General features: G+C 63.2%; 62 protein-coding genes and 1 tRNA gene. 55 read left to right on the forward strand and 8 right to left on the reverse strand.

Translation table 11 applies throughout. The features are described 5' to 3' along the window. Positions 1-191 precede the first annotated feature (191 nt). Positions 192-644: an ImmA/IrrE family metallo-endopeptidase gene (locus ACIOTO_RS19620; protein ID WP_400859171.1), complete on the reverse strand. Its 453-nt coding sequence runs from the start codon at positions 642-644 to the stop codon at positions 192-194. Positions 645-651: 7 nt separating this feature from the next. Further along, on the reverse strand, positions 652-1,071 hold the full coding sequence (locus ACIOTO_RS19625) for a hypothetical protein (protein WP_400859173.1): 420 nt from the start codon (positions 1,069-1,071) through the stop codon (positions 652-654). A 417-nt stretch (positions 1,072-1,488) separates the two neighbouring features. Between ACIOTO_RS19625 and ACIOTO_RS19630 the strand changes: the two genes are divergently transcribed. The 29 genes from ACIOTO_RS19630 (at position 1,489) to ACIOTO_RS19770 (ending at position 16,932) form a co-directional block, all read left to right on the forward strand. Next, on the forward strand, positions 1,489-2,298 hold the full coding sequence (locus tag ACIOTO_RS19630) for a phage antirepressor KilAC domain-containing protein (RefSeq protein ID WP_400859174.1): 810 nt from the start codon (positions 1,489-1,491) through the stop codon (positions 2,296-2,298). A 315-nt stretch (positions 2,299-2,613) separates the two neighbouring features. After that, positions 2,614-2,802 (forward strand): hypothetical protein, encoded by a 189-nt coding sequence (locus tag ACIOTO_RS19635; protein WP_400859176.1) that lies wholly within the window; start codon positions 2,614-2,616, stop codon positions 2,800-2,802. A gap of 169 nt (positions 2,803-2,971) precedes the next feature. Beyond that, positions 2,972-3,166 carry a hypothetical protein gene (locus ACIOTO_RS19640; RefSeq protein ID WP_400859177.1) on the forward strand — a complete coding sequence of 65 codons (195 nt, stop codon included), beginning with the start codon at positions 2,972-2,974 and terminating at the stop codon, positions 3,164-3,166. A 449-nt stretch (positions 3,167-3,615) separates the two neighbouring features. Continuing rightward, positions 3,616-4,491: a hypothetical protein gene (locus ACIOTO_RS19645; RefSeq protein WP_400859179.1), complete on the forward strand. Its 876-nt coding sequence runs from the start codon at positions 3,616-3,618 to the stop codon at positions 4,489-4,491. Positions 4,492-5,121: 630 nt separating this feature from the next. Then, positions 5,122-5,418: a hypothetical protein gene (locus ACIOTO_RS19650; RefSeq protein WP_400859181.1), complete on the forward strand. Its 297-nt coding sequence runs from the start codon at positions 5,122-5,124 to the stop codon at positions 5,416-5,418. After that, a complete protein-coding gene (locus ACIOTO_RS19655; RefSeq protein WP_400859183.1) occupies positions 5,415-5,591 on the forward strand; it encodes a hypothetical protein in 177 nt (58 codons plus the stop codon). The genes ACIOTO_RS19650 and ACIOTO_RS19655 overlap by 4 nt, the downstream gene beginning before the upstream one ends. Before the next feature lie 61 nt (positions 5,592-5,652). Beyond that, positions 5,653-5,817 (forward strand): hypothetical protein, encoded by a 165-nt coding sequence (locus ACIOTO_RS19660; RefSeq protein ID WP_400859184.1) that lies wholly within the window; start codon positions 5,653-5,655, stop codon positions 5,815-5,817. Between the two features lie 133 nt (positions 5,818-5,950). Continuing rightward, positions 5,951-6,100 (forward strand): hypothetical protein, encoded by a 150-nt coding sequence (locus ACIOTO_RS19665; protein WP_400859186.1) that lies wholly within the window; start codon positions 5,951-5,953, stop codon positions 6,098-6,100. Continuing rightward, positions 6,100-6,726 carry a hypothetical protein gene (locus tag ACIOTO_RS19670; RefSeq protein ID WP_400859187.1) on the forward strand — a complete coding sequence of 209 codons (627 nt, stop codon included), beginning with the start codon at positions 6,100-6,102 and terminating at the stop codon, positions 6,724-6,726. Before ACIOTO_RS19665 ends, ACIOTO_RS19670 begins: the two co-directional genes overlap by 1 nt. Beyond that, a complete protein-coding gene (locus ACIOTO_RS19675) occupies positions 6,723-7,616 on the forward strand; it encodes a PD-(D/E)XK nuclease-like domain-containing protein (protein ID WP_400859189.1) in 894 nt (297 codons plus the stop codon). Before ACIOTO_RS19670 ends, ACIOTO_RS19675 begins: the two co-directional genes overlap by 4 nt. Further along, entirely contained in the window at positions 7,613-7,843 is a 231-nt protein-coding gene (locus ACIOTO_RS19680; RefSeq protein ID WP_400859191.1) for a hypothetical protein, read from the forward strand. Before ACIOTO_RS19675 ends, ACIOTO_RS19680 begins: the two co-directional genes overlap by 4 nt. After that, complete coding sequence (locus ACIOTO_RS19685; protein WP_400859192.1) at positions 7,836-8,444, forward strand: helix-turn-helix domain-containing protein; 609 nt, start codon at positions 7,836-7,838, stop codon at positions 8,442-8,444. The genes ACIOTO_RS19680 and ACIOTO_RS19685 overlap by 8 nt, the downstream gene beginning before the upstream one ends. Before the next feature lie 29 nt (positions 8,445-8,473). Then, complete coding sequence (locus ACIOTO_RS19690; RefSeq protein WP_400859271.1) at positions 8,474-8,737, forward strand: HNH endonuclease; 264 nt, start codon at positions 8,474-8,476, stop codon at positions 8,735-8,737. Positions 8,738-8,739: 2 nt separating this feature from the next. Beyond that, complete coding sequence (locus tag ACIOTO_RS19695; RefSeq protein ID WP_400859194.1) at positions 8,740-9,111, forward strand: DUF4326 domain-containing protein; 372 nt, start codon at positions 8,740-8,742, stop codon at positions 9,109-9,111. A 946-nt stretch (positions 9,112-10,057) separates the two neighbouring features. Then, a complete protein-coding gene (locus ACIOTO_RS19700) occupies positions 10,058-10,435 on the forward strand; it encodes a hypothetical protein (protein WP_400859196.1) in 378 nt (125 codons plus the stop codon). Next, the gene (locus tag ACIOTO_RS19705) at positions 10,432-10,653 is read left to right on the forward strand and encodes a hypothetical protein (protein WP_400859197.1); all 222 of its coding nucleotides are present in this window, start codon (positions 10,432-10,434) and stop codon (positions 10,651-10,653) included. Before ACIOTO_RS19700 ends, ACIOTO_RS19705 begins: the two co-directional genes overlap by 4 nt. Next, positions 10,650-10,880 (forward strand): hypothetical protein, encoded by a 231-nt coding sequence (locus ACIOTO_RS19710; protein ID WP_400859198.1) that lies wholly within the window; start codon positions 10,650-10,652, stop codon positions 10,878-10,880. Before ACIOTO_RS19705 ends, ACIOTO_RS19710 begins: the two co-directional genes overlap by 4 nt. After that, positions 10,877-11,377, forward strand: a complete 501-nt coding sequence (locus ACIOTO_RS19715; RefSeq protein ID WP_400859199.1) for a hypothetical protein — start codon at positions 10,877-10,879, stop codon at positions 11,375-11,377. The genes ACIOTO_RS19710 and ACIOTO_RS19715 overlap by 4 nt, the downstream gene beginning before the upstream one ends. After that, entirely contained in the window at positions 11,374-12,834 is a 1,461-nt protein-coding gene (locus tag ACIOTO_RS19720) for a DNA cytosine methyltransferase (protein ID WP_400859201.1), read from the forward strand. The genes ACIOTO_RS19715 and ACIOTO_RS19720 overlap by 4 nt, the downstream gene beginning before the upstream one ends. After that, positions 12,831-13,259, forward strand: a complete 429-nt coding sequence (locus ACIOTO_RS19725) for a hypothetical protein (RefSeq protein WP_400859203.1) — start codon at positions 12,831-12,833, stop codon at positions 13,257-13,259. The genes ACIOTO_RS19720 and ACIOTO_RS19725 overlap by 4 nt, the downstream gene beginning before the upstream one ends. Positions 13,260-13,344: 85 nt before the next feature. Then, the gene (locus ACIOTO_RS19730; RefSeq protein ID WP_400859205.1) at positions 13,345-13,890 is read left to right on the forward strand and encodes a hypothetical protein; all 546 of its coding nucleotides are present in this window, start codon (positions 13,345-13,347) and stop codon (positions 13,888-13,890) included. Further along, complete coding sequence (locus ACIOTO_RS19735; protein WP_400859206.1) at positions 13,887-14,393, forward strand: hypothetical protein; 507 nt, start codon at positions 13,887-13,889, stop codon at positions 14,391-14,393. Before ACIOTO_RS19730 ends, ACIOTO_RS19735 begins: the two co-directional genes overlap by 4 nt. 309 nt (positions 14,394-14,702) lie before the next feature. After that, the gene (locus ACIOTO_RS19740) at positions 14,703-15,326 is read left to right on the forward strand and encodes a hypothetical protein (RefSeq protein WP_400859208.1); all 624 of its coding nucleotides are present in this window, start codon (positions 14,703-14,705) and stop codon (positions 15,324-15,326) included. Then, a complete protein-coding gene (locus tag ACIOTO_RS19745; RefSeq protein WP_400859210.1) occupies positions 15,323-15,577 on the forward strand; it encodes a hypothetical protein in 255 nt (84 codons plus the stop codon). The genes ACIOTO_RS19740 and ACIOTO_RS19745 overlap by 4 nt, the downstream gene beginning before the upstream one ends. Before the next feature lie 222 nt (positions 15,578-15,799). Continuing rightward, a tRNA-Ala gene (locus ACIOTO_RS19750) sits at positions 15,800-15,870 on the forward strand. A 43-nt stretch (positions 15,871-15,913) separates the two neighbouring features. Then, complete coding sequence (locus ACIOTO_RS19755; RefSeq protein WP_400859212.1) at positions 15,914-16,126, forward strand: hypothetical protein; 213 nt, start codon at positions 15,914-15,916, stop codon at positions 16,124-16,126. Between the two features lie 40 nt (positions 16,127-16,166). Further along, positions 16,167-16,331, forward strand: coding sequence for a hypothetical protein (locus ACIOTO_RS19760; RefSeq protein ID WP_400859214.1), 165 nt, complete (start codon positions 16,167-16,169; stop codon positions 16,329-16,331). Continuing rightward, positions 16,328-16,768, forward strand: coding sequence for a hypothetical protein (locus ACIOTO_RS19765; protein ID WP_400859215.1), 441 nt, complete (start codon positions 16,328-16,330; stop codon positions 16,766-16,768). Before ACIOTO_RS19760 ends, ACIOTO_RS19765 begins: the two co-directional genes overlap by 4 nt. Continuing rightward, positions 16,765-16,932, forward strand: coding sequence for a hypothetical protein (locus ACIOTO_RS19770; protein WP_400859217.1), 168 nt, complete (start codon positions 16,765-16,767; stop codon positions 16,930-16,932). The genes ACIOTO_RS19765 and ACIOTO_RS19770 overlap by 4 nt, the downstream gene beginning before the upstream one ends. 654 nt (positions 16,933-17,586) lie before the next feature. Here ACIOTO_RS19770 and ACIOTO_RS19775 read toward each other — a convergent pair. Then, on the reverse strand, positions 17,587-17,961 hold the full coding sequence (locus ACIOTO_RS19775; protein ID WP_400859219.1) for a hypothetical protein: 375 nt from the start codon (positions 17,959-17,961) through the stop codon (positions 17,587-17,589). A gap of 216 nt (positions 17,962-18,177) precedes the next feature. On the opposite strand from ACIOTO_RS19775, the gene ACIOTO_RS19780 reads away from it, so the two are divergent. From ACIOTO_RS19780 to ACIOTO_RS19890, 23 genes are all read left to right on the forward strand, one after another. Next, on the forward strand, positions 18,178-18,663 hold the full coding sequence (locus tag ACIOTO_RS19780; RefSeq protein ID WP_400859220.1) for a hypothetical protein: 486 nt from the start codon (positions 18,178-18,180) through the stop codon (positions 18,661-18,663). A gap of 62 nt (positions 18,664-18,725) precedes the next feature. Then, on the forward strand, positions 18,726-20,333 hold the full coding sequence (locus tag ACIOTO_RS19785) for a hypothetical protein (RefSeq protein WP_400859222.1): 1,608 nt from the start codon (positions 18,726-18,728) through the stop codon (positions 20,331-20,333). Between the two features lie 11 nt (positions 20,334-20,344). Beyond that, positions 20,345-21,661, forward strand: a complete 1,317-nt coding sequence (locus ACIOTO_RS19790) for a phage portal protein (RefSeq protein ID WP_400859224.1) — start codon at positions 20,345-20,347, stop codon at positions 21,659-21,661. Then, the gene (locus ACIOTO_RS19795; RefSeq protein ID WP_400859226.1) at positions 21,645-22,454 is read left to right on the forward strand and encodes a hypothetical protein; all 810 of its coding nucleotides are present in this window, start codon (positions 21,645-21,647) and stop codon (positions 22,452-22,454) included. The genes ACIOTO_RS19790 and ACIOTO_RS19795 overlap by 17 nt, the downstream gene beginning before the upstream one ends. Before the next feature lie 35 nt (positions 22,455-22,489). Continuing rightward, on the forward strand, positions 22,490-23,044 hold the full coding sequence (locus tag ACIOTO_RS19800; protein ID WP_400859228.1) for a hypothetical protein: 555 nt from the start codon (positions 22,490-22,492) through the stop codon (positions 23,042-23,044). Positions 23,045-23,100: 56 nt separating this feature from the next. Then, positions 23,101-24,312: a hypothetical protein gene (locus ACIOTO_RS19805; protein ID WP_400859230.1), complete on the forward strand. Its 1,212-nt coding sequence runs from the start codon at positions 23,101-23,103 to the stop codon at positions 24,310-24,312. 23 nt (positions 24,313-24,335) lie between these two features. After that, positions 24,336-24,899 (forward strand): hypothetical protein, encoded by a 564-nt coding sequence (locus tag ACIOTO_RS19810; RefSeq protein WP_400859232.1) that lies wholly within the window; start codon positions 24,336-24,338, stop codon positions 24,897-24,899. Then, positions 24,896-25,228, forward strand: coding sequence for a hypothetical protein (locus ACIOTO_RS19815; RefSeq protein WP_400859234.1), 333 nt, complete (start codon positions 24,896-24,898; stop codon positions 25,226-25,228). Before ACIOTO_RS19810 ends, ACIOTO_RS19815 begins: the two co-directional genes overlap by 4 nt. Then, the gene (locus ACIOTO_RS19820; RefSeq protein WP_400859236.1) at positions 25,228-25,485 is read left to right on the forward strand and encodes a hypothetical protein; all 258 of its coding nucleotides are present in this window, start codon (positions 25,228-25,230) and stop codon (positions 25,483-25,485) included. The genes ACIOTO_RS19815 and ACIOTO_RS19820 overlap by 1 nt, the downstream gene beginning before the upstream one ends. Beyond that, positions 25,482-25,880 (forward strand): hypothetical protein, encoded by a 399-nt coding sequence (locus tag ACIOTO_RS19825; RefSeq protein ID WP_400859238.1) that lies wholly within the window; start codon positions 25,482-25,484, stop codon positions 25,878-25,880. Before ACIOTO_RS19820 ends, ACIOTO_RS19825 begins: the two co-directional genes overlap by 4 nt. A gap of 75 nt (positions 25,881-25,955) precedes the next feature. Next, positions 25,956-26,537: a phage tail protein gene (locus ACIOTO_RS19830; protein WP_400859239.1), complete on the forward strand. Its 582-nt coding sequence runs from the start codon at positions 25,956-25,958 to the stop codon at positions 26,535-26,537. Positions 26,538-26,619: 82 nt separating this feature from the next. Continuing rightward, positions 26,620-26,901, forward strand: a complete 282-nt coding sequence (locus ACIOTO_RS19835) for a hypothetical protein (RefSeq protein WP_400859240.1) — start codon at positions 26,620-26,622, stop codon at positions 26,899-26,901. Continuing rightward, complete coding sequence (locus ACIOTO_RS19840) at positions 26,898-27,287, forward strand: DUF5361 domain-containing protein (protein ID WP_400859242.1); 390 nt, start codon at positions 26,898-26,900, stop codon at positions 27,285-27,287. The genes ACIOTO_RS19835 and ACIOTO_RS19840 overlap by 4 nt, the downstream gene beginning before the upstream one ends. A 36-nt stretch (positions 27,288-27,323) precedes the next feature. Then, on the forward strand, positions 27,324-29,144 hold the full coding sequence (locus tag ACIOTO_RS19845; protein ID WP_400859243.1) for a tape measure protein: 1,821 nt from the start codon (positions 27,324-27,326) through the stop codon (positions 29,142-29,144). Then, entirely contained in the window at positions 29,144-29,896 is a 753-nt protein-coding gene (locus ACIOTO_RS19850) for a hypothetical protein (protein WP_400859244.1), read from the forward strand. Before ACIOTO_RS19845 ends, ACIOTO_RS19850 begins: the two co-directional genes overlap by 1 nt. Before the next feature lie 8 nt (positions 29,897-29,904). Further along, entirely contained in the window at positions 29,905-30,972 is a 1,068-nt protein-coding gene (locus ACIOTO_RS19855) for a hypothetical protein (protein ID WP_400859245.1), read from the forward strand. After that, the gene (locus ACIOTO_RS19860; RefSeq protein WP_400859246.1) at positions 30,972-31,880 is read left to right on the forward strand and encodes a hypothetical protein; all 909 of its coding nucleotides are present in this window, start codon (positions 30,972-30,974) and stop codon (positions 31,878-31,880) included. Before ACIOTO_RS19855 ends, ACIOTO_RS19860 begins: the two co-directional genes overlap by 1 nt. 9 nt (positions 31,881-31,889) lie before the next feature. Continuing rightward, positions 31,890-32,681, forward strand: coding sequence for a hypothetical protein (locus tag ACIOTO_RS19865; RefSeq protein ID WP_400859248.1), 792 nt, complete (start codon positions 31,890-31,892; stop codon positions 32,679-32,681). Between the two features lie 284 nt (positions 32,682-32,965). Then, positions 32,966-33,166, forward strand: coding sequence for a hypothetical protein (locus ACIOTO_RS19870; RefSeq protein ID WP_400859250.1), 201 nt, complete (start codon positions 32,966-32,968; stop codon positions 33,164-33,166). After that, the gene (locus ACIOTO_RS19875; RefSeq protein ID WP_400859252.1) at positions 33,166-33,510 is read left to right on the forward strand and encodes a hypothetical protein; all 345 of its coding nucleotides are present in this window, start codon (positions 33,166-33,168) and stop codon (positions 33,508-33,510) included. Before ACIOTO_RS19870 ends, ACIOTO_RS19875 begins: the two co-directional genes overlap by 1 nt. A gap of 11 nt (positions 33,511-33,521) precedes the next feature. Then, on the forward strand, positions 33,522-33,887 hold the full coding sequence (locus ACIOTO_RS19880; protein ID WP_400859253.1) for a hypothetical protein: 366 nt from the start codon (positions 33,522-33,524) through the stop codon (positions 33,885-33,887). Positions 33,888-33,895: 8 nt separating this feature from the next. Further along, positions 33,896-34,357: a hypothetical protein gene (locus ACIOTO_RS19885; protein WP_400859255.1), complete on the forward strand. Its 462-nt coding sequence runs from the start codon at positions 33,896-33,898 to the stop codon at positions 34,355-34,357. Further along, complete coding sequence (locus ACIOTO_RS19890; protein ID WP_400859257.1) at positions 34,357-36,312, forward strand: glycosyl hydrolase family 28-related protein; 1,956 nt, start codon at positions 34,357-34,359, stop codon at positions 36,310-36,312. The genes ACIOTO_RS19885 and ACIOTO_RS19890 overlap by 1 nt, the downstream gene beginning before the upstream one ends. On the opposite strand, the gene ACIOTO_RS19895 is transcribed toward ACIOTO_RS19890, so the two are convergent. Next, the gene (locus ACIOTO_RS19895) at positions 36,309-37,643 is read right to left on the reverse strand and encodes a hypothetical protein (RefSeq protein WP_400859259.1); all 1,335 of its coding nucleotides are present in this window, start codon (positions 37,641-37,643) and stop codon (positions 36,309-36,311) included. The two genes, ACIOTO_RS19890 and ACIOTO_RS19895, sit on opposite strands and share 4 nt — an antisense overlap. Positions 37,644-37,655: 12 nt before the next feature. Further along, entirely contained in the window at positions 37,656-37,928 is a 273-nt protein-coding gene (locus ACIOTO_RS19900) for a hypothetical protein (protein ID WP_400859260.1), read from the reverse strand. Between ACIOTO_RS19900 and ACIOTO_RS19905 the strand changes: the two genes are divergently transcribed. Then, positions 37,918-38,244, forward strand: coding sequence for a hypothetical protein (locus ACIOTO_RS19905; protein ID WP_400859262.1), 327 nt, complete (start codon positions 37,918-37,920; stop codon positions 38,242-38,244). The genes ACIOTO_RS19900 and ACIOTO_RS19905 overlap by 11 nt on opposite strands. On the opposite strand, the gene ACIOTO_RS19910 is transcribed toward ACIOTO_RS19905, so the two are convergent. Then, positions 38,241-39,272: a P63C domain-containing protein gene (locus ACIOTO_RS19910; protein WP_400859263.1), complete on the reverse strand. Its 1,032-nt coding sequence runs from the start codon at positions 39,270-39,272 to the stop codon at positions 38,241-38,243. The two genes, ACIOTO_RS19905 and ACIOTO_RS19910, sit on opposite strands and share 4 nt — an antisense overlap. A 147-nt stretch (positions 39,273-39,419) precedes the next feature. On the opposite strand from ACIOTO_RS19910, the gene ACIOTO_RS19915 reads away from it, so the two are divergent. Both ACIOTO_RS19915 and ACIOTO_RS19920 read left to right on the forward strand, forming a co-directional pair. Beyond that, positions 39,420-39,647, forward strand: a complete 228-nt coding sequence (locus ACIOTO_RS19915; RefSeq protein ID WP_400859273.1) for a DUF3263 domain-containing protein — start codon at positions 39,420-39,422, stop codon at positions 39,645-39,647. After that, positions 39,644-39,814, forward strand: coding sequence for a hypothetical protein (locus ACIOTO_RS19920; protein WP_400859265.1), 171 nt, complete (start codon positions 39,644-39,646; stop codon positions 39,812-39,814). Before ACIOTO_RS19915 ends, ACIOTO_RS19920 begins: the two co-directional genes overlap by 4 nt. Before the next feature lie 218 nt (positions 39,815-40,032). Here ACIOTO_RS19920 and ACIOTO_RS19925 read toward each other — a convergent pair whose 3' ends face one another. Together ACIOTO_RS19925 and ACIOTO_RS19930 are read right to left on the reverse strand one after the other, a co-directional pair. Beyond that, positions 40,033-41,253, reverse strand: coding sequence for a tyrosine-type recombinase/integrase (locus tag ACIOTO_RS19925; protein WP_400859267.1), 1,221 nt, complete (start codon positions 41,251-41,253; stop codon positions 40,033-40,035). A 169-nt stretch (positions 41,254-41,422) separates the two neighbouring features. Then, entirely contained in the window at positions 41,423-41,701 is a 279-nt protein-coding gene (locus tag ACIOTO_RS19930) for a hypothetical protein (RefSeq protein WP_400859269.1), read from the reverse strand. Positions 41,702-41,818 lie beyond the last annotated feature (117 nt).

Consider the following 41,818-nt stretch of genomic DNA (forward strand, 5'->3'; position numbering starts at 1 on the left):
GGGTGAGTAACGGGACTCGAACCCGTATTCACTGACCCCAGTTTGTACCCATATTGCCGCAGAATCACGCGGATTTTGATGTGGTTCGAGTCTAACTCATGCAAGTAATTACTGCTAGATCGGAAATCCAGCGTTTTGTAGTGATGTAGGTGTGCCTGCAATTACTGACTTGAAGGCGTGCCTACAGGCTTCTACGCCGGAACGGACCGGTGGGCCCACTGGTCGACACCCATGCGTGCACTTGCGTACGTGAGACCACGAAGCCGGGTGAGGCAGTGTTCCTCGTACGCATAGATCCCCTCGGCGACGATGCCGAACTCTTCTGCGAGCCAGTGTTGGTCGGGGTTGATCCGCTCGAGCTCTGCGTACTCGTCGGGATCGATGAGCAGGCGTGCCGCGTAGGCGTTGGCCTGCCGTTCTGCCGAGTCGCGGACGTAGAGCCCCTTGCATCGGTGCTGGTAGTAGGCGTGGCCGCACTCATGCGCGAGCACCCAACGTGACTGCGCTTGGGTCATGCCGATCTTGACGACGATGAGTCGTCGATTCGGGAGGAAGTATCCGAGCAGCTCGTCGTCTCCGTTGATCGGCCCGAAGTGGACGCCGGCGCCAAGTCTCCCGGCGTGCTGTATCAGGTCGCGCAGCATGATCCCCCTACTCAGGTCGTGGGTGCTCCGCCTCGTTGCGTCCGCGGTAGGCCGCCAGGTCTACATCGCTCTGGCGCAATTCGAGCTCCTCTTCCGCGGTGAGCACGTTGACATCTTCTTCGTGACCGCCGACATTGAAGACGAGCGTGGGAGTCTCTTCCCCTGCCGCGTGCATCTGCGTGTACGTCACCCAGTCGAACGCTGAGATGCCGAAGGCGTCGGCGAGCACCTGGATGTCGTTCGTCGTCATCGCGCGCGTGTCCTTGACGATCTTCGACCAGTAGTCGTAGCTCCGTGCGCCCGCGGTGACCTCTTCCAGCCACCTGCCGCTGCGGTCGACCTTGCCGTTGTCCGAGAGCACCTTCTTGAGGTACTCGTTCAGGTCGGCTGAGAAACCCTGCGGATCCATGTGCGACTTAGCTCCCATGTGCCCAGAGTACGCCAATTACTGACCAATCTGCGATTCGCTGTTGACGATCAGTAATTACTGCAGTAGCGTCTCAGGCATGACAGGAATTGCTGACACGGACTACCAGACGTCCCTGGCAGACGCGGTGAGGGGCAGACTCGCTGAAGCGGGATGCAACACCATCACGCATCTGGCGGGGGTCATCCACAGAAGCCGCCCGACCGCAGCGAGCAAGTACCACGGACAGACAGGGTACACCGCTGCCGAACTGCAGGACATCGCAGACCACCTTGGCATCACGGTCTACGATCTGAACGACTCCGCCCGTCGCAGGGCAGAGAGACGAGAAGTCAGCGCTCCTGAGGCGTCGAGAATCACTCCGCCTCAGCAGGACGCATGGGCTCAGCCCTCCCGCGCAAAGGCGAGGAGAGCATCATGAGCGCCCTCGACCTGAGGGTGCAGCTTGACGACCTCAAGATCATCACCCTGACCGATGGTGAGATCTGGTCCGCCCGTGACCTCATGCCCTTCGCCGGCTACGAGCGCTGGGAGAACTGGTCGAAGGCAATCAACCGGGCGATCTCGTCCGTGAACGCGTCCGGGCTGGACGCGTCCGACCATTTTCGTGGGGTCACGAAAATGGTCCAGACGGGGTCCGGTGCACGGCGCGAGATCGAAGACCTGCAACTCACCCGGTACGCCTGCTACATCCTGTTCCAGAACGCGGACGGGTCGAAGCCGGAGATCGCGGCACTACAGCAGTACTTCGCGGTGCAGACCCGCAAGCAGGAGATCGCGGCGCCGATGGCGGATGACGAGATCGTGGCGCGTGCGTTGCAGATCACCTCGAACCGGGTGAAGGAGCTCGAGGCGAAGGTTGCCGAGGATGCACCCAAGGTCGAGTACGTGGAGCAGTTCGTTGACCATGACGACGTCGCCACCTTCCGTGCTGCAGCATCCGAACTCGGTGTCAAGGAGACCGAGCTCCGGGACCGCCTGATCGCTGGAGGTTGGGTGTACCGGCAGAAGATCGGCCGACGCTGGTCCGAGACCAAGAACCGCATGGTCGACGAGGTCGAGTACCGGGCCGCCGCCGCGCACGGTGAGAAGTTCGCTCTCCGCCCGCAGCACAACGCACCCCGTCATCACAACGGGCAGGTGCGACAGACGCTCTACATCCGTCAGCCGGCGCTTCCCGCGATCGGGAAGTTCCTCGCACGCCACCTTGAGGCGGTGGCATCGTGACCGATCCGAGTGTCATCACAGTGGTTCCGGGTGTGGAGACCCACGGGGAACAGGAGCAGCAAGTGTTCTCGTCTCAGGCGGGGCTTGCAAGCTTCCAGCCTGGGGTGGAGGTGTCGTCATGACGTCTCACCGGACGCTTGTCGCCGGCTCGATCCGTGGCGCTTCTCTCCAGGCCGCGTGCACGTGCGGTTGGGAGGGTGAGCAGCGCCCCAAGTATGGGACGGCGACATTGAATGGTCGCACTGTCACTGCTCAAGAGTTCGGCGTCGCCGCAGCTCAGGAAGAGATCACCCAGCACCTTGTGGAGGTGTCGAAGTGACTGACACCCTGCCTCTCTGGTTCGCGATCCCGGCCATCATCGTCGCGTGGATCGGTGTGATCGTCCTGGCCGTGCGTGACTCGATCCGCTACTACGAGTCGACCCGAGCGCAGGATCCGGTTGTGGTGACTGGTTCTGGCATCCGTTCGAACCGTTACCCGCGATCGTGCGGAGGTGTGCGATGAACGAGTCGTGCCGGATGTGCGAGGCGGACAGTATCGGCAATCAAATGGTCGACCGATCAGAAGACATCCCACTGTGCAACCGTCACTGGTCTCGCTGGGTGGCTACCTATCTGTGGCCGTCCGAACTCGAACCGCCGTGTTCTGCGCATCTGATCAAGGAGCGTGCATCGTGACTCAGTTCGCTTCCACCCTGTACCCGCAGACCAACCCGACGAGTCCGATCCTGCTGGCAGCGCGGCGAGCCGAAGCGGACGGATGTCTCGCCGACTTTCTGGGCGGGTTTCTCTCGGGCGGCAACACCAATCATCCCCAAATCGAACACGCCCGTCGCGTCCTAACCCGTCTGGCGTCTTTCTCCGGCTGATCACCGTCATCTGATCCGGCTCTACTCCCGTCGCTGGGGGTAGCGCTACTCGGCGTACCCGAAAACAGGTGCGCGCTGACAACTGAACAAACACAACCGGTGAAGATATGCCGGCCCCACGCCATCGGGGTCGGACACCCCCAGATGGGGGCTACGGGATCAGGGAGAACCCACGACGAGACGTGTGGGGGACCGGTGGACCTGTGGTGCACGAGGACGAATGGACCGTAGGGCAGGCAGCCCAGGCCCCTCAGGAACGCAACCGGGTGGAGTCGAAGGAATATCGACAGTTCGCCGCCATAGCTGCACGGGCGGAACCAAGACGCAGGGTGATGCGTCACGTTGGCCGGGGTTTGGTCGCCCGGAACCACGCCACAGGGTTAGTGGCAGCGCAGAGCCGTAAGGGGTTGTCCGGGTTCGAATCCCGGCTGCGCACGGAAAGGAACACCATGTCACGGAAGAACAGGAAGAAGCATGATCCTCTCAACTACTACAACAACCGCGCCGAGGCCGATGCTGTCGAAGCTCGTCGGGCGTCGGAAGCGCTCGGAGCGATCTCCAGTGTCTCCGTTCCTCTTCACGTCAACGTCCCGTCGTTCTCCTTCGATGGGGGATATTGGGGAAGAGCGCAAACACATCGAACTGGAGCCGCTGGAAGTTCCGTCCACGGTTCCAGCGACGGTACCGGAGCAGGAACCAGTGCCCGCATGAAGATGGATGAGTTCTCTGGCACAGGCCTGATGATCGATCCCGTGCTGGAAGAGGTCGGGTTCGCGGTCGGGGTCGTCAGGGGCGTCCGCGCCTTCGACGTCGACGCCCTCGGACGCCTGCGCGGTGTGACGTACAAGCACATCTGGACACCGGGCGAGAACGAAGCGGAGTGCCGTCGAAATCGGTCGGATGCGCTCTGGGCACAGTTCAGCTTCACGCTCAACGTTCGAGGCGGCTTGAGTGTCGGCGAGACTGAGAAGAAGCCCATCGACTACGACCAGCCGCACACGCTCAGCGACTGCAAGCACGGCTTCTACGCCTACTACGACGGATCCAACGACTACCACGACGAGGGCCGCGTGTCTGCCGTTATCGAGGGATACGGCGAAACGGTCATTGGCTCGCGCGGGTTCCGCTGCATGAAGGCTCGGATCGTCGCGCTTCACATACCAACCTCTGTGAAGCCGCATACTGCTCGTCTGGTCGCTCGGAACTATCCGGACATCCCCATCCTCGAATCGTTCGATCAGATGGTTTCGGAGTTCCCGCCCGACAGTGCAGGGAACGAACTGACACCGGATACAGATCCTGACTTCTGGACGCGTTCGGTGTGACGCGTTCAGGCCCGTGCGTGCGCTCACAGATCGGCGCACGGGCACGAGGGGATCGGTTCTGAGTGATCGTGCGGGTGGGAATTCGCACGTAACTCCCGAGAGACCCCCTGGGGCTGGTGCATCACACACCAGCCCCTTTTCTCTTCCCGCCCTGGGGGCGTGGGAACGGTGACAGTCCTGGGGGACTGCCACCACCAACCGGCATGTGGGATGCCGAACCAGTGCAGGGCCGGGCGATCTGGGGATCAGCCCGGCCCTCACTCATTCGACGACGAACGAAGGAGCTGGGCAATGAGTGCATCCGTTGAGGTCAGATGCGGGATCTGCGACGTCGCGATAGGTGATCAGTTCGAGCCCGGTGATGGTGAGTGTCTGTTTCGGGCACATCTCGCGGAAGCGCACCCACGTGAGGCCCGCAGTGTTGCCGCCACCGAGTCAGCGCAGGTTCGGATCCCATGGCCGCCGCGATGACTGAGCGCAGACCAAACCCGGCCATCCACGACTACTGCCGCCCCTGTTTCGGATGGGGCAGCACGACGGTCCGCAAGGGAACCGACTACCAAGACGAAATCGAATGCCTCGACTGTCACGGCAGCGGGCAACAGGCCGCCAAACACGAGATTCGGAGACATGACCATGACTGACCACACGAATGCTGCGCCGGGATCGATCTGGCGGATCACAGGTCACTATCGCTACGACGGGACGTTCAGCGATTGCCTCGCGATCGTTCTCGACCCGGCTTTGCACGGCACGGACGAGACCGTTTTCGCGATGCTCCCTCCGCTCGGATGGGGCGCAGGCATGGACGACAAGGTGATCTCTCCCGATCAGATCATCGCGGCCCATCTCGTCGTCGCTGATCCGTGGGCGGATGTCGTGCCGCTCAACCTGTCGCCAGACGACGAGGTTGGGAGTGGGTCATGACGACGAACAGCATCCCTCCTGTCCTGGTGGAGCGTGCCGACACCAGACCCATACGCCTCGTCCCCCTACGTGACACCCGAGCATGGGCGGCGTTCACCGCCGTGTCATCCGGAATCGCTGGCGCCCTCGTCGGCGGGTGGTTCGTCTACGGGTTGGTGCTCCTCAATGGGTGAGCCGAGGCCGTTTGACCCCCACTCTCCAGACCAGCAGAAGTGTCCAGCTTGCGGACGCTTCATGGCGGTGCGTGAAGAACGCTACGAAGCTGGTGATGCCGATGTCTGGCATGAGTGCACGCGACCTGGATGCATGAAGCGCGAATCCGACGCAATCAATGCCTATTGGGAATCGTTCGACATCGAGCTATTCAAGTCCGCGATGGATGGCGATCTCAATGGGTGACCCCGGCTGCCCCAGGTGCGTCGAGCCGACACCGGGACAGCCGCCACACAACCCCTCGCCGGCGTGCACACGTCGGCCCACCATCGTCCCCCACTGCGCCTGCACGGCCTGCTTTGGGTGAAAGGAACCAGACATGACATCGATCGCTGAACTCGAACACAGACTCCAGATCGCACAAGAAGAGAAGTACGCCGCCGAGCTCCACTACAAGTACGTGGAAGCGAAGGAGACGGCGGCGCTCAACGCGCTCACCATCGCGCGTCTTCAGCAGGGAGAGATGTGATGACCGAGTTCACGGCAAGCAACGGCGGAACGATCCGCGTTGAGGTCGGCGGTAGAACGACTGTCACCGACCACACGCGGGAGCGCCTTACCGACATCGCGGAGACGATCAGTCGCACCGCCTACTTGAACAAGGCTCAGGCATCTGCTCTCCGTGAGTTCTTCCAGCATGAGCGTGACGAAGCCCTCGGACGGTGGCGGTGGCCGGAGAACCCCGACTACGTCGTCTACTCGAACCCGGACGAAGCGTTCGAGCGCATGTTCGGCCCGAACCTCGACCTTGTGATCCTCCGTGATTCCGACGGCATGACAAAGGGCTATGTCCGCGAGGAAGACCAGGGCGGCCCCCCGATGGATCATCGCGTCGGCCACGTGCTCGCGGCTCGGGCCTACTTCGAGGCTCACCCGGAGCGAAAGCCCTGGCACGCTCCTGATGCAGGCGATCACTGGGTTCTGCACATAGCTCACGGGATGGCGTTGTCGGGTGACGAGCATCTCTACAAGTACACGCGATGGGGCAGTCAGGGCCGGTGGGGATTCGTGCCAACAGGCGGAGGGTCTGTCCTTGATCCGACTGACCCGACAATCACTGCTGGTCGTCGCATCTGGCCGGAGGATGCATCGTGACGGACTACAACGGTTTGGTCTACGGACTCGACGAGCAGGTCTATCACCGCCAACCGGGGCTGAGCTCCACCGGGGCGAAGAAGATCCTCCAGTCACCAGCGCACTACAAGCACTACGTGGAGCACCCGGAGGAGCCCAAGGCTGGTTTCGATCTGGGGTCCAGCGTGCACACGAAGGTGCTCGGCGTCGGCGCTGACATTGCCATCTACCCGGACGGGAACGGCCCGGAACGGTTCGAGTACGACGGGACCGAACTGGACAACGTTCTCGCATCGAACGGGGCCATCTCCACCAAGGCAGCGAAGGCGTTCGAAGCGGACGCCCGCGACCGTGGGCTGATCCCCGTGAAGCGGGTCACTGCCCGGGTGGTGGACATCATGGCCGAATCGGTGCTGTCGAATCCGACCGTGAAGGCGTTGCTCGCATCGGGTGACCCTGAGGTGTCGATGTTTGCCACCGACCCCGACACAGGGGTCGCGCTGCGGGGTCGGCTGGATTGGCTGGGACCGCGGATCGTGGACCTGAAAACCACGGCAGGGGACGCGTCCGAATCGGAGTTCGCGATCCACGCGTTCCGGTTCGGATATGACATCCAGCAAGCCATGTACGAGCACACGTACAACCTCATCACCGGCGACAATCTTCCGTACCTGTTCGCCGTGGTGGAGGCGCACGCGCCCTATCTCACTGCCGTGCACGTCCTCGGTGCCGACGAACTCCTCATGGCCCGCAGACGGGCACGGGAGGCCCGTGAACGGTACGCCCGTGCGATCGAGACGGGGGAGTGGCCCGGGTACAAGACCCGCAGTGGTGGGCCTATCGGAATCCTCCAGGCACCCGTCTGGAACGTGAACGCCTACATCGACGAGTTCGAAGGAGCAACAGCATGACCAACCGGACTGTTCACGGAGTGAGTGCCAACGGGCACGACATCGTGCGCTACGACAGGGCGGGAAAGTGGTATCTCGAACCTCGGAATGCCTTCCGTTCGAAGCTGACGGTTGCGCAGGCGGCAGGCCACGCGGCTCTGGGTGTTCACAGGGCGGGACTTCCGGGCGGACAGGCATTCGATGCCATCGTGGCGCGCCTCAAATCAGACGGGAACCGCAATGGCTGACGACATCGACATCCCCGAAGACACGAGGAGATCCCGTCTCCCGAAACCTCACGCACAGGTCATGGATGAAGAGTTCGTGACCGCAGCGGAACGGTTCGCCGCATTCCGCGAAGCACACCCGAACGGGTACGTGGGCTCGAAGATCTACGACACCATCAAGCACCCGGACGGGAACGTGACCTACGTCATGATCGGGTTCGCGTACAGGGAGCGCCCCAAGGGCGTCCCAGTCGCGGAGGGTGCCGACGCTGACGCCTGGGCGCAAGGCTCCACGAACTCGGAAAGCCCAGTCATCGCCGGGTCACCCCTCGAATCGGCCGACACCATCGCCCGCTCGAGGGCGCTCCGCAACCTCGGCATTCTCGACAGCGCCACGAAGGTGGCGAAGGTCAGCGCGCCGCAGACGGACGAACAGATCGGCGCCGACGTCGCCACCGCACGGACACGCGCCGGCCTGTCACAGAGGGAGCTTGCGACAGGCATGTTTGATCGCGGGTTCCAGTGGTCTCAAGCAACTGTCTCCCAAGTGGAGAAGGGGACCAGGCCCTTGCGGTTCAACGAAGGCCAGCACCTGGCCGAGCTCATCCGGTTCCGGACGTGAGCGCGATACCCGCGAAGATCCGTGCCGCAGTGCACGAGCGGGCACAGGGCAGATGCGAGGGGTGCGGCAAGATCGCACCCCTCGAACTGCATCACCGGAAGTACCGGTCCCGAGGCGGGAAACACACCCTGGCGAATCTCGTCGCGTTGTGCGGGTGGGGGAACCACACCGGCTGCCACGGCCTCGCTCACGGACCGAACCCACCTCAAGGGTGGTCGCTCCCATCTGGGCGCTGCGACCCCGCCGAAGAACTGTTCCTGCACCACTGGGGACTCATCTACCTGAAGGACTGACCATGCCTGAACGAATCCAGCTATCCCGGAAGAAGGGGTGGCGCAAGCCCGAGAACACCGTCGTCGTGGCGCGGCCGTCGAAGTGGGGCAACCCGTACAAGGTCGGTGGCGAGATCGTCATCCGTGCCTACGAGGACGAAGGCCGTTTCATCGGGAACGTGGTTCAGACGGTCCGCATCACACCTGGCGTCGCGGTTCAGATGTACCGAGACTTCTGGATGACGAATTGGGCTATCGGTGACCGTCCGAGTAATCGTCCAGGCCCGCGAGAAGTGGAGGATCTGCGCGGGAAAAACCTCGCCTGCTGGTGCCCGCTCGACCAGCCGTGTCACGCGGACGTGTTGCTCGAGATCGCGAACCGGGACCAGTCATGACTCCCGGTCATGTGTTCCCGGCCCGCTACGACGGAACCTGTGCCGCGGAATGTGGATCTCGCATCCATCCCGGCGACGCGGTGCGGTACGACGATGACGACCAGCTGCGGCACGACCAGTGCACCCCGAAGCGGTCCAAGTTCGATATCGGACCCCGTGAGGTTGTCTGCCCGGACTGCTTCTGCATCAGGCCATGCCGATGCCTCGACTGAAAGGAGGGTGAGCCGATGGCCCGCATTAGAACGATCAAGCCCGAGTTCTGGACAGACGGTGCGATGATCGCTCTTCCGTTCGAAGCTCGGCTGTTCTACATCGGAATGTGGAATCACGCCTGCGATCGGGGGCACATGTCCGACGACCCACTCGGGTTGAAGCTCAAGGTGCTTCCTGCGGACATGGTCGATGGGGCTGAACTCATCGACATGCTCATCGCCGCTGGACGCGTGGAGCGTATGGAATTACCAGGCGGGAAGCGGTATTTGTCGATTCCGACGTTCACGGATCATCAGCGTGTGGATACCCGCTGGGCCTCACGGTGCCCCGTCTGCGCTCACCTCGACTCTGCGGAACTCACTGAAACTCACGCGAGTTTGCGTGATCTCACGCCAGGAGGGGAGGGGAAGGGAAAGGAGAGGAACGGAGGGGAGGACGCTGACGCGTCACTCTCCCCCTTCTGCCCCAACCATCCCACCGGCACCGACAAACCATGCAGAGCGTGCGGAACAGCTCGCGAGAGATACAAGCGCGTCCAAGCAGCAGAGAGATCGAAGCCCTCACCGAGACCATTCACCGTGACAGCCGACATGATCTGCCTGGACGGGAATCATCAACTCGTCGCAGACGGAACATGCTCACGCTGCACCTATCGGCCATAGACGCCGACCAACCATCCACAAGGCCACCACCCCGCCCGGGGTAGTGGCCTTTCTCATTGACGGAGGAAGACATGAGTCACACGGTCACGATCACGCGACTTCCGAACGAGGAGAACGACGACTACGACTACGAGTTCGGCGGCACGCACGGCAACGACTGCATGGTGGGTAAGCCGTGTGCACGGAAGTCGTGCCAGGCGATGAACCCCGACTATGACACCGAGCGAAAGAGGCACGGCCTCGAGCACTGGTGGAACTACGACAATCGCGAGTGGATCGTTCACGACACCAAGGCGTGCGCGCTCGATCACGTCTTCGAGTACATCGGCGACATCGAGACGTTCGAAGGCCTCGGCCTCGGCACGTACCCGGTTCGGGTCGAGTGGGAAGACACCTGGTGGCTCGAAGTGCAGTCGTCCACGCCGATCGGAGACGGAGCGCAAGCATGACCCCAACACCAGGACGACCAACCGACTGGGGACTCTCAGACGAATGGTTCACCGACTTCATCACCGACCTCCAGAACTCACCCACACGACGACGCAGGCTCCACCGGGAACGCATCATCGTCCTCCCCGTGAAGCACACACTCGCTGTCGCTTTCCAGGAGAAGACCGAACAGTTGCGGCGATACCTCGCCGGCGAACGAGAGAAGAGCATCGCATGAGCATTGAGACAGCCGTCACCGGTAAGTCGATGGAGCACTACGAGCGATACGTCGACATGCTGTCGCACGTTCTCGCGAACGGGCTCACCCTCGCCACGGACCGTGAGTTCCTGATGTCCCTGGATCCATCGCTGCCCATCCATGAAGCGGTGCGTTCTGCTGCCAGGGATTCGATCAAGTGGCGGTTCGCCTTCAATATCGACGAAATCGAGGGAGAGACCCGATGAATGCCGACGTCATCACCAGCAACACCTACCCGCACGGCACGATCGAGGGCTTCCAGGGTGGTTGCAACACCGCTCACTGCCCTGCAGAGGTCTCCTGCCGCACCGTACACACTCGCTACGTCGGCGACTGGGCGTTCAGGAGACAGGTCAACGCAGGGATGACCCCCGCCGAGATCGTCGCCACCGAAGAGGAGCAAGCGCGGGAAGCCGCAGAAGCCGATCTGACGGCCAAACGGGCCCGACCAGGGGCACGCGCTCGCGCAAGCCACGAAGATGGCCGCGCGGCCGCCAACAAGGCACGCGGCGACGGGCTCGCACTCATCCCACGCCACACCCTCCGCGAACTCCTCAACGCGGGACTCACGGACCGGGAGATCGCCGAAAAGCTCGGACTCCACCGCCGTCAGGTCACCGGCTCCCGCCGCAACGCCGGATACGAACGAAACCCCGACCGGAACCGACGCCCAGCCCCCGCAGCCACGGGGGCTTCTTCGTGAATGGGGAGACCACGCAGACGGGGATTCCGATCATCGACTGTGGCGAGTGCGGCCGTCGCCACCCGGTCACACGCCGGCACTGTGCGGTGTGTGGTTCGCCTAGTCAGTTCCCGCATGAGTTCCATGCAACGACATCGCAGACCGTCGCCATCGATCACTTCGCCGGCGTCGGTTGGGGTGTCGCGTCTCATCGTCTCGGCATCCGGGAGTACGGGGTGGATAACGCCGCGAGCCTGATCCGTATCCGATCAGCGAACCGCATGCGCACTATCTACCGGGACGTCTGGTCAGGACTGTTTCACCCGTGGCTTGTCCCCGCTCACCGGGTCTACATCGCTTCCCCGCCGTGCCAGACGTTCAGCATGGCCGGGAACGGTGAGGGCAGGGCCGCACTGGATGACGTTCTGACCGCGATCGACGAGGAGCGGTGGAAGGACGCAGCAAGCCTCCACGGGCTCACAGAACACATGGACCCACGCACCGCGCTAGTGCTGACCCCGCTCGCGCACATCTGGGCACACCGCCCCGAACTCGTCGCACTGGAGCAGGTGCCCGAGGTGCTGCCGGTATGGCATGCCATTGCGCGAGTCCTCCGCACGTTCGGCTACTCGGTGTGGGCGGGCATCCTCCGCGCGGAACAGTACGGGGTGCCGCAGACCCGGAAGAGAGCGATTCTCATGGCACGACTTGACGGGAAGGTCTCACCACCTGCCCCGACACACTCCCGCTACTACTCCACTGAACCGAACCGGCTTGATCCGGGCGTCGAGAAGTGGGTCAGCATGGCCGAGGCACTGGGCTTCGGACTGGCATCGCGCCCGTCACCCACCATCACGGGCGGCGGAGTCGAGACCGGAGGAGCGGAACCGATCGCCAAGCTCGCCCGCTACACGGAGAGCGACGACTGGGTGCTCCGCGGCAACCAGATCCCGCGTGGGGAGACGGAGTACCACTCACGATCGGTTGAGATGCCCGCTCAGACGATCACCAGCCAGGCAGACTCGTTCCGGTTCGTCGCCCGTAAGGCGATGGGCGCCGGAATGGTGGAGCGCCACGGTGAGCGGCCGGGTAGAACCCTGGATCAGCCTGCCTTCACGATCCGGGGCAATGCAGGCGGGATGGAACCTGGTGGGTTCGTGTTCCGTGAGGAACTACGCGACTGGGAATGGCTGGACGCCCCAGCAATAACCGTGGCCGGCGACCCGCGCATCACGGCCCGTGAGCACCACGAGCACGGCGAGCAGTCGGGAACCTCTCTCCGCCTCACCTACCTTGAGGCTGCCGCGCTGCAGTCGTTCCCTACTGACATGGCGTGGCCTGGCAACCAAGGAGAGAGATTCCTCGCAATCGGCAACGCAGTCCCGCCACTACTCGCCCAAGCCGTGCTGTCTGCCCTCCTCGCGCCCGCGGGAGAACGAGACGCATGGGATCACGTATTCGCGGAGGTAGCCGGATGAGCTGGACTCTCGAGCTCCCATACGAACGCCCACCCAAGGGGCTGTCGGCGAACGACCGCACGCATTGGGCCGTGAAGTCGAAGTCAACGGCTGAGGTTCGCGCACAGGTCAAGTACCTCGCATGGGCGGCAGGGATCGAACCCATGCAGCGATGCCAGGTCGAAGTGATCTGGGTGGTGACGGACAAACGACGCCGAGACGCCGACAACGCTGCGCCGTTCGCGAAAGCAATCTTCGATGGCCTCGCCGCCGACAAGGGCGTGTCAGCGCACATCGTCGCGGATGACGACCCCGCCCACATGGTCAAGCTCATGCCCCGCATCGAGTACCGACCGAACGCGACACCTCACTTCGAGGTGATCGTGACCGACCTGACCCATCGCAGCGATGCGGTCGATCAACTCACGAAGGAAAGACTCACATGAGCAATCCCACACCTGACCTCACGCCCGACGAGCGCGACGAGATCACCCGGTTCGGCATCCACGAGGAAGACCAGGAGGAGGGGCGATGACTGACAACGAGAAGCTGATCGAGGAAGCCGCAAAGGCGATCGTCGAGGTGACCGTCGACTCGATGGATAGTGCGCGTGAACTCGCCCGCGTTGCCCTGGCCGTGTTCGAGAAGGCACACACCCCGACCGACGACGAGCGGGAAGCGCTGGCGTTCGTGATCGAACAGGGGTGGGCCAACCCGACATGGGACGGGGTAACGCTCCGGCCGATCGACCGTCAGATCGCAGATGCCGTGCTCGCTGCCGGGTTCACTCGTTCCGAGATACCGGAGCGAGCCCTCACGTTGGAAGACCTGAGCATCGCGTCGAGTCTGAAAGATCTCGTCGGCGAGGCGCGTAGCGAGGGCGTGTGGTGCTGCGACAACGGATGCGGCAGCGGTGCATGCGAGACGTGCCCGTGCTGCTCGGCCGGTTGGTGCGTCTCGGGTTTCGACGGCGTCCCGGAAGCCCCAGAGGACCGGGAGCGCTGGCTCGAAGTCGCCGCCGAGCACAACCCCGTTGCCGCCGCTCTGCGTGCTGCTGGGGGCGGGGGTGTGCGATGAGCGCCGGTCGGGCGAACAAGAACGACCTGCTTGACTTCTTGAGCAAGGGCGAGGCATGGCAAGCGATTCGCGGTATGGATGCGCCCGGACTTGCCACCGAACTCGACGCGGCTGGCTTCCGTCGCACCGAACCACAGAGCGACGCAGCAAAGGATGAGCGGGTCGTGCGTTACCTGGCCACGGCCACGCCAGAACCGATGAGCGAGTACGCACCGACGACCGAGGAGATCCGGGAGTACGTCGAGACGGGTGGGGAGCCGCGTCCGTGGGTAGCACTCGACGAGGCGGAGAAGTCGCGCGAGCAGGCACGCGCGGCGGCGTTCGACCGCTGGCTGGCCGCTCGCGATGCCGAGGTGCGCGCTGAAGCATGGGACGAGGGATTCACGGATCGTCACGGTCTTCCCGAACACCGGACGTTCCTCGGCGACCGGTTCGCACGCAACCCGTATCGCGTGTCGGTGAAGCAGGGGGGGAACGACGGATGCCGGTTGAGCAACCCATAGGTCCAGCGTTCAAGGGCGGGCCAAACGGAACGCTGATCTACGACATCCTCAGCCCCGACTGCAGGGACGGGAAGTGTGCGGCCTGTACGGGTGATGCATGGAACAACCAGACCGACGAGCCCACGCCCTGTGAGTGTGCCTGTCACGACACGAAGGAGGAGACGTGAGGATCACTAACAGGCTGCGATCTATCCAGGCTCGAAAGAAGCGGTACATCAGCGCGCAGACGTTCCAGAACGCGACCGCGAAGGACATTCCCAACTTCATCCCGCGCGGCCCGTACGCTGCATGGCTACCAAGGAGAACCCGATGACCGAACTCAACGACGTGGTGGATGACCTCACCCTTCCGAAGAACGTCAAGATCGAAACCGACGACGGGTTCACGTGGGCAACCGAAGACGCCCTCCTCGTGCAGCTGCGCGAAGCAGTATCCTCATCCCTGAACTCCGGGTCAGGGGCGGGCGGTTCACCATCCACTCGCAATGTCCTCGACGGCGACGCCCTCCACAAGGCCACCGTGATCACGTCGCAGATCGGCGACTGGTGCCACATGGCCGGAATGAAAGGCGACCAGGTCACCCGTGACCCCGTGACCGACCTCAGAGCCTGGCAAGCCGCGTTCCTCGCCCGGGACGAACCGGAAGAGTTCTACATCGGGCAGATGCGCGCATGGGCGGCACAGATCCGGGCCATGGTGAACCCGCCGAAGGTGATCGAGATCACCGCACCCTGCCCCGTCTGCGGGGAAGGCTCCTACGTCAACGACATGGGGGAGCGGATCACCAACCCCCTCGCCCTCACCTACCGGCCCGACAGCGACCACATGTGGAAGAACTCCAAGGTTCTCTGCCGCGCCTGCGATGCCGTCTGGATCGGCGGCGACGCCATGGAAGAACTCGCGGACGAACTCAACGACAAGGAGACAGCATGATCGAGGAGATCCCGAAGGCGGAGATCGTGCCCTACCCGCCGATCTCCAACCGCATCGAGATCGTCAATTACCAGGACGGAGGAACACGCGTCACGGTCGACGGACAGGACATCACAAGCTGGATCGCGGCCGACAGTGATCTCGCTGTCAGATATGCGGGACCGAACAGGCAACCCACGCTGATGCTCACACTCACCGCGGGGAAGATCACGGCACGAAACGACACGCGGAATCGAACTACACGCATGTAGTTTCATCCTGTACGATGGGAGATGCCTTCCACCACTGTGTGAAAAACCAGCCTCAGACGCCTCTCGTCTGAGGCTTTTCTGTTCCTCCCGGCAGATCGTTGACCCAGCGTCGCGGTTAGCTCGGTCGCAGGACGCCGCAATGACACGCGGCACATAGAGCACCCCATGACGGGAGCTCACCAACTACACACGCCCGAGCCAGTACGGCTGCGGCGGGCACACCGGGAACTACGCTCAACGGCAGAGCGGCAGGGTAGCGCCCTGAGTTGGTGGTTCAAGTCCACCCGTCCCGACAATCTCCTTTCCTTCGACTCCACCCCACTCCACCAAGGGAGGGTGATCGTGCATGTCATCGAGGTCACAGACGACACGTGCATCGCGTGCGACAACAACAAGGACGCACCCGCGTTCGTCCGCGCCTACGTCTACGTGCGCTACCCCTCAGGCCTGACGGCCGCATTCTGCGCCCACCATGGCCACGAACACCGGGACGACCTGATCGCCAAAGGCGCGAAGATATTGGATCTCTCGCACCTCGTACACGGATAGCCAATATGTGCATTAAGTCCGAAGTATGCGAGGAGAGGGCATGAAGATCACGCTCGGCATCGTCGCCGGCATCAGCCTCTCGATCCTCATATACGCGGTCAAGCAACCCACGCTCGACCTGCTCTTCAACCACGACGAACCCGCAGACCCCACCAACTGGGCACCCAAGATGCGGACATGGATCAAGGGAGTGCTGCAACCGTGAGCGCGCGCACGTGGGAAGTGACGACACACGTCACGGGGAAGCCACGCACCGTCGAGATCCGGCTGTACTCCGACGTAAACCACCTCCGAGGCGCGGCGACACGGCACAACGCTTGGTCGGGCGAAACCGGAACGTTCACTGAGGCTGCCGGCGTCTGCCACGGGTTTACGCGCGGTCGAGTCGGCCCGGATGGTCACTGGGATGAAGACCAAACCGTCGCGATCATCCGCCTGGCCAAGACGCACCTGAACCCGCTCGTGATCATCCACGAGGTCGCCCACGCCGCACAGCACATCTACGGCCTGGACTACGACGACGGCAAGCACGTCGAAGAGCACATGCACTCCGGCAACGAAGACTTCGCCTACCTGATGGGTGAACTCGGGTCAGCAGTACTGGGCATCTTCTCCGCAACCTTCACAGAGGAGACGCCGTGAGCGACATTCGGGAAGTGCACGACGCCGTTCGCACCAACCTCCGACGCCGCCGCGAACTCGCCCGCATGCCTCGCGCCGAGCTCATCGACTACATCGTGAGCATCGAAGACAACCTCGCCGCCCTCGCCACACGCATCGACCACGCCTACAGGGACGAACCATGACCACCGACTGCGAGATGTGTGGCGACACCTACCCGTCCATGCGAGCAGCGTGGATGTGCGAAGAACGCGACATCGCCGAGGCAAAGGAATCCCGACGCCCCGTACGCCACATCATGAGGCCTGGCCGGGACTACTGGGACGACGACTAAGGGGGAGGGATGGCCTGGGAGAACAACCGCCCCACCCACGTCCCGACCGCCGTGCGCGAAGCCTGCCTCGAGCGAGACGGGCACAGATGCACGCAGACCCAACGCGACGGCAACCGCTGCCCGGAAACCACACGCCTCGAAGCCGCGCACATAGGGCAATGGCACGAAGGTGAACAGACCACAGTCGCCATGGTCCGCACACTCTGCCACTGGCACCACAACCGTGAGACCCAAGCACAAGCAGCAACAGCACGTGCAGCAACACCACGACCACAACTCAACCACCCAGGCGAAACACACCCAGCGCTCCGGTAGCCCCCGCCCGGACCCCCACCCGCCCCCTCCGCTCCGCGGGAAGGTGCTGTGGAAAATCCTGCGTACGAGTCTGGGGGATTTGGCCCTGGCTGCCGTGCGGTCGTCTCCAGTGGGCCGTTCTCGCCCCAGGCGTGCGTGGATGTCGCTCGGATGCCTCGTGCGCTTATATCGGCGTCTGGCGCGGAAAGTGTTACAGCTTCCGCCCGGTCACGGTGATGTATCGGCCGGTCGAGTAGCGCTCGACGCGCAGTCCGTTCTCGACCTTGCGAGTGCCGGCTGATTCTTCGGCGTGGTGCCAGATGTGGATGCCGTCTCCCGATGGCGAAATCTCAGCGTAGAAGTGCTCGGTGCTCTCGACGAGCTCGAGTGCGCGCGGGTCGATCGTTCCTTCCGTGACGCAGTGGTCGACGTCGATGCAGCCAATGCCGTCGCCGAGGACGAAGCCGAGGCCGACGCCCGCTTCGGACTTCTTCGCTGTTGCGAAGTCGGTCCAGGTCTTCGGGTTGGTGCTGGAGGCGATGTCGCCGCTCGCGGTGAGAGGGATTTTGGTCCTGCTGTATCGCACCCACCTGTCGCGGCTAGTGAGTTCGCGCGGCACCGGGTTTCGGTGTGCTGCGACCCTGCAACGGGTTGAGCAGTACCGCGCCTGAGCGTTCTTTCGAACGATGCTTACCCCGCAGTGTTCACACTCTCGCATCCTTCCAGTGTAACGGTTTTTGGTGCGTAATTACGTACATTCTCCTGCCCGAAACGGGCATCCCGAAACGGGCTGGAGGCTCACATGGCTGGCAACGGTCCTGCCCCAAAGAATCCGAACAAGCGCGCACGCAAGAACACCGATGTCGCGCCTGTCCGGTATCTCACGCCGGCGCGTGCGGTCACTCGGCCGGATCTTCCGGAGTTCGAGGTGGAGATCCGCCCCAAGGATGGCGAGCCGTACATGGTGCCGTTCAACTGGCCGGATGCGACGCGCGGATGGTGGGACATGCTGCAGCATCACCCGCTTGTGAACGAGTTCTTCGACACGGACTGGGCGTACCTGCTGGACACGGCGCTGATTCACGCGTCGTTCTGGAAGGGCAACCTGAGCATGGCTGGTGAGCTCAGGCTGCGTGAGGCGAAGTACGGCTTCACTCCGGAGGATCGGGCCAAGCTGCGGATCTTCTCTGCGGCGGCGGTCGAGGGTGAGTCGAAAGCTGTTCTCGGCGCCGTCAAGGTGTCGTCTGCACGGGATCGGTACGGTTCCACGAAGCGGCTGGAGGCGTAGTGCCTTGGGAGCCGCTGTCTGAGGACGACTTCCCCACTCTCGGGTGGACGGTCGCTGAGCAGATGGAAGAGTACCTCGGACGCCCGGATGCTGGCGACGACGAGCAGTCGGATCCGTTCATCGTGACGCGAGAGCAACAGGACTACCTGAACGAGCTCTACCGCCTTGATCCGCTCACCTGCAAGCGTGTGATTCACCGCTCAGTGCTGATGCGGCCTCGAGGCTGGGGCAAATCTCCATTCGTCGGCGGCATCATGATCGCTGAGGGGCTGTTCGATGTCGTCCCCGATGGGTGGGGCGCGGACGGGCAGCCCGTTGGTAAGCCATGGTCGTCCGTTCGCACCCCGTACGTGGCGATCGCCGCGGTGACGGAAGAGCAGACGAAGAACACCTGGGAGCCCCTGCTCGAGATGCTGCGGAACGGCAGCGCGCCCGACGAGTTCAACTGTGACCCGATGGACTCGTTCGTCGCGCTCGAGCGTGGACGTATCGCACCGATCACCGCGTCCCCGTTGTCGATCAAGGGCTTCAAGGCCGTGGCTGCGTCGATGGATCAGACAGAGACGTGGCTGAGGTCGAACAGTGGCGTGAAGCTTGCGCAGACGCTCCGCAACAACGCCACGAAGCTCGGCGGGGTGACGATCGAGACCCCGAACGCGTACACGCTCGGTGAGCGGTCGGTTGCTGAGGCGTCGTTCGAGTTCTGGGACAAGATCAAGTCGGGCAAGCATCCGGCGCTGGAAGACGTGCAGTCGATCTACTTCGACCACCGCGTCACCCCGACAACAGACATCGGCGATCGCGAATCGTTGATCGATGGACTGCGCGTTGCCTATGGCGACTCATCCAAAGATGCCCGCGGGTGTGTACTGCACGATCCGCCGTGCGAGCCGGGTTGGTCGGACCTCGAGCGTATCGCTGACGACTTCCTCGACACGTCGAACGACCCTGCGCAGATGCGTGCCGACTTCCTCAACCAGGTTGACGCCGCGCGCGACGCCTTCGTGACCGACCCCGAGCTCCGCGGAATCATCGCGGACAAGGTGATCACGAAGGGCGAGCCCGTCACGCTGGGCTTCGACGGGTCATCGGGACGCAAGCGCGGCATCGCCGACTCGACCGTCCTCGTCGGGTACTCCGTAACGCAGAAGCACCTGTTCAAGGTGGGCCTGTGGGAGCAGCCCGAGGGCCCGAAGGGTGAGGGGTGGAAGCCGTCGAAGCTCGAGATCGAGCAGGCGGTGGCTCAGGCGTTCAAGGACTACAACGTCGTCGGGTTCTACGCGGACCCGTCTGATGGTTGGGCCGGCGAGGTCAAGCAGTGGGAAGCGACGCATCACAAGCGCCTCAAGGCGAAGATGACCACTGCGGAGCCGATTCGGTGGGCTCAGAAGAACGTGACCCGCACCTGTGAGGTCTTCGAGCAGTTGTACCAGTCGATTTCTAATCGCGAGATCACGTTCGATGGTCACCCCGACATGATTCGGCACTTCCTCAATGCGCGACGCGATCCGCGGCGCGCAGGGTACGTGCTGAAGAAGCCGGACGACGATCAGGACTTCTCGAAGATCGACCTCACGTGGGGTTCGATGATGGCTCTCGCGGCCGGTCTCGATGCGGTTGGTAAGGGTGTGAGCGGCACGCGCAAGCGGGCAGCTCGACGAATCAGATAGGGGGTGATCCGGTGACACCGCAGGAGTATCTACCGATTCTGCTGGCGGCTCTGAGTGAGCGTCTGCCAGAGGTGAAGCTGTCGCGGCGGTACGTGAACGGTGACGCGCCTCTCCCCGAGATGGGAGCGAACCTCCGCGAGTCATGGGTGGCGTTCCAGCGGAAGTCGCGCACCAACCTCGGCGGTCGCACCTGCGAATCTCTCGCAGGCCGCATCATCCCGCTGGGTGTCCGAGTCGGTGATAACGCCAGCGACACCGCGGGCGCCGCACGTCGCTACTACCGCGACAACCGTCTCGGCATCGTGTTTGCCGACGCGGCATGGAACGCTCTCACGACCGGCTTCGGATACCTTCTGACGCAGGACATCGACGGCCGCGCGGTTACGACCAGCGAGCGGCCCGAGCAGATGATCACGATCCCCGACCCTCTCCAGCCCTGGCGGGCAATCGCCGGGGTGAAGGCGTGGCGAGACAAGACCAAGGGCATCGATCACGCCACCGTCTGGGTTCCCGGGTTCGAGCAGCGGTTCACTCGCGGCGCGAAGACCGAGTACGGGTCATACCGGCGCCTGACCAACGATGGCTGGGATGCCGGCGAGCTCGTCGAGTACGACGGCGGTGTGCCGATCCAGGTTCTCGAGAACCCCCACGGCGTCGGTGAAGTCACCGCGCACCGTGACGTGATCGACCGCATCAACCTCGGAAAGCTGCAGCGACTGGTCACTGTCGCGATGCAGGCCTACAAGCAGCGCGTCGTCGATGGGCTGCCCGAGCCCGACGAGGAAGACCCCGTCGACTACGGAAAGGTCTTCGACCCCGCCCCCGGAGCGATCTGGGATCTCCCTGAGGGCGCGAAGCTCACCGAGCTCTCGGATGGTTCCGCGGGCATCCAGGCGATGCTTCAGGGCGAGGAAGCTGACGTTCGCGAATACTGCGGTGTCACCGGAACTCCGATGTCGAACTTCCTCTCCGATTCGCAAAACCAGTCCGCTGAGGGTGCGATGAACGCGAAAGAGGCAGAGATCTCGAAGGCGGAGAAGCGGATCGAACTATTCCGCCCCGCGTTCGAAGGATCGATCCTCGACGCGATGCGCGTGGAAGGCGTCGATGCTGGCGAGACGATCGAGGTGGAGTTCGCTCCGACCGCCTTCGTCTCGTTCGGTGAGCGCGCCCAGGCGGCGAACCTCGCGAAGACCGCGGGCATGCCGACGCGGTGGATCGCCCGCAACATCTGGGGCCAGTCCGCGGACCAGGTCCGTGAGATCGAGACCGACATCGCGTTCGAGCAACTGACGCTCTTCGGTGCAGCGAATGGTGACGCAGCTTAGCTACCAGCAGGCGGTTGAGCAGGTTCGCAACCGCCTGCTGACGGCCGCGAATCGACTCTGGTTCAACATGGGGTCGTACCGGGATGCCGATATCGACCGTCTTGTCGCTCTCGTTGTTCCGCACGTGCAAGCTGGCCAGATACAGGTCGCCAACCTCACGGAGGCTTACTTCCAGGCCGTGGGAGCTCGCGCGGGGATCGATGTTCAGTACGTGACGGGAGGCCGCGGGATCCCCGCCGATGAGGTCTATCGGCGCCCCGCAACCACCGTCTACACGGCGCTCTCACAGGATGCCCCGATGGCACTCGCCGTATCTGAGGGGGCTACTCGGCTTGGCTCTCTGATCGCGACCGACCTGCAGATGGCGAAAGTCCGTCAGGCTCAACGCTCCCTGCAGTCAGCCGGCATCACGGCGTTCATCCGCGTACTGACCGGGAATGAGAACTGCGCCTTGTGCGTCATCGCATCCACGCAGCGGTACTGGACGGGCGAACTCAGCCCGATCCACCCAGGGTGCGACTGCTCGGTTGACAAGCTGCCTCCGGGGTTTGACCCGGAAGAACAGATCATCAACAACGATCTGCTCGAGCTGACCCACGCCACCATCGAACAGAAGCTCGGCGCGACAGACCGGGGAGCACGTGAACTCGGGCTCGGGAAGACCGTCCGAGACAAACCCGTCTCTGACTACACGGACCTGATCGTCACGCGTACGCACGGCGAGTATGGACCCACCCTCTCGTGGCGCGACGAGAAGTTCACCAGCAAGGCGCAGATCGCCGCGCTCAACTAGACGACCGCACGAAGCGGTTCTGGCCCCACTGAACGGTGGGGCTTTTCTATACCCCGAAACGGGAGAGGAAAGAGATGTCAGACATCACCGACGAGGAACTGGAACAGCAGCGGCCGGCAGATGACGCCCCTGAGTCTGAGTGGAAGAAGTACGCACAGACGTGGGAGAAGCGAGCCAAGGCGAACGCCAAGGCTAGCCACGGGGTCACCGCAGACGAGCTTGAAGCGCTGCGCGCGAAAGCCCAGAAGGCTGACGAGCTCGAAGACGCTGCTCGGACCGATCTGGAGAAGGCTCAGGCTCGAGCGGATGCTGCCGAGGCGAAGATCGCGGAACGCGACAAGGCTGACGCGGCACGAGAACTCGCAAACGAGGTTGCGAAGGCGAAGAGCGAGGGGCGTTCCACGCCCATCTCTGCTTCGATCCTCCGCGGATCCACGCGCGAAGAACTCGAAGCACACGCTGACGAGATCCTGGCGCTCCTGCCAGACAAGCCGAAGGCCGCAACCGCTGGAACCGGTGGCGACCGCGGTGACGACATCGAAGGAGAAGAGGCTGACGCGAAGGACATCGCGGCCAACGTGCGTCTCTGACTCTCCCGCCTCAACGTCCGTTGGTGGCGGTTTTCATACACAGAAAGGTGCTACCAATGGCACACATCTTTGAGAAGGCGGAGAAGATCGCGGGCGTCGCGCTCGGGATCCTCCAGCGAACCATCGTCCTCCCGAACCTGTTCTCGAACCGGTACGGGATCGCGGACTTCAAGGGAGCCAAGGGCGACGTCGTCAACGTCAAGCGCCCGGCGATCCTGGTCGCACAGGACGCGGGATTCCGCGACCGCAACCCGATCGTCTACCAGGATCTCGTGCAGTCGCGCATCCAGGTCAAGCTCTCGCGCTACCCGATCGTGCCCGTGCAGCTCTCCGACGAGGAACTGACCCTCGACATCGAGAACTACTCGCAGGACGTCACTGTCCCGCAGGTGCGCGCACTCGTCGAGGACTTCGAGAACACGATCGCTGACACCCTCGGTGGCGCGACGTTCGTTCACGAGGTCAACTACGCACCCGGTGCCGACCCGCGCAAGATCGCGATCCAGGCGCGCAAGCTCCTGAACTCGTCGAACGTGCCGGCAAACGGCCGCTACTGGATCGTCGGTTCCGAGGTGTCGGCGGAGATCGCTTCGTTCGACAAGCTCCTGGACGTCGACACTGCGGGACTTCCTGAGGCTGTTCGCGAAGGCGTCGTCGGACGTCTGGCAGGCTTCACCATCGTGGAGTCGAACGCACTCGACGGCGACGAGTCGTACTTCGTCCACAACTCGGCACTGGCCCTCGCGTACGTAGCCCCGGCCGCACCGAAGGGTGCGACGTCGTCGGCCATCGCGATCGAAGGCGGACTCTCCGTCCGCCAGCTCTTCGACTACGACAGCGACACCCTGCACGACCGCTCGATCCTGGGCGTCTTCACGGGTGGCTCTGTCGTCACGGACCCGCAGATCGGCGACGACGGCCTGGTCGTCCAGTCGGACGGTGAGGTGCAGATGGAGTTCATCCGCGCGGTCAAGGTCAACTTCGGAGCCGCGAACACGGCCGAGTCCGACACCTGGACGCTGGCGAATACCGGGACCGTCTCGGGCGGAACCTTCACCCTCTCCGTCGATGGCGAGGACACCGAGCCGATCGCATTCGATGCGACCAACCCGGTGATCCGCGACGCCGTCAACGAGCTCGACGGCGTGTCCGGCGCGAACGTCACCGGCACCACGACCAAGACGATCACCTTCCAGAAGACCGTCATCGTGACGGCCAACTCGGCGGCGATCACCGGGGGCGGTTCCAAGGCCGTCACCAAGGTCTAAGCAACTCGAGAAGGGGTGAGGTCATGGCAGTAGTGCAGCTCGCATCCCGAGAGGATGTGGAGGCCGCGTTTGGTCGCGACCTCACCCCCGATGAGGAAGAGCGGGTCGGGGCAATTCTGGACAAGGCATCAGAGTTGTTCCGATCCGTCTCCGGGCAGACTTTCACGCCAGCTCGATCGGCCGTCCGCGTGAAGGTCAACGGCGGCAGGGCATTCCTGCGACAGAAGCCGGTGGAGACCGTCCACACGGTCAAGGACGACGCTGGCCGGGACGTCTTCTACACGCGCATCGGACGATGGCTCCGCGTTCCCATGGGGAGTCATGAGTTCGTGAACGTGGATTACTCCCACGGCGGTGACGTGCCTGACCTGGTGCGCCTCACCATTGCAGACATCGCACGCCAGATCCTCTCCATCGACCCCGTGGCATCGAGCGGAGTCTCGCAGTTCAGTGAGACGACTGGTCCATTCACTGACCAGCTGACGTATGCGACGTGGGCCCAGGGCGGGGCGACGCGCCTCTCCCCAGAAGACCACGCGATCGCGCGGAGCTTCCAGGTCAAGATTCCCAACGTGTGGCTGCCATGAGGCGCACACGAAGGATCACGGAATACGTCTCGCTCGAGCGATACATGCCCGGAGCCGAGGACGAGCACGGGAACTCCACCGCAGGCTACGCGGACTCGGTCGAAGTCGGCATCTGGCGGTTCAACCCGGGCGGATCACAGGAGCCGGTCACCGCGGGGCACACGCGGGTGATCACCGAACCGGAGATCTACTTCACCGGCCCCCAGCTTGGCGCTCAAGACCGCGTGACTGTTCGCGGCGTCCTGTACGAGGTGGACGGCGAACAGCCCGAATGGGTCAACGACGAGTTCACCGGATGTGTGGCGCGACTCAAGGAGGTGTCCGGCTGATGGCACGCTCAAAGATCAAATGGCGGATCGAAGGATTCGCACGGCTGCGCAACGAACCGGGAGTGCTCGACGATCTCCAGGAGCGCGCGAACTCGATCGCGGATGCCGCGGGCGAGGGGTACGAGTCTCGACCTGCAGAAGCGGGCGCGGGAAAGTCGGGTCGAGCTCGCGCGGCTGTCATCACGGGAACCGCTGAAGCGCGCGTCGACAATGCGCGGAATCAGACGCTGCTGCGCTCCCTCGACGCGGGCGCATGATGGCCGAGGTCATCGTGGCGCCGGATGCCGAGGGGCGAGCAGTGGCCTTCCTCAAGGCTCAGTTCGCGGCGCGGGGGGACTCGGCGAAGGCGGGCACGAAGTTTCCCGCCAAGGGGTCTTCTCGCTTCGTCCAGGTGACGCGAGCGGGAGGCATCTCCAACGACATCGCCTACGACGCGCCGAGGCTGATCTTCATCTGCTCGGGAGAGTCCAGCGTCGATGCCGAACGGCTCTGCGCACTCACGCGGGGTCTCGTGCTCGCATGGGCCCGCCTTTCCGACGATGTGACGCGGGTTCGAGACGCGGGGGACATGGCGTACGTGCCAGACCCTGATTCTGGCCAAGACCGGTATCAGTTCGCGGCGCAGGCGGTCATGAAGATGTCCGCCATCTAGGTCAGCAAACCAATCAGGCTCATCCGTCCGGGTGGGCCTTTCTTATGCCCGCTGCGGCGGGGAAGGAGGCCCATCGTGGTCAACACTGTTGCGAACGTTGCCGCCGGAAAGCCGCTGGCATCGGGCGGGATCTATCTTGCGCCGATCGGCTCGACGGCCCCCACCACCGTCACTGCTGCTCTGGATGCGGCGTACAAGTCGGCTGGGTACATCGGCGAGGACGGTGTCACTGAGGGCGGCGAGCGGTCCACGACGAAGATCAAGGCGTGGGGCGGCGATGTCGTCAAGGTCGTCCAGGACGAGCACTCTCTGACGTACACGTTCCGTTTCATCGAGGCGATGAACGGCGACGTCCTCGAGGCCGTCTACGGTGCCGACAACGTCACCACGACGGATGCCACCGCGTCTTCCGGAACGATCCATGAGGTTCAGGTGACGGGCGAGTCCCTCCCGCACTTCCAGATCGTGTTCGAGATCAAGGATGGCGACAACCGCATCCGCATCTCCGCGAAGGACGTGCAGATCACCGAGGTCGGCGAGATCACCTACTCGGACGGCGACGTCATCGGCTACGAGGTCACCATCGAGTGCTTCGCGGATGGCAACGGCGTGAAGGCCACCAAGTGGCTCGACAACGGAGTCTTCGACGGCGAGTAACAGACGCCGAGGGTGCGGGTTTTCGTGCTGACCTCCCGCACCCTCGGTTTCGTTCAGGTCAGCGCAGATGAAAGGTCAGCACATGTATGTAGTTCCCGCGGCTAAGAAGTCGAAGGACCAGAACAAGTTTCAGTTTCAAGTCGAGGGAGTGACGTACGAGGCGACACGTTTCGACCTCCTGCCGACCTCGTTCGTCGAGGCAGTGGCAGAAATGCCGGAGAAGCTCGTCACGAAGGCGATGCGTCTCGCTCTTGCTGGTGATGACGAAGAGCTTGCGGCCAAGCTGGCAGCGCTCCCCATCGCCGACATCGCGGCCCTTCTGAAGGCCTGGCAGCAGGAATCCTCGGTTTCCCTGGGGGAATGATTCGCCTCCTGGCGCTCTGGCAAGAGTCGCCGGAGGCGGTCGAATATGACCTCATCCGTCATGGTGAGCGGTGGCGCAACGTTGGGCATTCTCTGTCCTGGCGCGACGTCAAGGTTATCTTGGAGATGCAGCAACCATCCGATTCGGCGCTGTGGATGGAACAGAACCCTGACCATATGTGGGGGCTACCGGAGTTTCTCCTCGCCGAGGTCGTGGATTCGCTTCACATGCTCTGGTGGTCGAAGACGAAAGACGGACACAAGAACCGCAACCGCCCGAAACCCCTTGAACGCCCGGGTCGTCGACCTGAGCGCATGGGCAAGAAGCCGTTGCCGTTGGACGAGATGGCCGTGTGGCTTGCTGAGCGGGTGCCAGTGAGTGCGTAGTCCCCTCCGGGGGCAGGAATGCCCCTGGAGGTGGCTATGGCCGTCGAACTCGCCACCGCGTACGTGAGCCTCGTCGCTGACACGTCGAAGCTGGCGAAGTCTATGGATTCGGGGTTCTCGGGGCTGAGTGCGCAGCTCGACAAGAAGGGCACCGCGGCGGGAGCCGGTTTCATCGGCGGCCTCACGGGCGGTCTCGTAGGCCCGGCTCTGCAGCTGGGCGGAAAGCTTGTTGACGCTCTCGCGACACCTCTGACCAAGGGGTTCGACCGCCTCGTCAACTTGGACAATGCCACCGCCAAGCTCGAAGGGCTCGGGCACTCGGCGGAGTCTGTGCAGACGATCATGGACTCCGCCCTGGGTGCAGTGCGGGGCACTGCATTCGGGCTGGATGAGGCTGCGGGAGTCGCTGCGTCTGCTGTCGCGGCGGGCGTCAAGCCCGGCCAGGAGTTGCAGCGCACTCTGTCACTCGTTGCGGACGCTTCGACTATCGCAGGCACGTCCATGGGCGACATGGGGTCGATCTTCAACAAGGTCGCGGGCACGGGCAAGATTCAGGGCGAAGTGATCGCCCAGCTTGGCGAACGCGGCATCCCGATCCTTCAACTGCTCGCGGACGAGATGGGCGTATCCGCCGAGGAGGTGGGGAAGCTCGCCGCAGCCGGCGAGATCGACTTCGCTCGCTTCCAGAATGCAATGGAAGCGGGGATGGGTGGCGCCGCCCTTAAGTCTGGTGAGACTTTCCAGGGCGCCATGGCGAACATGCAGGCGTCGCTGGGTCGCATCGGTGCAGGGTTCTTGGGACCGCTGTTCGAGGAACTGGCACCGACGATCACTGCCCTCACCTCGGCGATGGGACCGCTTGAGGGTGTTGCTGCGACTCTCGGCGAGAAGTTCGGCGACTTCTTGGTCCCGGTTCTCGAGACGTTCCAGGAACTGCTTGCGGGAGGGTTCGACTTCGCGCCCTTCCTGGAGCTCGCAGGCTATCTCTCGCCGATCGGGCTGGCGTTCAAGGTTCTGCAGCCGGTGTTGCCGCTGATCATGGATTCCCTGACGCAGATCGCATCTGTTGTCGGTGGGGCGCTCGGGCAGGTTCTGCAGGCGCTCATGCCGGTGATCACAGCGGTTGCGGAGATCTTTGCCCAGCTTGTGGCCGCGATTCTCCCGCCGCTGTTGCCGATCATCGTGCAGCTCGCGGGGATCATCTCTCAGGTGCTGGTTGCGGTACTGCCTCTCCTGGATCCGTTGATGCAGTTGATCACGGCAATCTTCCCGATTCTTCAGACGGTGATCGCCGCCCTCATCCCGATCATCCAGGGTGTTGTGGATGCAATCGCAGCGATCCTGATTCCGGTCGTGAACACGCTTGTCGAGGTTCTCGGTGGCGTGATCACGTTCCTGACGGGCGTCTTCACGGGCGACTGGGACAAGGCATGGTCTGGGGTGGTGCAGATCTTCGAGGGGCTTTGGAACGGCATCCTCGATATCGGCAAGGGTGTCATCAACGGCATCATCGATCTGATCAACGGTCTCACTGCGGGCCTGAACGAGGTGGGCAACTTCGCACGCGACGTCAGTGGCGGCGCGATTGACTTCACCATCGGGAAGATCCCTCACCTTGCGGACGGGGCGACCGTGCTTCCCCGACGTGGCGGCACTCTTGCCGTGCTTGCGGAAGCTGGCCGGGCCGAGTCCGTCGTTGACACCGGTCTCCTGAATCGCGCTCTCGCTGAGGGTATCGGCGGGTCCAGCTCGGGCAAGACGGTGCAGATGGATGTCCACCCGGCTCCGGGGATGGATGAGATGACGATCGGACGCATCGCTGCCGAGCGGTTGGACTACGAACTGCGAGGTGCTTGATGCGTGCTGAACGTCGCGCCCGTATCGGCGGTATCGAGTTTCAGGGTTGGCCGGCTGATCATCATGGCGACTGGTTTGTGTTGGACGCGGACGGTATCAAGAGCTTCTGGGGTGGCGTTGATGTGCGGCGTGAAGACATCGTGCGCCCGTCTGCTCACGGGTCGTTCGATACGCAGGGCTTCCTTTCGCCGCGCGTGATCCCCGTCTCGGGGCACATGTCATCGCGTACTCCTGAGGGCTTGGAGCACATGCAGGCGCGTCTCTCGGGGTTGCTCGCGGATGGCTCACCTGCTCGCTTGACGATCGAGGGCTCGCTCGGTTCCCGATGGTGCGACGTACGGTTGGCTTCTGCCACGCAGATCACCCAGTTGGATTCGACGACCGCCCGATTCTTGGTCACGTTCTGGGCGGCTGATCCGCGGACGTATGGAGCGGTATCCGAGTTCCCTGGGGGCGCGGCGGCTGTGAACCGTGGGAACTTTCCGGCAACTCCTCGACTGCTTGTGGGCGCCGGTAGCGGGCCGTACACGGTGACGGGAGCGAACGGTCGCATCGTCACGGTCTCAGCAGCGCCGAACGGTGCGCATGAGATCGACTTCGAGACTGGCGGGCTGTTCTTGAACGGCATCCGCCAGATCAACGCGATAGCGGTGTACCAACCGTGGGATGTTCCTCCCGGTCTTCCCGGGGTGACGGCGACAATCAGCGGTTCCCGCACGCTGGTGCAGCGGGTCACGGACACGTTCATCTAGGAGGCGCTGTGGCGATGCTCCTGGTTCACGTTTGCAATGCGATCACGGGTGCGCCGATTGATCGGATCCCCGTGTCGGCGTACTCGTACTCGCGGTTGCTGTCTGCGGGCGACTCGGGCGGATCGGTGACGATCCCACTCGATGGGACGATCTCGAAAGCGCAGGTTCGGTCGTTGGCGTCTCCGTGGTCACGGCTCATGTTGATTGAGCGTGATGGTGCGGTGGAGTACATCGGGTACTCGCAGGGATCGACGTACACCCGTGGTTCACAAACGCTGACGGTGAAGCTCGCGGACATTTGGGCGTTGTTCAACCGTCGTGGGGCCTGGGACCACACGGCTGGGAACGTTGAGCTGTGGAAGGAGACCGTAGTCGGCAACCGCGCGTACCAGGCGGCCTCAGCCATCGAACGCGGGCGAAATGGGCCAGCATTGCCGGCGATGGGTCTCCCGCTCACGCTTCCCGGCGGGTATGCCGGCCCTTCTGTGACCCGCACGTACTACGGGTACAACGTGGAGACGGTAGGCGATGTTCTCGCTGATCTTCTCGCTGAGGGGCTGGATATCTACTTCCGCCCCCGGTGGTCGGGAGGTCAGGCGGACTGGTTGTTTCAGGCGGCGTCCGATTGGTCGTCTGGCGCGGTTCGCGAGTTCGTTGTGTCTGCGAAGAGCTCACCCGTCACGGGGTTCAGTGAGACGTCCGATGCGGCCCGGGTGACGAACAATGCCCGGTATATCGGTGAGGGGTCCGAGGTCGACATGCTCGTGCGCTCGGAGCGCAATGTGGCGTCGCCCTATCCGCTTCTGGACCGGGTGACTAACACGAAGCACATCTCGAACGTGGCGCAGCTCTCGTCCTTGTCGGCGCAGGATCTTGTGTCGTATGGGTCGCCGACTGTGCAGTGGGATTTCAGCGTCTCGGCAGACACTCCGGTCGACGTGGGCGACACTGCACGGCTTCATTTCGATGGCGACCCGTGGGTCATTGATGGCTGGTACAACCGGCGCGTCGTGAAGGTCAGTGGCGATCAGTCCGACCAGAAGAAGATCAGCGTTCAGCCGACGGGGGGTGCGTGATGGGCGTCGACCACCCGGGCCAGGGGATGAGCGTTCAGGCGCTCATGCGCGAGGTCAAGCGCGTCGCGAAGGCAACCTTGCAGAACGCGTCGATCGGTCGAGCCGGCATCCGTGTTTACGATGGCGGCTGGATCCGAATCGAAGGTGGCGGTCTCGCCGTCACCGGAACCCAGAACGTCAGTGGTCGCCTTGAAGGATCCGGGGTTCTTGACTGGACAGGGAACGTGTACCTTCGCGGGCCGACAGGAGTTCAGGGGAACTTCGCAACGTCGGGCAACGCGACCATCGGCGGCGCGACGACGATCTCGGGCAGCCTGAACGTGACCGGCGCCACCACGCTGAACAACACGGTCACGATGAACGATGATCTCACCCTGGGAAGCGGTCGAATCGTCGTCGGAAACATGATCATCCGGAAGACGGGCGCCGCGTCAGGACAGATCATTTCCTCGGGGATCGTGTACATCGAAGGTGCGGGCATCCGCTTCACCGGGTCGGTGTACGCGGAGAACCATCTCGACGTCGTCGGAGACCTGAACGTTCAGGGATCGAAGAACTTCAAGATGCCGCATCCGACGAAGCCGGACGTGTGGCTGCGTCACGGCTCCACGGAGTCTCCGGTCTCGGGCACTGAGTACACCGGTCGTGCGCGTATCGGAGAAGACGGCTCCGTTCTCGTCGAGCTCCCCGACTACTTCGAAGGGCTGAACAAGCCCGAAGGTCGGACCGTCCAGCTCACTCCAGTCGGCCGGCCTTTTTCTGTCGGTGCGGACGAGGTCATGGACGGGCGCTTCACCGCGTACGGAGATCCCGGACGCGAGGTCTTCTGGCTGGTCAAAGCGGAGCGCTTCGGTGGCGACTTCCTGCTGGAAGAGGAGATGGCGGCTCCGCCTCTCCGAGAGTCATAGGAGGCGATCATGGGCGGTCTCGTCATCGAAACCATCCGCCCGGGCGTTCAGTTCACCCCCGACGCTGCAGCTGCGTTCCGTCGCGCGGAAGCGCAGGTGCTGGCGGAGTTCGGGCGCCGCATCGACGTGAACTCCACGTACCGGTCGTGGTCGGACCAGATGGTGATGTACATCGACTGGACCCGGTACGTGGCGTCCGGGTACAAGCCGTCGCTGAAGCCGGACCACAGCAAGGCCGTGCACCCGTCACAGTCGTTCCATGTGTCCGGCACGGCCCTGGATTCGGACGACTGGCGCAACGCCCGCATCGTCGCGATCCTCGCCGAGAACGGCTTCATCCGAAACCGCCTGTCGGTGCCGGACGAGCAACACCACTTCGAGTACATCCGTGCCCGAGACGAGAACCACGGCAAGCCCGCCAGCGGCGGAGGACAGTCCGAGGAGGACGACATGACCCCCGAGCAGGACAAGAAGCTCAACTCTCTGTTCGACGCCATGTTCAACGGTGGCAACAGCATGAAGGACGGCAAGAAGTCCATCAGTCAGTCGCTGGCTGAGATTCACGAGAAGGTTGGCCCGATCTACCGCAGTGGCGGATCGGTGACGAGCGTTCGCCAGGAGCTCGCGAACATCAACAGCAAGGTCACGAATTTGCAGGCCACGCAGTCGGGGCTCGAGGCGGCTCTCACGGCGTTGGCGAATGCGAAGGGGCTCGACGCGTCAGCGATCTTGAAGGCCGCTCAGCAGGGTGTCGAGAACGCGCTCCGGAAGGTCACGTTCTCGGCGGATGTGGACGAGTGACTTCAGGGTGGGCGCGGGGCGGGGGGTGAGCATGGACGTTGTGTCGTTGTTTGCTAATGCGAACATCCGCGATATTGGCGCTACCGCCTTGCTCACTATCGTCGTGCTACTGATCCTGACGGGACGTCTCGTGCCCAAGAGCGTGGCTGATGCGTGGAAGAACGCCTACTTCACGGAGCAGGCTTCGGGGCGGGAGAAGGAGAAGCAGATCACCCTCCTCGCATCATCGGCCACCGTGTCAGCGCGTGTCCTCGATGCGCTCCCGTTGACGGGAGGTGAGTCGGATGATGTGGAAGAAGCTACGGAAGCTCGTCGGCGCCGGCGGCAAAGCTGAGGCGGTGCAGGCCAACGTCGATGCGGACAAGTCGCTCGCCGATGCGCAGGCTCGCACCGCCGAGATCGCACAGCTCGTCGGACGGATCGAGAAGCACGGGTACGTGAACCACATCGGGGAACGCGTCATGGCCGGGATTAGGGGGGCGTGATGCTCATCGACGATGTGATTCTGTTCGTCTTGTTCTCGTGGGTGATCCCACTGAGCCTGTTCGTCTACTTCCAGGTGACGACCGCTAAGCATGGCACGAAGCACGCGCGACGCCGGTTGAAGTGGCGTGAGATCGCCCCCGTGATGCGCATCCTCGTCGCCCAGAAGCTCGCACTGATCCTTGTCGTCGCGTTCATCGCCCTTGTGCGATTCATCGGCGACTTCCCCGGACGCGAGTGGGTCGCGTTCGGACTCTACACACTGCTCGTCGGCCTCGCGTGGGTCGTCCTCATCTATCAGCGTCGCGTGCAGCGCCCTCAAGAGCGCCGCATCCGAAACCTCTAAGGAGAACCACCATGAAGACCCTCTTCGACTCTCTCGTCCGTACGTACGTGCCGTGGCTGGCGGGTGTGATCATCACCTTCCTCGTCTCCCTCGGCGTGCCCCTCGACCCCGAGGTGCAGCCGGCCCTGCTCGCACTGCTCATGCTCGCGGCATCCGCGGCCTACTACTGGATCGCGCGACTGCTCGAGACGCACATGTCGCCGAAGTTCGGCTGGATGCTCGGTCTCGCGAAGCCTCCCGTGTACGAGGTGCCTGAGCCTGTGCTGATCCCGGTGGAAGGTCTGAGCCGTGACGAGATCCTCGCTCGACTCGAGCACCTGACGCCGTCCGAGCTCAACGCGAGTATCCAGGCGGCTGCTTCCCGAGTCAACAAGTAGGAGGACTCATGCCCACCATCACCTTCACGTTGTCGGACTTCGGTCTGGCATCACTTGCTTCGAAGCTCCCGACCGTGAAGTTCGTGCCGTCTGGTGCGGGGGTCGCGGGGGATCGGTTGTTCTCATCGACCCCCGTGGCCGCGGTGATGGTGGGGGATCAGGGCACGGTAACTCTCGCCGCGACAGATGGGGTCGCCCCCAAGGCCTGGTACACGATTCGCATCGAGCACCTGAACCCAGGCGGCGAGTACACGCACTTCGACATCCTCGGGATGCAGATTTTCATCCCAGACGACTACGACGGTCCCCTCACTGGGCTTCCGGGCGTCCCGCTCGCAACCAACACGGTGATCGTTTCTCTCGACCCGCCGCCGCCCGGCTACAAGGGCTGGTGGCTGTATTCACCCGCAGCGGGGCAGGAAATGCCCCTCGATGACCCCCTGATCGGGGAACTGAGGATGGTGTCCTGATGGCTGCTGACTACGTGCCACTGACGAACCTGCGTGGACCCGCCGCGCGCATCGCCGAGGTCACCACTGAGACGACCGCGCCGGGCACGCTTGCTCAGGTCTTCATGACTGGCCCGGACCAGAACCGGAAGTTCGACTTCAAGATCCCTCGCGGAGCTCAGGGGCTCCCGGGGGTCAACGGTGTCGAGAACGACGAAGCTATGGCGCTCCTCGTGGACAACGAGGAGTCGGAGACTCGCACTGCGATCTCCGCTTCGTTTGGGTGGTCCGTCCTCGTCACCGATCCGCGTTTCGGCGCGAAGGGCGACGGCTTGACCGACGACACTGCAGCGATCCAGGCGGCTATCGACTTCGCGTTCGCACAGGGTGGCGCTACAGTCGTGGTCCCTCCGGGCGTCTACATGATCGACGCAGACGCCGGCACCTCGATCTGGACCAACGCTGGCGGGATCCAGATGCGTGACGGAATCACGTTCCAGATTGGCGCTGGTGCAACACTCAAGGCCAAGCCGGTGACGACCCCGGTGTCGAAGATCATTCGCCTTGTGAACTGTTCGGATGTGACCATCACGGGCGGCGGCACGATCGACGGCAACCGCGACAACGCGATTGTGACGACCGGCGAGTGGGGATACGGTATCTCCCTCGCTGCGAGCGAGAATATCGTCATCGACGGAATTCGCACCATCAACTGCTGGGGCGACGGGATCAACCTGCAGCGCCTCGCGTTCGCCGACTACACCTCACCAGTGAACGTCACTATCCGCAACGTCGTGAGCGACAACAACCGCCGCCAGGGACTGTCGGTCGAAGATGGCATCGGCGTCCTCATCGAAGACAGCGTCTTCTCCAACACAAACGGCGCGTTGCCTGAATGCGGGATCGACATCGAGCCGCCTGACGCCAACGGAAACGCTCGAGACGTGACGATTCGGAAGTGCACCTTCCGGACCAACGCGCGCCGCGGCATCACTGTCGCCGAGTCGGCCGACATCGCCAAGGTCATCATCGAGGACTGCGTCTTCGACGGAAACGGGCACGGGGCAGGCGGGGCGATCACGGACCAGTTCCGCGCGGTCATGGGAAACTCCGGGCTGACCATCTCAGGCTGCAAGTTCATCGGATCGCTGACCGAGGACTGCCTGCGCATTGATGGACCCAAAGATGGCGCTCGTATCATCAACAACGAGATCGATCGCTCGATCTACCTCTACGGGACGGCCATCCTGGCGTCTGGGTTTCCGGTCGGCACGATCGTTTCTGGCAACACGATCAATGGCACGATCAAGTGCCAATACCAGTCGTTCGTGAGCATCACCGACAACACGATCCTGCCGCCGTCCACTGGCAACGGTATCGACTTCACGGGGACGATCAACACGAATCACGCCAAGGTGTCCGGCAATATGATTCGCGGTGGAGTGAACGCAATCAAGTTGAGCGTGACGTCGAGCTCCATGATCACGGGCGAGATCGTGAACAACATCATGATCAACCAGCGGGACGCGGCGATGATCATCGCCGGTCGCAACCTGATCATCGCTCACAACATCATTGTGGGAGCGTGCTTGGACAGCGGCACCGCGTCCGTAGCGCTCGTTGGCGACCCGAACGGGAGCCCATACATCGCCTTTGAGGACAACAGCATCCTCAAGGCGCCCTACGGAAGTGCAACCATCAATAACACGCCGGCGTACGCGTTCAGCAAGACGGGAACTATCCTGTCCGCGCGCATCCGACGCAACCGTGTGGACGCTTCGTTTGCGTTCAGCGATGGAGTTCCGCCTACAGGCAGCGGGACAATCTTCGCCAACGACGATCTCCCCGTCGTGACGACAGCACAGCGCCCCGTGTCGCCCCCTATCGGCACGTCCGTCTTCGACGCCACCCTGGGAAAGCCCATTTGGCGAAAGTCGTCGTCTGCATGGGGGGATGCAACCGGGGCAACCGTCTAAGGGCGCCTACCCCCGTGCGTATGCAACGGCACGTACAGATGAGAGCCCCCAGGCTTGCCTACCTTCGCGGGTCGGTGAGCCTGGGGGCCTTCTGTGTTCACGGCGCTCTCGGCAGCACGGAAAGCGATCATCAACACGGCGATGACCATTGCGCCCTTCACGGCGTAGAAACCTGAGAACAACATCGATGACCCGAGAAGAGCCCACACCGGGTACTGCCATTCGCTACCCCGCAGATAGATGAGCATGCCCGCCGCGAGAAGGACGACGATTGCCGCGGTGACGACACCGGAGCTCGCCATCGTCTCGACGATGAAGTTATGTGGGGGGACACCCTTGTAGTCGGCATACCCCAGTCCGATGATGGCTGTCATGTCGTTGGCGAAGAGCTGACGGAATGCCCGGTCGAAGGTCTCGAAGCGTCCGTTCTCGTCGAAGAGGCCTGTCGCCATGGAACCGCGCGCTGATGACTCGTAGGAGTCGAACAGCCACCATGCGAGCCCTGCAGCGGGGATGATCGCCAGTCGTGCACCAATCCGCCGGACACCGCGAGGGGGGAATAGGAGCGACAAGCCGAGGACGGCGACACCAACCACGAGCCCTGTGCGGGACGAGTTGATGACGATCGCGAATCCTGACACCGCAGCCAAGAGGATGGCCATCTTCCAGCGCCCACGCCGCCAGAGTGTCGGCGCGAGGACGATGCCTACGGCGAGGAGACCTGACAGCACACTATAGGCGGAGATCGTCAGGTCGTAGGTGACGCGGACGTTGAAGAATCCGATCTCCCCGATGATGATCCCGAGGCGCGTGTGAACTTGCCATTGGATGAGCACGCCGACCGCGAGTGCGAGCTGAACGCCGGCGAGCGTGGTGAGGAGACGGTTGACGCTGTCCGCGTCTAGCTGTTCCCGAACCCAGTCTCGAGCTTCGTATACGAGGACGATCGGGACGACCAGCAGGAGGAACGTGACGAGGTAGTACCAGCCTTCGATGCCTTCTGCGGTGGACATTCCGGTGAGGACGCTGAAGCTGACCAGGATGAGCAGCAGGATCGCCATGATGGGGGAGAAGCGGCGGAGGTTGGCGGCTAGGAGTCCGATGAGTGCGAGGGTGAGTATGGTCGTCCACGATGCGATGTGGTGAAGGCCGGGGATCACCGGGAGCATGTACAACGGCATCGTCAGCACCAGAAGAGTGAGCGTCTTCTCGAGCTTGGTTCGACCCTTTTTCGCCGCGACGAACACGATCGTGCACACCACCACAAAGACGCCAGCGGGTGGTGCGACGAGATACGCCATGATGCTCGCCAGAGCCATCAAGAAAGACATAGCCGGACCGCTCTAGACGGGGGCGTTCATCGACAGGATGCACCCGAGAGCCACGATGCCGCCGAGCGCCAGGGTTCCTGCACCGGCTCCACGCCATTGACGAGCTGCGACTTCGGATGCGTTATCGCTATCCGCGTAGGCGAGCGCAGACATGCCGCCGAGTATGAGGAGGGCTGCCGTCCCCAGAACAAGTGGCGCTCCGAAGATGGTCCAGTCTGCAAACGCTGCTGCGACGACGCCTATGGTGAAGATGGCGCCGAGGGCTAGCAGTGTCATGTTCTTCACGGTGGAATCCTATCGGTTTGGTGTGCGGGTGTCTGCCGTCCACCGCATCATGGAACTCATGACGCAGTGGCACCCGATCTTCTGGACTGATGAGCCGCAACCGGGTGTCTGGGTGATGACGGCACCGCATGAGGCGGAACCGTTCGGCCGCATCGAGTTGCGACGCGTGTCTGGTGCGATCCGCTACAAGGTCACGTTGCGGGGTGAGGTCATCGGGTGGGCGAACACCCTGTCCCATGCGTGTGAGCGCCTGTACGCCGCGCACAGGAAGCAACAGGACGAGGTGCACACCGGGCCACCCAACGGGCGACGCTAGATCCCCCTGCCGAGGTCATCCTCGTCCCACAGGACTTCAGGCGCGCCGGCATCCACGATCGGATGCACCCGGTCGAGCTTCACCTTGAAGTCACTCCAGTCTTCGCTCAGCTTCATCACCGTGGTCACAGATGCGATGTGTTCCCGCAGCTTCGGGTGCCCAACCTCCTGGGTGAGCTGCTGGTGGAACTTGCCCTTCCGCTTCTTCTCGTCCTTGGCGCGCTGGGCCTTGATCTCATCGAACACTCCGGGGGCGACGCGCTTGTAGACGACATCGTTCGTGAGATGGCCGAAGTAACCAGGCCTTGCCACTGAGGTCGGATCGAAGGGGAGGTCGCGCAGGCGGAACATCTCCTTGTAGAAGTCAACGTCGAACGTCTTCACCCACGGCTGCAGCTCGGAAGCGACGTACGCCTCAAGAATCTTCGCGAGGGCATCGCGTGCGCGGACATCCTGGTATCCAGTCGCCTCGTCAACAAGCGCGATGATGCCAACGCGTGCGAGGCCGCGGACGATGATTTCGGCCGCCCGTGCAGTAGGTTCCTGCGACTTCGCGAGAGCGCCCTCGGCGCGCGCAGACAGCCACGCCTCGCACAGCTGGGGCAGAACTTCGGCCCGATAGCCGTTGGCTCGCGTGTTCACGCCCATGCTCGTCGGAAGGTCGAACGGGATCGGCTGCGCGTCTTCGAGCAACTGGTCGGTGATGAACGGTCGGAGCACCTGGGATCGCAGGATCGGGGGAAGCGTCAGGTCATCCGTCGGCGAGGACTTCGACCGTGCGCTGCGACCGATCGCCGTGTTCATGCCGCCCTGGGTGATGACTCGAGTCCCATCTTCGAGCACGTAGCACTCGATGGCGACGTCGCCAATCATGAGCGGACGATCCACAGACCCGGAGATCGCCTTCTTGGGCGCGGGCCGCTCCCAACGGGCCGATGCCGCCTTGCGGGCTGCGTCTGCCCGATCTTCCGGTGTCATGTTCGACGCCCGGGCGATCCCGCCCTTTGCGCGTCCTTCTGCTTCTGTCATGTCGTCGCCGTGCCCAATCTATCCGAGATGCCTGCTTCGAGGCCTTAATGCAAGCATATCACATGGGTATGCGTGCATTGTGAAAGCGGCGTTGGCCAGGTCGTCGCCTAGTCAAATGTCTGAACCCCCGAGGAGCATGGGCGCATGATGCCCACCGACCTACTTGCCTTCGAGGCCCAACACCCACACCACACACCCACCAAGACGGAACGTATCCGCCACGAGCTCCGCATCAGCGAGGTCAGGTACTACGTACTCCTCGCCAGGGCTGCACAATCCGTTGAGGGGATCGCCGCTGACCCTACGACCGCGCGCATGGTCCGCGAACGTGCCAGCCGGCGCGCAACCGCTCGAGCGGCGAGGGTTGCGGCATGAGTGAGGAGACGCGTGTGCGCAAGGATGGGCGCCCGCTGGTCACAGAGCATCCTGTGACGGCGCAGGACCGCGTGGAGTACTACGACGGGCCGCTACCCACGGGCGGCATCGCCTGCAAGCTCGACTTCGAGGAAGAAGACGACAGCTGGATGGATCATCCGGCATGAAACCAGAGAAGCCCCCACCTATCCAGGTGGGGGCTTCTTCTGCGTATACGGGAGACCTCATTGTCTCGGTTCAGCGGGCACTGCTCTTCTTGCCGTTGGCGGGGTCGCCATTGACCCCAAAGGATCTTCTGGCGATCATCACTACCCACCGGCCTGAGTCTTTCGTCCTGTGCATGTCCCCATTATGTGCCCGTAATTACAGACTTGTCAAGTGAGCTTTACGGTTCGGCGTGTTCTGTGATCGAAAGCGGGGATTGCACGCCTGACAGAGTTAGCGCGATCGCACTCGCCATCTGATCATGCGCATCCGCCACAAGGTGTCCGTAGACGCCCACCGTCGTCGTGATTGACTCGTGCCCCATGCGTGCCTGGATGTAGGGGAGCGGGATGCCCTGAGCGATCAGCCAGGAGGCGTGAGTGTGCCGCATGTCATGCACGGTCGGCTCCCGGCGCAGCGGCTCGAGGCCCAGAGCTCGGCACGTCTCAGGATCGGACGCCTTCGCCACTGCCGTCCGCCAGATGCGCGTGTAGAACGCCCCGTGCCACATGTGCCCGCCCTGAGGTGCGGGGAATACCCATTCATCGGATGCGCCCGGTTCTCCCATGATCGCAACGAGGTCCGGGAACAGCGACACCGATCGGCGCGACTTCGACGACTTCGGGTAGCTCAGGATCGGCGCCCCCTTCGCCTTCTTCCACGCGCGCGTCACTCGCACTGTTGGAGGATTGCCGTGGAGGTTCACGTCCGCCCATGTCAGAGCGCTCATCTCACCCCACCTGAGCCCGGTGCCGGCGAGGAACAGCACCATGCGCCTGTACCTCTCCGGGATGAAGTGGAGAAGTGTCGCGAACTCCGTGGGGGTGAGGAACACGTTCTCGCGCTTCACGCCGCGGGTCATGCGCATCTTGTACGCGGGGTTGTCTGGGCGGAACCCCTCGTCGACAGCGGACTTGAGGACCGCCGACAGGAGGGCGTGGTAGTTCCTGATCGTCTTCGAAGACACGTGCTTCTGCTCGGTGAGCGGCTTGTGTCGATCGCGCCAGACGGGCTGCTTCTCCTGCCATGCGAGCCATGAACCAACGTCCGGCTTCGTGATCAGGTCGATGGGTACGTCGCCGAGCAACTGCAACCAGGATCGTTCAGCCTCAGCCTCGTAGCCTTCCCGCGTCCCCTTCTCTACGCCTGTCAGTAGTCCGCTGTCGGGGGAGAGGTAGCGGTGGGTGTACTCGCGCAGGGTGGGCGTGCCTGCGGTGCGGTTCATGCGCGACTCACGAACCTGCTCGGCGGCTTCCCACCCGACACGCTCGACCAACTTCTTGTAGTCCTCGGCGCCCTTATGCTCCAGGAACGTCGTCTGCTTCATGTGGCCCTTGTGGCGCACCTGAACGCGCCATCGCACCTCGCCCGACTTGAGGGTGCGGGAAGAGACGCTAGCCATCAGCGAGAACTTTCGCGTGCTGGAAGCACCGTGCACCTTCGGTCGACACTGTGCGGTTGCAGTGCCACATCCATCCGAGCTCGGAGCGGGTGAACTTGCGGGCGGCGCTCATCCCGCCATGCCGGCAGGGCGCGCCGCAGATCGGCGGCTTCGAGTCGGCGTCCAATGTTCACTCCCCATTCCTACGCTGAGGGTCGGACACTGCAGGAAGGTACGGCTCCATCGCGAGAATCGTTGAGCAAGGCCAGGTCTGCCCTGAGCATTCAGCACAGACCGCGTAGTCCTCGAAAGGAACCGTCTGACGGGAGTGGAGGGCAAGCACGCGCTCAATGGCGGCGCCCTGATTCTCGACGATCCGCGCAGCGTCGAACACGATATCGCCGCGGGTGCCGTAGTCGACGGCGGCGATGCTTCGGAGATTGCCTGCCAACTCGATGACATCGGACATGTCTCGCCTCTCATTAAGGCGTGATCCGAGGCGATGTAGGCGGGGATGTAGGCGGCGGGGGTTTTATCCCCCGCCAGCCCTACTCCTTACTGGGGTGAGTAACGGGACTCGAACCCG

The sequence above is a fragment of the Microbacterium sp. NPDC087592 genome, assembly GCF_044743585.1.
GTDB lineage: Bacteria > Actinomycetota > Actinomycetes > Actinomycetales > Microbacteriaceae > Microbacterium.

What these genes read in the sequence shown, in the direction of transcription:
- ACIOTO_RS19815 (WP_400859234.1), top strand. Translation starts at nt 24,896, where the DNA reads ATGAGGCGCACACGAAGGATCACGGAATACGTCTCGCTCGAGCGATAC.
- ACIOTO_RS19700 (WP_400859196.1), top strand. Translation starts at nt 10,058, where the DNA reads ATGAGTCACACGGTCACGATCACGCGACTTCCGAACGAGGAGAACGAC.
- ACIOTO_RS19715 (WP_400859199.1), top strand. Translation starts at nt 10,877, where the DNA reads ATGAATGCCGACGTCATCACCAGCAACACCTACCCGCACGGCACGATC.
- ACIOTO_RS19930 (WP_400859269.1), bottom strand. Translation starts at nt 41,701, where the DNA reads ATGTCCGATGTCATCGAGTTGGCAGGCAATCTCCGAAGCATCGCCGCC.
- ACIOTO_RS19825 (WP_400859238.1), top strand. Translation starts at nt 25,482, where the DNA reads ATGATGGCCGAGGTCATCGTGGCGCCGGATGCCGAGGGGCGAGCAGTG.
- ACIOTO_RS19905 (WP_400859262.1), top strand. Translation starts at nt 37,918, where the DNA reads ATGTTCTTCACGGTGGAATCCTATCGGTTTGGTGTGCGGGTGTCTGCC.
- ACIOTO_RS19795 (WP_400859226.1), top strand. Translation starts at nt 21,645, where the DNA reads ATGGTGACGCAGCTTAGCTACCAGCAGGCGGTTGAGCAGGTTCGCAAC.
- ACIOTO_RS19920 (WP_400859265.1), top strand. Translation starts at nt 39,644, where the DNA reads ATGAGTGAGGAGACGCGTGTGCGCAAGGATGGGCGCCCGCTGGTCACA.
- ACIOTO_RS19745 (WP_400859210.1), top strand. Translation starts at nt 15,323, where the DNA reads ATGATCGAGGAGATCCCGAAGGCGGAGATCGTGCCCTACCCGCCGATC.
- ACIOTO_RS19820 (WP_400859236.1), top strand. Translation starts at nt 25,228, where the DNA reads ATGGCACGCTCAAAGATCAAATGGCGGATCGAAGGATTCGCACGGCTG.
- ACIOTO_RS19860 (WP_400859246.1), top strand. Translation starts at nt 30,972, where the DNA reads ATGGGCGTCGACCACCCGGGCCAGGGGATGAGCGTTCAGGCGCTCATG.
- ACIOTO_RS19665 (WP_400859186.1), top strand. Translation starts at nt 5,951, where the DNA reads ATGACATCGATCGCTGAACTCGAACACAGACTCCAGATCGCACAAGAA.
- ACIOTO_RS19730 (WP_400859205.1), top strand. Translation starts at nt 13,345, where the DNA reads ATGACTGACAACGAGAAGCTGATCGAGGAAGCCGCAAAGGCGATCGTC.
- ACIOTO_RS19835 (WP_400859240.1), top strand. Translation starts at nt 26,620, where the DNA reads ATGTATGTAGTTCCCGCGGCTAAGAAGTCGAAGGACCAGAACAAGTTT.
- ACIOTO_RS19625 (WP_400859173.1), bottom strand. Translation starts at nt 1,071, where the DNA reads ATGGGAGCTAAGTCGCACATGGATCCGCAGGGTTTCTCAGCCGACCTG.
- ACIOTO_RS19685 (WP_400859192.1), top strand. Translation starts at nt 7,836, where the DNA reads ATGGCTGACGACATCGACATCCCCGAAGACACGAGGAGATCCCGTCTC.
- ACIOTO_RS19810 (WP_400859232.1), top strand. Translation starts at nt 24,336, where the DNA reads ATGGCAGTAGTGCAGCTCGCATCCCGAGAGGATGTGGAGGCCGCGTTT.
- ACIOTO_RS19735 (WP_400859206.1), top strand. Translation starts at nt 13,887, where the DNA reads ATGAGCGCCGGTCGGGCGAACAAGAACGACCTGCTTGACTTCTTGAGC.
- ACIOTO_RS19875 (WP_400859252.1), top strand. Translation starts at nt 33,166, where the DNA reads ATGCTCATCGACGATGTGATTCTGTTCGTCTTGTTCTCGTGGGTGATC.
- ACIOTO_RS19870 (WP_400859250.1), top strand. Translation starts at nt 32,966, where the DNA reads ATGATGTGGAAGAAGCTACGGAAGCTCGTCGGCGCCGGCGGCAAAGCT.
- ACIOTO_RS19910 (WP_400859263.1), bottom strand. Translation starts at nt 39,272, where the DNA reads ATGACAGAAGCAGAAGGACGCGCAAAGGGCGGGATCGCCCGGGCGTCG.
- ACIOTO_RS19760 (WP_400859214.1), top strand. Translation starts at nt 16,167, where the DNA reads ATGAAGATCACGCTCGGCATCGTCGCCGGCATCAGCCTCTCGATCCTC.
- ACIOTO_RS19695 (WP_400859194.1), top strand. Translation starts at nt 8,740, where the DNA reads ATGCCTGAACGAATCCAGCTATCCCGGAAGAAGGGGTGGCGCAAGCCC.
- ACIOTO_RS19890 (WP_400859257.1), top strand. Translation starts at nt 34,357, where the DNA reads ATGGCTGCTGACTACGTGCCACTGACGAACCTGCGTGGACCCGCCGCG.
- ACIOTO_RS19785 (WP_400859222.1), top strand. Translation starts at nt 18,726, where the DNA reads ATGGAAGAGTACCTCGGACGCCCGGATGCTGGCGACGACGAGCAGTCG.
- ACIOTO_RS19865 (WP_400859248.1), top strand. Translation starts at nt 31,890, where the DNA reads ATGGGCGGTCTCGTCATCGAAACCATCCGCCCGGGCGTTCAGTTCACC.
- ACIOTO_RS19650 (WP_400859181.1), top strand. Translation starts at nt 5,122, where the DNA reads ATGACCATGACTGACCACACGAATGCTGCGCCGGGATCGATCTGGCGG.
- ACIOTO_RS19660 (WP_400859184.1), top strand. Translation starts at nt 5,653, where the DNA reads ATGGCGGTGCGTGAAGAACGCTACGAAGCTGGTGATGCCGATGTCTGG.
- ACIOTO_RS19805 (WP_400859230.1), top strand. Translation starts at nt 23,101, where the DNA reads ATGGCACACATCTTTGAGAAGGCGGAGAAGATCGCGGGCGTCGCGCTC.
- ACIOTO_RS19620 (WP_400859171.1), bottom strand. Translation starts at nt 644, where the DNA reads ATGCTGCGCGACCTGATACAGCACGCCGGGAGACTTGGCGCCGGCGTC.
- ACIOTO_RS19915 (WP_400859273.1), top strand. Translation starts at nt 39,420, where the DNA reads ATGCCCACCGACCTACTTGCCTTCGAGGCCCAACACCCACACCACACA.
- ACIOTO_RS19680 (WP_400859191.1), top strand. Translation starts at nt 7,613, where the DNA reads ATGACCAACCGGACTGTTCACGGAGTGAGTGCCAACGGGCACGACATC.
- ACIOTO_RS19630 (WP_400859174.1), top strand. Translation starts at nt 1,489, where the DNA reads ATGAGCGCCCTCGACCTGAGGGTGCAGCTTGACGACCTCAAGATCATC.
- ACIOTO_RS19780 (WP_400859220.1), top strand. Translation starts at nt 18,178, where the DNA reads ATGGCTGGCAACGGTCCTGCCCCAAAGAATCCGAACAAGCGCGCACGC.
- ACIOTO_RS19895 (WP_400859259.1), bottom strand. Translation starts at nt 37,643, where the DNA reads ATGTCTTTCTTGATGGCTCTGGCGAGCATCATGGCGTATCTCGTCGCA.
- ACIOTO_RS19710 (WP_400859198.1), top strand. Translation starts at nt 10,650, where the DNA reads ATGAGCATTGAGACAGCCGTCACCGGTAAGTCGATGGAGCACTACGAG.
- ACIOTO_RS19845 (WP_400859243.1), top strand. Translation starts at nt 27,324, where the DNA reads ATGGCCGTCGAACTCGCCACCGCGTACGTGAGCCTCGTCGCTGACACG.
- ACIOTO_RS19840 (WP_400859242.1), top strand. Translation starts at nt 26,898, where the DNA reads ATGATTCGCCTCCTGGCGCTCTGGCAAGAGTCGCCGGAGGCGGTCGAA.
- ACIOTO_RS19885 (WP_400859255.1), top strand. Translation starts at nt 33,896, where the DNA reads ATGCCCACCATCACCTTCACGTTGTCGGACTTCGGTCTGGCATCACTT.
- ACIOTO_RS19705 (WP_400859197.1), top strand. Translation starts at nt 10,432, where the DNA reads ATGACCCCAACACCAGGACGACCAACCGACTGGGGACTCTCAGACGAA.
- ACIOTO_RS19925 (WP_400859267.1), bottom strand. Translation starts at nt 41,253, where the DNA reads ATGGCTAGCGTCTCTTCCCGCACCCTCAAGTCGGGCGAGGTGCGATGG.
- ACIOTO_RS19850 (WP_400859244.1), top strand. Translation starts at nt 29,144, where the DNA reads ATGCGTGCTGAACGTCGCGCCCGTATCGGCGGTATCGAGTTTCAGGGT.
- ACIOTO_RS19725 (WP_400859203.1), top strand. Translation starts at nt 12,831, where the DNA reads ATGAGCTGGACTCTCGAGCTCCCATACGAACGCCCACCCAAGGGGCTG.
- ACIOTO_RS19740 (WP_400859208.1), top strand. Translation starts at nt 14,703, where the DNA reads ATGACCGAACTCAACGACGTGGTGGATGACCTCACCCTTCCGAAGAAC.
- ACIOTO_RS19670 (WP_400859187.1), top strand. Translation starts at nt 6,100, where the DNA reads ATGACCGAGTTCACGGCAAGCAACGGCGGAACGATCCGCGTTGAGGTC.
- ACIOTO_RS19645 (WP_400859179.1), top strand. Translation starts at nt 3,616, where the DNA reads ATGTCACGGAAGAACAGGAAGAAGCATGATCCTCTCAACTACTACAAC.
- ACIOTO_RS19655 (WP_400859183.1), top strand. Translation starts at nt 5,415, where the DNA reads ATGACGACGAACAGCATCCCTCCTGTCCTGGTGGAGCGTGCCGACACC.
- ACIOTO_RS19880 (WP_400859253.1), top strand. Translation starts at nt 33,522, where the DNA reads ATGAAGACCCTCTTCGACTCTCTCGTCCGTACGTACGTGCCGTGGCTG.